Origin of the sequence: Mesorhizobium metallidurans STM 2683 (assembly GCF_000350085.1) — a bacterium.
GTDB classification, from domain to species: Bacteria; Pseudomonadota; Alphaproteobacteria; order Rhizobiales; family Rhizobiaceae; genus Mesorhizobium; species Mesorhizobium metallidurans.
Window position 1 is genome coordinate 1 of the sequence record NZ_CAUM01000132.1, and the last position, 42,473, is coordinate 42,473.

General features: G+C 63.3%; 43 protein-coding genes, 1 other RNA gene and 1 pseudogene. 15 read left to right on the forward strand and 30 right to left on the reverse strand.

Going from position 1 to position 42,473, the window contains the following annotated elements:
* Window positions 1–153 (reverse strand): transposase family protein (locus tag MESS2_RS32420; protein WP_167332458.1); only part of this gene is annotated, 153 nt, incomplete at its 3' end.
* Between the two features lie 339 nt (window positions 154–492).
* Here MESS2_RS32420 and MESS2_RS21590 point away from each other — a divergent pair.
* The gene (locus tag MESS2_RS21590) at window positions 493–2,295 is read left to right on the forward strand and encodes an NAD(P)/FAD-dependent oxidoreductase (RefSeq protein WP_008876576.1); all 1,803 of its coding nucleotides are present in this window, start codon (window positions 493–495) and stop codon (window positions 2,293–2,295) included.
* Window positions 2,296–2,349: 54 nt separating this feature from the next.
* Here MESS2_RS21590 and MESS2_RS33045 read toward each other — a convergent pair whose 3' ends face one another.
* From MESS2_RS33045 to MESS2_RS21610, 4 genes are read right to left on the reverse strand one after another with little or no spacing between them, the layout of a single operon-like run.
* Window positions 2,350–2,556 (reverse strand): DUF1269 domain-containing protein, encoded by a 207-nt coding sequence (locus MESS2_RS33045; protein ID WP_008876577.1) that lies wholly within the window; start codon window positions 2,554–2,556, stop codon window positions 2,350–2,352.
* Window positions 2,471–2,938 carry a GNAT family N-acetyltransferase gene (locus MESS2_RS21600; RefSeq protein ID WP_008876578.1) on the reverse strand — a complete coding sequence of 156 codons (468 nt, stop codon included), beginning with the start codon at window positions 2,936–2,938 and terminating at the stop codon, window positions 2,471–2,473. Before MESS2_RS21600 ends, MESS2_RS33045 begins: the two co-directional genes overlap by 86 nt.
* 54 nt (window positions 2,939–2,992) lie before the next feature.
* On the reverse strand, window positions 2,993–3,301 hold the full coding sequence (locus MESS2_RS21605; protein ID WP_008876579.1) for a hypothetical protein: 309 nt from the start codon (window positions 3,299–3,301) through the stop codon (window positions 2,993–2,995).
* 5 nt (window positions 3,302–3,306) lie between these two features.
* Window positions 3,307–3,873: a helix-turn-helix domain-containing protein gene (locus tag MESS2_RS21610; protein ID WP_008876580.1), complete on the reverse strand. Its 567-nt coding sequence runs from the start codon at window positions 3,871–3,873 to the stop codon at window positions 3,307–3,309.
* Between the two features lie 152 nt (window positions 3,874–4,025).
* Between MESS2_RS21610 and MESS2_RS21615 the strand changes: the two genes are divergently transcribed.
* Entirely contained in the window at window positions 4,026–5,855 is a 1,830-nt protein-coding gene (locus MESS2_RS21615) for an ATP-binding protein (RefSeq protein ID WP_008876581.1), read from the forward strand.
* 214 nt (window positions 5,856–6,069) lie between these two features.
* Here the strand turns inward: MESS2_RS21615 and MESS2_RS21620 are convergent, their stop codons facing one another.
* Window positions 6,070–6,861 carry a GGDEF domain-containing protein gene (locus MESS2_RS21620; RefSeq protein ID WP_008876582.1) on the reverse strand — a complete coding sequence of 264 codons (792 nt, stop codon included), beginning with the start codon at window positions 6,859–6,861 and terminating at the stop codon, window positions 6,070–6,072.
* A 105-nt stretch (window positions 6,862–6,966) separates the two neighbouring features.
* The gene (gene miaA, locus MESS2_RS21625; RefSeq protein ID WP_040593706.1) at window positions 6,967–7,935 is read right to left on the reverse strand and encodes a tRNA (adenosine(37)-N6)-dimethylallyltransferase MiaA; all 969 of its coding nucleotides are present in this window, start codon (window positions 7,933–7,935) and stop codon (window positions 6,967–6,969) included.
* Here miaA and serB point away from each other — a divergent pair.
* Together serB and MESS2_RS21635 are read left to right on the forward strand one after the other, a co-directional pair.
* Window positions 7,925–8,827: a phosphoserine phosphatase SerB gene (gene serB / locus MESS2_RS21630; RefSeq protein WP_083918658.1), complete on the forward strand. Its 903-nt coding sequence runs from the start codon at window positions 7,925–7,927 to the stop codon at window positions 8,825–8,827. The genes miaA and serB overlap by 11 nt on opposite strands.
* Complete coding sequence (locus tag MESS2_RS21635) at window positions 8,824–9,387, forward strand: GNAT family N-acetyltransferase (protein ID WP_008876585.1); 564 nt, start codon at window positions 8,824–8,826, stop codon at window positions 9,385–9,387. Before serB ends, MESS2_RS21635 begins: the two co-directional genes overlap by 4 nt.
* Here MESS2_RS21635 and MESS2_RS33865 read toward each other — a convergent pair whose 3' ends face one another.
* The 7 genes from MESS2_RS33865 to MESS2_RS21665 form a co-directional block, all read right to left on the reverse strand.
* Window positions 9,388–9,519 carry a hypothetical protein gene (locus tag MESS2_RS33865; RefSeq protein WP_280113327.1) on the reverse strand — a complete coding sequence of 44 codons (132 nt, stop codon included), beginning with the start codon at window positions 9,517–9,519 and terminating at the stop codon, window positions 9,388–9,390.
* Window positions 9,520–9,576: 57 nt separating this feature from the next.
* Window positions 9,577–11,088 carry a DegQ family serine endoprotease gene (locus MESS2_RS21640; protein WP_008876586.1) on the reverse strand — a complete coding sequence of 504 codons (1,512 nt, stop codon included), beginning with the start codon at window positions 11,086–11,088 and terminating at the stop codon, window positions 9,577–9,579.
* A gap of 171 nt (window positions 11,089–11,259) precedes the next feature.
* On the reverse strand, window positions 11,260–11,445 hold the full coding sequence (locus tag MESS2_RS21645; RefSeq protein ID WP_008876587.1) for a DUF2065 domain-containing protein: 186 nt from the start codon (window positions 11,443–11,445) through the stop codon (window positions 11,260–11,262).
* Between the two features lie 6 nt (window positions 11,446–11,451).
* Window positions 11,452–12,393 (reverse strand): protease modulator HflC, encoded by a 942-nt coding sequence (gene hflC / locus MESS2_RS21650; RefSeq protein ID WP_008876588.1) that lies wholly within the window; start codon window positions 12,391–12,393, stop codon window positions 11,452–11,454.
* The gene (gene hflK, locus MESS2_RS21655; RefSeq protein ID WP_008876589.1) at window positions 12,393–13,490 is read right to left on the reverse strand and encodes an FtsH protease activity modulator HflK; all 1,098 of its coding nucleotides are present in this window, start codon (window positions 13,488–13,490) and stop codon (window positions 12,393–12,395) included. Before hflK ends, hflC begins: the two co-directional genes overlap by 1 nt.
* 151 nt (window positions 13,491–13,641) lie before the next feature.
* A complete protein-coding gene (locus tag MESS2_RS21660) occupies window positions 13,642–14,160 on the reverse strand; it encodes a dihydrofolate reductase (protein WP_008876590.1) in 519 nt (172 codons plus the stop codon).
* The gene (locus MESS2_RS21665; RefSeq protein WP_008876591.1) at window positions 14,160–15,170 is read right to left on the reverse strand and encodes a DUF4424 domain-containing protein; all 1,011 of its coding nucleotides are present in this window, start codon (window positions 15,168–15,170) and stop codon (window positions 14,160–14,162) included. The genes MESS2_RS21660 and MESS2_RS21665 overlap by 1 nt, the downstream gene beginning before the upstream one ends.
* A gap of 138 nt (window positions 15,171–15,308) precedes the next feature.
* Here MESS2_RS21665 and cobF point away from each other — a divergent pair, with 138 nt between their 5' ends.
* Window positions 15,309–16,079, forward strand: a complete 771-nt coding sequence (gene cobF / locus MESS2_RS21670; RefSeq protein WP_008876592.1) for a precorrin-6A synthase (deacetylating) — start codon at window positions 15,309–15,311, stop codon at window positions 16,077–16,079.
* 135 nt (window positions 16,080–16,214) lie between these two features.
* Here the strand turns inward: cobF and MESS2_RS21675 are convergent, their stop codons facing one another.
* The 4 genes from MESS2_RS21675 to modA form a co-directional block, all read right to left on the reverse strand.
* Window positions 16,215–16,556, reverse strand: coding sequence for a winged helix-turn-helix domain-containing protein (locus MESS2_RS21675; protein ID WP_008876593.1), 342 nt, complete (start codon window positions 16,554–16,556; stop codon window positions 16,215–16,217).
* 92 nt (window positions 16,557–16,648) lie between these two features.
* Window positions 16,649–17,761 (reverse strand): molybdenum ABC transporter ATP-binding protein, encoded by a 1,113-nt coding sequence (gene modC / locus MESS2_RS21680; RefSeq protein WP_008876594.1) that lies wholly within the window; start codon window positions 17,759–17,761, stop codon window positions 16,649–16,651.
* Window positions 17,758–18,462, reverse strand: a complete 705-nt coding sequence (gene modB / locus MESS2_RS21685) for a molybdate ABC transporter permease subunit (RefSeq protein ID WP_008876595.1) — start codon at window positions 18,460–18,462, stop codon at window positions 17,758–17,760. Before modB ends, modC begins: the two co-directional genes overlap by 4 nt.
* A gap of 16 nt (window positions 18,463–18,478) precedes the next feature.
* Entirely contained in the window at window positions 18,479–19,276 is a 798-nt protein-coding gene (gene modA / locus MESS2_RS21690; RefSeq protein ID WP_008876596.1) for a molybdate ABC transporter substrate-binding protein, read from the reverse strand.
* 173 nt (window positions 19,277–19,449) lie between these two features.
* On the opposite strand from modA, the pseudogene MESS2_RS21695 reads away from it, so the two are divergent.
* Window positions 19,450–19,655, forward strand: a pseudogene (locus tag MESS2_RS21695) (TOBE domain-containing protein).
* Between the two features lie 801 nt (window positions 19,656–20,456).
* Here MESS2_RS21695 and MESS2_RS21710 read toward each other — a convergent pair.
* The gene (locus tag MESS2_RS21710) at window positions 20,457–21,251 is read right to left on the reverse strand and encodes a thymidylate synthase (RefSeq protein ID WP_008876600.1); all 795 of its coding nucleotides are present in this window, start codon (window positions 21,249–21,251) and stop codon (window positions 20,457–20,459) included.
* A 141-nt stretch (window positions 21,252–21,392) separates the two neighbouring features.
* A complete protein-coding gene (locus tag MESS2_RS21715) occupies window positions 21,393–21,704 on the reverse strand; it encodes a DUF2853 family protein (RefSeq protein ID WP_008876601.1) in 312 nt (103 codons plus the stop codon).
* Between the two features lie 169 nt (window positions 21,705–21,873).
* Here MESS2_RS21715 and ssrA point away from each other — a divergent pair.
* Window positions 21,874–22,230: a transfer-messenger RNA gene (gene ssrA / locus MESS2_RS31325) on the forward strand.
* Window positions 22,231–22,398: 168 nt separating this feature from the next.
* Here the strand turns inward: ssrA and MESS2_RS21720 are convergent.
* Window positions 22,399–23,481 (reverse strand): D-alanine--D-alanine ligase family protein, encoded by a 1,083-nt coding sequence (locus tag MESS2_RS21720; protein WP_008876603.1) that lies wholly within the window; start codon window positions 23,479–23,481, stop codon window positions 22,399–22,401.
* 132 nt (window positions 23,482–23,613) lie between these two features.
* A complete protein-coding gene (locus MESS2_RS21725) occupies window positions 23,614–24,510 on the reverse strand; it encodes a LysR family transcriptional regulator (RefSeq protein WP_008876605.1) in 897 nt (298 codons plus the stop codon).
* A gap of 141 nt (window positions 24,511–24,651) precedes the next feature.
* On the opposite strand from MESS2_RS21725, the gene MESS2_RS21730 reads away from it, so the two are divergent.
* Window positions 24,652–26,121, forward strand: coding sequence for an MFS transporter (locus MESS2_RS21730; protein ID WP_008876606.1), 1,470 nt, complete (start codon window positions 24,652–24,654; stop codon window positions 26,119–26,121).
* Window positions 26,122–26,167: 46 nt separating this feature from the next.
* On the opposite strand, the gene MESS2_RS21735 is transcribed toward MESS2_RS21730, so the two are convergent.
* A complete protein-coding gene (locus MESS2_RS21735; RefSeq protein WP_008876607.1) occupies window positions 26,168–27,373 on the reverse strand; it encodes a multidrug effflux MFS transporter in 1,206 nt (401 codons plus the stop codon).
* 187 nt (window positions 27,374–27,560) lie between these two features.
* Here MESS2_RS21735 and MESS2_RS21740 point away from each other — a divergent pair, with 187 nt between their 5' ends.
* From MESS2_RS21740 to MESS2_RS21755, 4 genes are all read left to right on the forward strand, one after another.
* On the forward strand, window positions 27,561–28,250 hold the full coding sequence (locus tag MESS2_RS21740) for a TetR/AcrR family transcriptional regulator (protein ID WP_008876608.1): 690 nt from the start codon (window positions 27,561–27,563) through the stop codon (window positions 28,248–28,250).
* 198 nt (window positions 28,251–28,448) lie between these two features.
* Window positions 28,449–28,982, forward strand: coding sequence for an SspB family protein (locus MESS2_RS21745; RefSeq protein WP_008876609.1), 534 nt, complete (start codon window positions 28,449–28,451; stop codon window positions 28,980–28,982).
* An 18-nt stretch (window positions 28,983–29,000) separates the two neighbouring features.
* Window positions 29,001–29,237, forward strand: coding sequence for a DUF4169 family protein (locus MESS2_RS21750; RefSeq protein ID WP_008876610.1), 237 nt, complete (start codon window positions 29,001–29,003; stop codon window positions 29,235–29,237).
* An 11-nt stretch (window positions 29,238–29,248) separates the two neighbouring features.
* Window positions 29,249–29,479: a ribbon-helix-helix domain-containing protein gene (locus tag MESS2_RS21755; protein WP_008876611.1), complete on the forward strand. Its 231-nt coding sequence runs from the start codon at window positions 29,249–29,251 to the stop codon at window positions 29,477–29,479.
* Here MESS2_RS21755 and MESS2_RS21760 read toward each other — a convergent pair whose 3' ends face one another.
* From MESS2_RS21760 to MESS2_RS21775, 4 genes are all read right to left on the reverse strand, one after another.
* On the reverse strand, window positions 29,480–33,478 hold the full coding sequence (locus MESS2_RS21760) for an AsmA family protein (RefSeq protein ID WP_008876612.1): 3,999 nt from the start codon (window positions 33,476–33,478) through the stop codon (window positions 29,480–29,482).
* Window positions 33,479–33,579: 101 nt separating this feature from the next.
* Window positions 33,580–34,101: a hypothetical protein gene (locus MESS2_RS21765; protein WP_008876613.1), complete on the reverse strand. Its 522-nt coding sequence runs from the start codon at window positions 34,099–34,101 to the stop codon at window positions 33,580–33,582.
* A gap of 127 nt (window positions 34,102–34,228) precedes the next feature.
* Window positions 34,229–34,732: a hypothetical protein gene (locus MESS2_RS30270; RefSeq protein WP_008876614.1), complete on the reverse strand. Its 504-nt coding sequence runs from the start codon at window positions 34,730–34,732 to the stop codon at window positions 34,229–34,231.
* Between the two features lie 5 nt (window positions 34,733–34,737).
* Window positions 34,738–36,156, reverse strand: coding sequence for an FAD-binding oxidoreductase (locus MESS2_RS21775; protein WP_008876615.1), 1,419 nt, complete (start codon window positions 36,154–36,156; stop codon window positions 34,738–34,740).
* A 104-nt stretch (window positions 36,157–36,260) separates the two neighbouring features.
* Between MESS2_RS21775 and MESS2_RS21780 the strand changes: the two genes are divergently transcribed.
* Both MESS2_RS21780 and MESS2_RS21785 read left to right on the forward strand, forming a co-directional pair.
* On the forward strand, window positions 36,261–36,746 hold the full coding sequence (locus MESS2_RS21780) for a thioesterase family protein (RefSeq protein ID WP_008876616.1): 486 nt from the start codon (window positions 36,261–36,263) through the stop codon (window positions 36,744–36,746).
* A 254-nt stretch (window positions 36,747–37,000) separates the two neighbouring features.
* Window positions 37,001–37,198 (forward strand): hypothetical protein, encoded by a 198-nt coding sequence (locus MESS2_RS21785; protein WP_008876617.1) that lies wholly within the window; start codon window positions 37,001–37,003, stop codon window positions 37,196–37,198.
* 41 nt (window positions 37,199–37,239) lie between these two features.
* Here the strand turns inward: MESS2_RS21785 and MESS2_RS21790 are convergent, their stop codons facing one another.
* On the reverse strand, window positions 37,240–37,719 hold the full coding sequence (locus tag MESS2_RS21790) for an Lrp/AsnC family transcriptional regulator (RefSeq protein ID WP_008876618.1): 480 nt from the start codon (window positions 37,717–37,719) through the stop codon (window positions 37,240–37,242).
* Window positions 37,720–37,808: 89 nt separating this feature from the next.
* Between MESS2_RS21790 and MESS2_RS21795 the strand changes: the two genes are divergently transcribed.
* On the forward strand, window positions 37,809–38,726 hold the full coding sequence (locus MESS2_RS21795; protein ID WP_008876619.1) for an EamA family transporter: 918 nt from the start codon (window positions 37,809–37,811) through the stop codon (window positions 38,724–38,726).
* Here the strand turns inward: MESS2_RS21795 and MESS2_RS21800 are convergent, their stop codons facing one another.
* Window positions 38,727–39,653 (reverse strand): dienelactone hydrolase family protein, encoded by a 927-nt coding sequence (locus MESS2_RS21800; RefSeq protein WP_008876620.1) that lies wholly within the window; start codon window positions 39,651–39,653, stop codon window positions 38,727–38,729.
* A 252-nt stretch (window positions 39,654–39,905) separates the two neighbouring features.
* On the reverse strand, window positions 39,906–42,218 hold the full coding sequence (locus MESS2_RS21805; RefSeq protein ID WP_008876621.1) for a glucose/quinate/shikimate family membrane-bound PQQ-dependent dehydrogenase: 2,313 nt from the start codon (window positions 42,216–42,218) through the stop codon (window positions 39,906–39,908).
* Window positions 42,219–42,473 lie beyond the last annotated feature (255 nt).

The following is a 42,473-nucleotide window of genomic DNA, read 5'->3' on the forward strand; positions in this document are numbered from 1 at the left end:
CGACTTGGCGAACAGCGCCATGTCCACCGCACCCTGCCCGCCACTGAGCACCGTGCACAGGGCGATCATCAAGAGCTCATGAAGGTCATGCAGACCAGCGTTCCCGGTCCGCGGATCCTCGAGACCCTCCCAGCACGTGGCAAACTCTTCCAAGTGATGACCTCCCGCGACGTGATTCGAACGCCTACGGGTAGAATCGATGCGCCCAAATCGGGCAAGGCCCCGTGAAATTGTCTGTCAGATCCCAAATGCGATTCCCCTGTGAGTGACATTGACCGGTTCGGATCAATCACCGCTTCGAGTCGTTTCGCCGCAAGACACCGCTTCAGCAGTATCCTCAGTGGCGCCAAAGTCTCGATAAGTAGCTGAAACCACACCAAACTATTTGACGACGTGACGCGGTGCGCATTTTGCCGCGATACTCCAGCCGACCGAGCTGGGAGGGCGCGGCGAAGCCACAGCAAACGACCACGACGTCACGGGAGGAAATTGATGCTCGACAAGGCCCCAAACAAGAAACTGTCAGACCTGCTCGACCGGTTCGGCGCCGCACTTGCCGCCGGCGATGTCGACAGCGCGGTCGGATGCTTTCAGGAAGACTGCTATTGGCGCGATCTCGTCACCTTCACCTGGAACATCAAGACCATGGAAGGCCGCGACCAGGTGCGGGACATGCTGATCAGCCAGTTGGCGAAGACAAAACCGTCGCACTGGGCGATCGCCGAAGGCGAGGATGCGAGCGAAAGCGACGGGCTGCTGGAGGGGTGGATCAGCTTCGAGACAGAGGCGGCGCGCGGCTTCGGTCATATCAGGCTGAAGGACGCCAGGATCTGGACGCTGCTCACCACCATGGTCGAATTGAAAGGCCACGAGGAGCCGGCCGGCTTCGCCAGACCGATGGGCGCCAGGCATGGCCACGGCAAGAATCGTCCGACCTGGAAAGAAGAGCGAGAGAAGGAGGTGGCCGAACTCGGCTTCAAGACGCAGCCCCACACGCTGATCATCGGCGGCGGCCAGGGCGGCATCGCGCTCGGCGCCCGGCTGCGGCAGCTCGGCGTGCCGACCATCATCGTCGAGAAGAACGAGCGCGCCGGCGATTCATGGCGCAAGCGCTATAAGTCCCTCTGCCTGCACGACCCGGTCTGGTACGACCATCTGCCCTATATCGATTTCCCCAGGAACTGGCCGGTCTTCTCACCCAAGGACAAGATCGGCGACTGGCTGGAAATGTACACCAAGGTCATGGAGCTGAATTACTGGTCCTCGACCGAGGCCAAGAGCGCCACCTATGACGACAAGAAAAAGGAATGGACAGTCATCGTCCACCGCGACGGCAAGGATATCACGCTGAAACCGAAGCAGCTGGTGCTGGCGACGGGACAGTCCGGCAAGGCCAACATGCCTGATTTCAAGGGCATGGACAGCTTCAAGGGTGATCAGCACCATTCCTCGAAGCACCCCGGCCCGGATGCCTATGCCGGCAAACGCGCCGTCGTCATCGGCTCGAACAACTCAGCCCATGACATCGCCGCGGCCCTTTGGGAAGCCGGCGCCGACGTCACCATGGTGCAGCGCTCGACCACGCATATCTCCAGATCCGACACGCTGATGGAAATCGGACTGGGTTCGCTCTACTCGGAAAAAGCCGTGCAAGGCGGCATGACGACAGCCAAGGCCGACCTCATCTTTGCTTCCCTGCCCTACAAGATCCTGCATGAATTCCAGATACCGGCCTATGCCGAGATGAAGAAGCGCGATGCCGAGTTCTACAAGGGGCTGGAAAAGGCCGGCTTCATGCTCGACTGGGGCGATGACGATTCCGGCCTGTTCATGAAATATCTCAGGCGCGGCTCGGGCTACTATATCGACGTCGGCGCGTCCGACCTCATCATCGACGGTTCGATCAAGCTGAGAGCCGGCGTCGAGGTCAAGGAGATCAAGGAGCATTCGGTCCTGCTTAGCGACGGATCGGACCTGCCGGCCGACCTCATCGTCTACGCCACCGGCTACGGCTCGATGAATGGCTGGGCGGCCGACCTCATCTCCCGAGAGGTCGCCGACAAGGTGGGAAAATGTTGGGGACTGGGTTCGAACACCACCAAGGATCCCGGGCCCTGGGAAGGCGAATTGCGCAACATGTGGAAGCCGACCCAGCAGGAAGCGCTCTGGTTCCATGGCGGCAATCTGCACCAGTCACGCCACTATTCGCAATTCCTGTCGCTGCAGTTGAAGGCACGGCACGAAGGCATCGCAACGCCGGTCTACGGGCTGCAGCAGGTGCATCACAAGGGATAGCAACGGGAAAAGGCACAAAGGGGGAGGTGCAGCGAATGCCGCGCCTCTCTGTAGTCAGACAGCCGGTGCGGATACCGGCTGGTCCTGCGTGGCTGCCAGCGCGTCGCGCAGAGCCTGCTCCTTGGTGTGGTCGAGCGAGGTTTTCAGCACGGTGCCGCCCGATCCCTTCAGATCCTCAAGTACCTTGTCGGCCGTCATCTTGCGGACCAGCACGAAGAGTGCCGCGTTGCCGGGCTGAAGGCTCGACCCGAGTTCCTTCATGAACTTGTCGTTGATGCCGAAATCGCTCAGCGCGCCGCCAAGCGGCGGCCCGCATCAGGCGGGTCGCCACGCCCTTGCCGCGATGCTCGACGCGGGTCATCAGCTTGGCGATCTCGGCCCGGTGCGGCTGGTTGGGAGGGCAGTCGAGCAGCAAGGTGACGGTGCCGACCAGCACCTCGCCGTCCCATGCGCCAAGCACTGCTCTTTCGCCTCTTGCCGCCGCGGCAAGCGACTTCGTCCAGAAGGCGCCGGCAGTTTCCCGCGACAGCGGATGCATGAAGCTGACCGACCCGCCGGCAGCGACCGTTTCGATCAGCAGGTCGGTCAGCAGTGCCCGCATTTCCGCGGCCTGCGTCAGTGCCTTGATTTCGATGGAACTCATGCGTGCGAAGTCCTTGACTGCGATGGAGCGATCGGCCTGATGCAGATGCTGCCGTCAATCCAGGCGGCTGGCTCGGCGTCGCTTTCGTGTTGCCTTGATCGCGGCAATGCGATCGGTGTCCTTCGGCTGCAGATGCAGCCCGCGTTCCAGGATTTCGAGCGTATATTCCTCATAGGTCAGACCCAGTCGTTCGGCCTTTTCCATCCGCATCAGCATCACGTCACGGCTCGGCGCCTTCCAGGCCTTGGCATGCGCAGCCTGCCAGGCAAGGAAGATGTAAGGGTCGCCGTTGCCCCATGGTGGCCCTTTGTAGTCGTCGAGCGGCGGCCCGCCATTGTGCGAGCGTTTCGGGCGACGCGCCATTCGCCTCAGCCTCTTGCCAGCGCGACCAGATAGTCGGCGGCATCCGGTCCCGGAGCGTGGAAGGTGCAATCCGATGGCGCGCCAAGCGCCAGGCAGTCGCCTGGTTCGAGATTGTGTACGACATCGCCTTCGGTGAATTCCAGGCGTCCGGTAATCAGCCAGATCTGCTGCCTGATGAAGGCATAGGACGCTGCCGGAAAGCTAACCTTGGCTCCCGCCGGCAATTGGACCCGGATCAATTCAAGCGGCATGTCCGAGACCGGCGAAAGATGCCGCCTGACATAACCGGTGGCTGGATCGCGCCAAACCGGCTGGTCGCTTTCGCGAAGCAACCGGCCACCCTGCAATTCTGCCCGCGCGATCAGGGTGGAAAGCGTCATCCCGAAGGCCGCGGCGATACGCACGAGAAGTGCCGCGGTCGGGCTTGTCTTGCCGTGCTCCATCGTGCTCAGCATGGCTTTCGACACATCCGATCGGTCGGCGAGTTCGGTCAGGGACCAGCCTCGCAGGATCCTTTCCGAGCGTATCCGCCTGCCGATGGTCGAAGAGATATCATTCGCTATATCATCCATTCGTTCAATATATCGAATTCTCCGAGTAGCGCAAAGGCAGTTTGATTCAATTTTCGCGAATGGCTTAAGGCCCCCTGCACCATCCGGCCTCACCCCACCTTAACCCCGCCGCTGTAAGGTCGATCTCCTGGGGAATGGGAAACAGCCTGCTCATGTTCGTCGAACGCCAAGCCTCCGTCGGAGAGCCGACACTGCAGGAGCGCCGTACTGCGGAGCAGAACGACAAGCGCATTCTGGGCAATGTCGTTCAGTGCGACGGCGCGCGCGCCACCATCAGCGCCTATGCCGAGGATGCCGAAGGCACGGTCACCGGCCAATGGACGGTCGGCAAGATGATCTCCATCAATCTCGGCGACACGCGAACTGTCGGTCTGGTCTACGGCATCGGCAAGTCGGATCGCGCCTGGAGCAATGAGGGCCAGAACCCGATCGAAGTCAGCATCGAGCTCATCGGCGAGGTTCGCGACGGCGCCAGGCCCGGCGCCAAGCCGGTTTTCGACCGGGGCATCACCTGCTATCCACATATCGGCGCCATCGCTCATCGCATCCGCAGCCGCGACCTGCAGGCCGTCTACGATCTTGCCGGGCGCCATTCGATCACCATCGGCACGCTGTCGCAGGACGAGACGATCGACGCCAACATCGCCATCGACGACACGCTGGCGCGCCACTTCGCCATTGTCGGCACCACCGGCGTCGGCAAATCCACCGCCGTTTCGCTGCTCTTGCGCAAGTCGATCGCCGCCAGGCCCGATCTGCGCATCCTCATTCTCGATCCGCACAACGAGTTTGCGGCGTCCTTGCCGGAATACTGCGTCAAGGTCGACTCGACGACGCTGGATCTGCCCTTCTGGATGTTCAAGCTCGAGGAATTCGCCGAAGTCCTGTTTCGCGGTCGTGAGACGGTGCCGGAGGAAGTCGATGCCTTGCGCGATCTCATCCCCGCCGCCAAGAGTCTGTACCGCAACCCGAACTCGGGCACCTCTCTCAGGCGAGGCGCCGACGCGATGACCGCGGACACGCCGGTGCCCTACCGCATTGCCGATCTCATCAAGCAGATCGACGAGCGCATGGGATTGCTGGAAAGCAAGAATGACCGTCCCACCCTCAGATCGCTGAAGACGCGTATCGAATCGGCGGCCGCGGATCCGCGCTACCGCTTCATGTTCAATTCACGCCTGATCGAGGACACCATCCACGAGACGATCGGCAACATCTTCCGCGTGCCGCATCACGGCCGCCCGGTAACCTGCTTCGAGATGGCCGGCATGCCATCGGAAGTCGTCAATTCCGTCTGTTCGGTGCTGGCCCGTCTGGCCTTCGACCTGGCTCTGTGGAGCGAAGGCCGGCTGCGGCTGCTGTTCTTGTGCGAGGAAGCGCACCGCTACATGCCGGCCGATCCGCGTCTCGGCTTTGCGCCGACCCGACACGCGCTGTCGCGCATCGCCAAGGAAGGCCGCAAATATGGCTGCTATCTCGGCGTCGTCACCCAGCGCCCGGGAGAGCTCGATCCCACGATCCTGTCGCAGTGCTCGACCTTCTTCGCCATGCGGCTCGCCAACGAGCAGGACCAGGCGATCATCCGCTCGGCGATCGCCGACTCCTCGGCCTCGACGCTTGCCTTCCTGTCTTCCATGGGTCAGCGCGAAGCCATCGCCTTCGGTGAAGGCGTGGCGACGACGATGCGGCTGAAGTTCGAGAAAATGTCCGAAGACCTGATCCCAGGCACGGCCAAGCGCGAACAAGCCTTGCCGTCCGAAACCGGCAATGACGTCGACCTGGTGGCGATCGTCGAAAGGCTGCGCAACGTGCCGAAGCCGCAGCAGGCGATGGCTTTCGCCGAAGTCGTGGATTCGGGCCGGCAGGCCGGCGATCCCGACTACCGCAAACCGCTCGTCGCGCGCGCGCAAACGGACGACGATTTCGACATGCGCTACGGCCTCAAGCCGGCCACCTTCGGCCTGCGCCCGCAAAACGACTGAGCCTGCGGCGTTACGTCCTTCTGTTAACAAATTTGAGCTTCCAAGGGCTCTGCTTCGGTGGCCAGCTTGGGCAAATCCCGTCAGGAAATTCGTCAGGCTGAGTCGGATGGTACTGTTTTCGAGAACCGGAGCGGAGCGTACTTATAGTACGCGAGCACCGGAAGCACAGAAAACTGCGCCAGGCGACCAGCCTCACGAATTTCCTGACGGGATTTTAGGCGCAGACGCGGTTGCGGCCTTGCCTCTTCGCCTCATAGAGCTGGCGATCGGCGCGGCGATAGAACTCTTCGGCGGTTTCCTTGCGGTCCCAGACGGCAAGGCCGACGCTGGTGGTGATCTTCAGGCGGACATTGCCTGACAAGATCGACATGTTGGCGATCGCCTTGCGGATGCGCTCGGCGAATTTGGACAGAAGTTCGGCGTCCATGTTGGGAGTGACCACAGCGAACTCCTCGCCGCCCAACCGCGCCACCACGTCGTGATAGCGCGTCATGTCCTTGAGACAGTTGGCGACCGCCCGCAACACCTCGTCGCCGACATCATGGCCATGGGTATCGTTGACCTGCTTGAAATGGTCGAGGTCAAGGATCATCAGCCCGACCGGCTTCTCGACGCGGCGGAACTCCTCGAGATATTCCTTCAGCGCATCGTCGAAATAGCGCCGGTTCTGCATGCCGGTCAGGCTGTCGGTCAGCGCCGCATGCTCCAGCGTTTCCGAGCGCGCGCTGAGCGACACCGTCATGGCGCGCAGCTTGCCTTCTTCCGTCGCCTGCTTGCGGATCAGCGGGTAGATGAAGAAAATGCCGAAGAACAGGGCGGTCGCCAAAAGCACGCCGGTCATAAACAGCAGCTTGTTGAGATAGACGATCTCGTCGACCTTGGAGGGCGTGCCAAGCTCGTTGGCAAAGGCTTGCAGAAGCCCATAAGCGTGAAGCGTCACCAGGCCAGCGGCCAGGATCACGAAGATAAACACGAAAAAGGCTGATTCCGCCTTGTGGAAACGCATCTGGCCGCCGCTGGAAAATTCCTGGAAACCTTATGGCACGCAGGGGCCTTACGGAGAGTTAATCGAGACAACTTCGACGGGAAATTGCGCTTCGAGATCAACTTTTCAGTTTGCACCGGAAACAGCCGCCGAAATCGTGGATTTCACATCATCCCCAGGGCGCAATCTCTGCCATTCCGGGCCCAACTGATGCCTGAACCAGGTGGCCTGTCGCTTGGCATATTGTCGCGTCGCGATCTTGGCGCGCTCGATCGCTTCGGGAAAACTTAGCTCGCCTGCCATCGCCGCCCGGAGTTCACGAACGCCGATCGCCTTCATCGCCGGCAGGTCGGCATCGAGGCCAAGTGCGGCGAGTCGCCTGACCTCTTCAAGGGCGCCGTTGTCCAGCATCCGGTCGAACCGCGCCTCGATGCGGCTCACCAGCGCGGCCCGCTCGGGTTCGATCACGAAGAAGCGCGCGCTGGCCCTGTCGACCAGCGGCCGGCCGCGCATCGCCTGCCAGTCGAGAATGGACCGGCCCGAAGCATCGAGCACCTCCAGCGCCCGCACGATGCGCTGCCCGTCGCTCGGCTTCAGCACCATGCCGGCCGCCGAATCCTCGCGCAGCAGGATGCGATGCAGCTTGGCCGATCCCTGCTCCTTGAGTTCGTAGCGCCAGCGGTCGCGGACCTGTTGCGGAATCTCGGGCATTTCCGAAATGCCTTCCGCAAGCGCCCGGAAATAAAGCCCGGTGCCGCCGACGAAAATCACCGTCCGGTCGAAGAACGTGCCCTCCTCGATCAGCCTGGTCACGTCGCGCAGCCAGGCGCCGGTGGAATAGGCGGTGGAGGGATGGACGTGGCCGTAGAGATAATGCGGGGCGCGGGCGAGTTCGGCGGCGCCCGGCCGCGCCGTCAGCACATCGAGCACCGAATAGCCCTGCATGGAATCGCTGTTGACGATGACGCCGCCCTTGCGTTCGGCGAGATCGAGCGCAAGCGCCGACTTGCCGCTGGCGGTCGGCCCGGCTATCAGGATCGCGTTCTTCACGCGGCCCTCGCCCGCCTGCCCGCCGGAATTCTCGATGCCCCCGATTGCCACGCCCTTGATCGCCACGCTCGTATCCCATCCCGCCGGCCGCGCATTGTCGCCGGCGATTGCGAATATGGCGTCACGGTCGGTCGGCGCAAGCGCTGTTCGCTGGCTTGCCGAAGGGATCGCCTGCGATCTCGCTTTGCCCGAGACAGCCGAAACCACGGAAGCGACCGCCAGTCTGCGCGCCGCGCTCGCCACTGAGCCGGTCGACGTGATCGTTCAGCAGGCCCAGGCAAGGCGAAAGAAGCTCCTCATCGCCGATATGGATTCGACCATGATCGACCAGGAATGCATCGACGAACTTGCCGACGAGATCGGCGTCAAGGATCGCGTTGCCGCGATCACCGCGCGATCGATGAATGGGGAGATCGCTTTCGAGCCGGCCTTGCGCGAGCGGGTGGCGTTGTTGAAAGGTCTCGACGCCGCCGTGGTCGACCGCATCATCGCCAACCGGCTGACGCTGGCCTCCGGTGGCCGCGCACTTGTGCGGACCATGCGTGCCAACGGCGCCTGGACGGCGCTGATATCCGGTGGCTTCAACGTCTTCACCGCGCGCATCGCGGCGATGCTCGGCTTTCAGGAGAACCGCGCCAACCGCCTGATCGAAAAGGATGGCCAGTTCACCGGGATGGTGGCCGAGCCGATCCTCGGCCGCGCCGCCAAGGCCGACGCGCTGCTCGAGATTTCGGCGCGCCTCGGACTGACAACCGCCGACGCCATCGCCGTCGGCGACGGCGCCAACGACCTCGACATGATCCGTCTTGCCGGTACTGGCGTCGCCTTGCACGCCAAGCCGGCGGTGGCGGCCGAGGCCAAGGTCCGCATCGACCATGGCGACCTGACGGCGCTGCTTTATCTGCAGGGGTACCGGCGCGAGGAATTTGCAGAATGAGACCGATCCGCACCGAGCGCCTGATCCTGCGCAATTGGGCGGAGCGCGACCGCGACCTCTTTCACCGGATCAATTCCAACGAGCGCGTCATGGAATTCTTTCCGTTCCGCCGCGACCGTGCCGCCGCCGACGCCAAGATGGACGAATTTCAGGACGCCGTTGACCGCGACGGCTATGGCTGGTCAGCTGTCGAGATTGCTGCATCCGGCGAGTGCATCGGCTTTGTCGGTCTGAATCTTGCCGAGATCGAACCCATAGCGCCGGCCGGCACGATAGAAATCGGTTGGCGGCTTGCACCTGAATTCTGGGGCCGTGGCTACGTCAAGGAAGCGGCAGAGGCATGGCTCGCCTATGGGTTTGTAACGCTTGGATTGACCGAGATCGTCTCCTTCGCCGTGTGGAACAACCTTCGCTCGACGGCGGTGATGGAACGTCTTGGCATGGGCCGCGACTTTTCCGGCGACTTCGACAACTCCCGGGTTCCGGATACACATCCGCAACTCAAACGTCATGTGCTGTACAGGCTGACAGCCGAGGACTGGCGAAAGAGCCGTCGCTGATCAGGGCCTGTCAGAAGGTAGTTCATCGCCGGGGTGCGGCGATTTGACGGCGACCTTGTCGAGCACTTTGGCGAAATCGTCCTCCGACGCATCTCCGGCCCGTCGACGCAGGAAATCGGCAGCCGTCTCCATTGCTCCAACCTTTTTGCGTCCCATGGGATGTTCAACATACCTGTGAGGATGCCGGCATCAGTCCATTCTTATAGTCACGAACCGCAACTCGCCCGTCTTCGACGCCAGCATCAGAAGCGCGTTCTTGCGGCCTTGCTCCTTCAGCGCGCCGATCCGGTCCATGACGTCCTTGGGCGTGGCAACCGATTCCTGGGCGATCTCGGTGATCACCTCACCGGCCTGGATGCCGCGTTCGGCCGCGGCCGAATCCTTGGCGACATCGGTGATGACGACGCCGGAGACATCGGCGGCGATGCCGAATTTCGTGCGCGTCTCGTCGTTGAGTTCGCCGACGGTCATGCCGAGCACGGAAGCCGTCGAAACGGCCGGCGCCTTGTCGCCGTCGTCCTGATCGGTGTTGCCGTTTTCGCCGCTGGCAAGCTTTTCGCCGTCCTCGAGCCGGCCGAGCGTCACCTTCACGGTCTGCTCGACACCTTTGCGCACGATGACCACGTCGACCGCCTTGCCGACCGTGCTTTCCGCGACGACGCGCGGCAGATCGCGCATCTCCTGGATGTCCTTGCCGTCGAATTTGATGATGACGTCGCCCGCCAGGATGGTGCCATTGTCGACCGGCCCGCCCTTGATGACGCCGGCGACCAGCGCCCCCTTGGCGGTCGCCATGCCGAGGCTTTCGGCGATGTCGGCCGTCACCGGCTGGATACGCACGCCGAGCCAGCCGCGCCGCGTCTCGCCGAACTGGCGGAGCTGGTCGACGACGCCAGATGCAAGCTGCGAGGGAATGGAGAAGCCGATACCGATCGAACCGCCGGACGGCGAGATGATCGCCGTGTTGATGCCGATTACTTCGCCGACGCTGTTGAACAGCGGGCCGCCGGAATTGCCGCGATTGATCGCGGCATCGGTCTGGATGAAATCGTCATAGGGACCGGAACTGATGTCTCGATTGCGGGCCGAGACGATGCCGACCGTCACCGTGCCGCCGAGGCCGAACGGATTGCCGATCGCCATCACCCAGTCGCCGACACGCATCTTGTTGGAATCGCCGAATTTCACCGCCGTCAGCTTCTGCCCCTTCGGATCGACCTTCAGCACCGCAACGTCGGTCTTGATGTCGGCGCCGACCAGCGTCGCCTTGAGCGTCACGCCGTCGGAGAAATTCACCTCGATGTCGTCGGCATCGGCGATGACATGGTTGTTGGTCACCACGATGCCCTGCTCGGCGTCGACCACGAAACCGGAGCCCAGCGACTGCACTTTCTGCGCACTGCCCTTGTCGCCGCCACGGTTCTTGAAGAAATCGTCGAAGAAATCCTGGAACGGCGACCCCTCGGGAAGCTGCGGCATCGGCACCGCGCCCGGACCTTCCGTGCCCTTGACCGTCTGCGAGGTCGATATGTTGACCACGGCGCCCAGCAGGCCCTGCGCGAGATCGGCGACCGAAGGCGGCCCGTCCGCAGCTGCCGAAGGCGTCACGAAGGACGGGACGGCAAGGGGCCCGACAATGAGTGCCGCCGTGCCGGCGATGAACGTCCGCCTCGCCGCGCGCAGAAGGGTGTTGGATGTCATCGAGAAGTCTCCCAGTTTTTCTGAAGAGATAAGTGTTTCTGAAAAGATAAGCGCTTCGGCAAAAACGCTGCGTCACGCCATGTTGGCAAAAAATACGGCACGTTTGCGGCCTTGACTATCGGCTGAGGATAAATCCTCCGTTACGCCGGCACCATTAAAGCATCGCCGTCATCAGCCACGCACCAGCCAGACAATGCCGACGCCGATGACAATCGCCGCCAGCCCCGCGATCCGCAGCGCGTTCTCCGGCATTGACAGCACTTCACCGGCGAGTTTCCTGGCAAGGCCGGGAAAGCCGCCATAGACCAGGCCCTCGATAACGAGGACCAGGCCTATTGCCGCCAGGAAATCCTGCACCGGCCGTTACTGGCCGGTGCCTGGCTGCGCCGGCGCGGCAGGTGCTGCCGGCGGCTTTGGCGGCGTCTGCCCGCCGTCGGGATCGCGGAAGAAGCGGAAGAACTCCGAGCTCGGCGACAGCACCATCGTCGTCCCGGTATTGTCCAGCGCCGTGCCATAGGCATTCATCGACCGGTAGAAATCGAAGAAAGCCGGATCGCGCTGGTAGGCCGCCGCGAAGGTGGCACTGCGCTGGGCTTCGCCCTCGCCGCGCAGGATTTCCGATTCCTTCTGCGCCTCGGCGACGATCTCCACCACCTCGCGGTCGGCACGCGCCTTGATGCGCTGCGCCGCCTCGTTGCCGCGCGCCCTCAGCCGCTCGGCTTCGGCCAGACGCTCAGCCTTCATGCGGTCGTAAGTCTGCTGCGAGACTTCGGCCGTCAGGTCGGTGCGGCGGATGCGGACATCCTCGATCTGCAGGCCGAGCGACGTGGCGTCGGGCCTGAGCTGATCGCGCACCTCGCGCATCATCACGGCCCGCTCTTCCGAGAGCGCCGCCTCGAAGTCGCGCAGACCGTAGACACGGCGCAGTGCCGCGTCGAGACGCGTCCTCAGTCGCGCCTCGGCCAGTTCGATCTGACCCGACACCGCGGCGCGGAACACCCGCGGATCCGAGATGCGATAGGCGATGAAGGCGTCGACCTCGTAGAACTTGCCGCCCGACACCTGGACGCGGATGTTGTCGAGGTCGAAGCGCAGCACCCGGTTCTCGATCAATTGCACGCTGTCGGCATCGAAGAACGCGAACGGCGCCTTGAAGTAGATACCGGGCTCATTCTTGACGTCGACGATCTCGCCGAATCTGAGCACCAGCGCCTGCTGGCGCGCATTGACCACGAACACCGAGGAATAGAGCAGGAACAGGATGACCGCGGCAATGACCGCGATGACGGGAAGACGGTTGGCCATCACTGGTTTCCTCCCAGCACCGGCGCCGGCGCCTTCTGTTGCAATGCCGGCAGCGGCAGATAGGGAACGACCCCCTGCCCGTTGCCTTGCTCGACGATGACCTTGCCCGAATCCCTCAGAACCTTCTCCATCGTTTCCAGATAAAGCCGCTTGCGCGTCACGTCGGGCGCCTTGGCGTATTCGTCATAGACCGAGATGAAGCGCTGCGCCTCGCCTTGGGCCTCCTGCACGACACGGTTCTTGTAGGCTGCCGCGTCCTCGCGGATCTGGGCGGCCGCGCCGCGCGCCTGGCCGAGTTTCTGGTTGGAATACTGGTTGGCCTGCTCGACGAACTTGTCCTCGTCCTGCTCGGCGCGCTGCACCTCGTCGAAGGCGTCGGCCACTTCGCGTGGCGGCGCGGCATCCTCGATCGAGATTGCATTGACGTTGAGGCCGGCCTTGTAGCCGTCGAGCGTCGTCTGGATGATTTCGCGAACCGAGGCCGCAATGCCCTGGCGGTCGTCGCGGAAAATGTCCTGCGCGGGCCTGCGGCCGACCGCTTCGCGCATGGCGCTTTCGGCGACCTGCCGCAGCATGCCGTCCGGATCGGACACGTCGAACAGATAGGCCCTCGGATCGGCGACCTGATAGGCCACCGAGAACTGGACGTTGACGATGTTCTGGTCGCCGGAAAGCATCAGGCCTTCGCCGCTGGTGTTGCCGCCGCCGATGTTTACGAGCTGCTCGGCGATGTTGGCCGTCTCGACCGTTTCGATGGGCCACCAATGGAAATGCAGGCCGGGCTGCGAGAGCTCCGCCTTCGGCTTGCCGAACCTGAGTTCAACCGCAACCTCGTCGGGCTGCACGGTATAGACCGCCTTGAACGCCCACAGCACGACAAGCGCTGCCGCAATCAGCGCAAACACGGCTGGGCTGGCGCCACCGCCGCCCGGCAGCGCGCGCCGCAACCTGTCCTGGCCGCGCCGGATGATGTCTTCGAGATCGGGAGGCGAACCCTGCGGGCCGCTCGGCCCCTTTGGCCCCTGCCCCCAGGGACCCTGATTGCCGCCGCCGCCCCACGGGCCGCCGCCACCGCCACTCTTGTCATTCCAGGGCATGAATGTCCTTTCGCTTGGAATTCCCTCAAGCGCCTGTTCTACGGCGCAAAATCCAATATCGTTCTTCTATAGGGATGCGACGGCACGCTTTCAACGCGATCGGTTGCCGGCATCGTCCGATTTTGCAGCGGTCGCGGCCCTTTATCGCCTCTCAATGCACGTCATGGCGTCGCTCGTAAACCGAATAGCGCGTCGCATGGCTATCCTTTTCACCGGCCGGAATGTCCTCGGAGCGGACAATGTGCCACAAATCCGGATCGATCGGCTGGAAATGTGCGTCACCATCGACCACAGCCAGAATATGGGTGACATGCAAGCGGTCGGCCAGCGGCAACGCCTGGGCATAGATCTCGCCGCCGCCGATGACACAGATTTCGTCGACGCCGGCCATGCAGCGCCCGCGAACATCCGCCAGCCTGATCGCGTCGTCGAGCGAATGCGCGATTTCGACGCCCTCGGCGCGCCAGGTCTTGTCGCGGGTCACCACGATGTTGAGCCTGCCCGGCAGCGGCCGGCCGATGCCTTCATAGGTCTTGCGGCCCATGATGATGGGCTTGCCCATCGTGTCGGCCTTGAACCGCTTGAGATCGCTGGAAAGCCGCCACGGCAAGCCGCCATCGCGTCCGATCACGCCGTTCTCGGCGATGGCGACATAGATCGCGACGTCCATCAGCCGCCGCCCTCGCTATCCGACGGCTCGAGCAGCAATATGTCGATGTCGCGCTCGGGATAGAAGTCATCGGCCGTCATCTCGAAGGTGGTCGGCCCGACCTTCCTGACATTATCGCCGCAGAACGAGACCAGGTTCTTCGGATCGCCCTTGTCGATGGTCAGCTTGAACTTGCCGATGCTGCCCGATGCCCAGTTGCCGCCGGTGGTCAGGATATAGGCGATGCGGTTCTCGAAATATTTCGGGTTGCCGTCGGGATCGGCCTTTGCCGCCTTGCGGACAGCATTCTCGAACGTATCGTCCATGCAATAGCGGGTCTTGTAGGCGCCATACTGGCCCTGGAACTGGCCGTCGTGGAAGAAGCTGAGCGAGGACGTGCCGCCGACGCTCGGCTTGTAATGATGGGCGACACGGACCGCCTTGTTGGCGGGAAAGGTCGAGCGCCACCAATAGGTCGAGCGCAACTGCCAGAACGGCGCATAGACGGTCTTCATGCCCGAACCGTCGTCGGAAGTATCCTGAATGATGATGCCACGGTTGACCCAGTCGTCGGCAACCGCCGGCGGCAGCTTGGCCAGCGCCGCCTTGGCGGCATCGCCGAACGGGTAGAACGGCACGTTTTGCGCCTTGAGGTCGGCACTGATGTCGATGCCGAGCGCGAACACCTTCTGCTCGAGCTGCGGCTTTGCCGCCACGCCGTCGATCGTTACCTCGAAGCCGAGGAAATTATCGCTCTGGTCGTCGGGGATCGCCGGCATCTCGTTCGGGTCGCCCTCGATGTCGGGCATCGGAAAGGCGACGATCGCATCGACATCCTTGTCCGTATTGTTGCGGAAGACATAGTCGACCGTCACCTTGTCCGCCGAGATGAAGAGGTTCTCGCTCTCCATGGCCACCGCGTCGCTGCGCGACAGGATCAGCCCGCCGGTGCCCAGTTCGGCAACCGAATCATTGGCGAACGCGGGCGCGGCGCAGAGTGCCAGTGCTGCGGTCACGACAGATCGAAACATCGAAGCTCCTCAGCGAGAATGCAGCCATGACCCTAGCTGTTCAACGTGGCGTTTCAAGCCCTTGCGTGCGCCGCGGACGCTTGCATCGATGCCACGGTTATCTGGACACAAACGCTCCGATCGGGCAGGAGTTCGCCCATGCGCAAGCTTCTCGTCATCGGCATCGGCGCCGGCAATCCCGACCATATGACCGTGCAGGCCATAAACGGCTTGAACCGGGCCGAAGTGCTGTTCATTCCCGACAAGGGCGCGGCGAAGAACGATCTCGCCGAATTGCGCCGCCAGATCTGCGACCGCTTCGTCACCAATCCGAAGTCACGCCGCGTCGAATTCGAGGTGCCGGTGCGCGCCGAGCCGACGTCCTCCTACCGCTCGACCGTCGATGACTGGCATGAGGCGATCGCAGCGATCTATGAAGGCCTGATCCGCGACGAGCTTGCGCAAGACGGCTGCGGCGCCTTCCTGATCTGGGGCGATCCCTCGCTCTACGACAGCGCGCTGCGCATCCTGGAGCGCGTGCGCCTCAGGGGCAATGTCGAATTCGCTTTGGAGGTCATTCCCGGCATCACCGCCGTCCAGGCGCTTGCCGCCAGCCACAAAATGGCGCTGAACCGCATCGGCGATGCCATCCTGATCACCACGGGCCGCCGGCTCACCGAGGAAGGCTTGCCCGAAAATGCCGGCAGCATCGTCGTCATGCTGGACGGCAAATGCGCCTTCAACACGCTGGAGGACAAGAACACCCTGATCCACTGGGGCGCTTATCTCGGCACATCAGACGAGATCATCATTTCCGGCCGCCTCGGCGATGTCGGCGACGAGATCGAGCGCGTCCGCGAAGAAGCCCGCCGGAAAAAGGGCTGGATCATGGACACCTATCTGCTGCGCAAACCTGACGTAGGGCAGTAGGGCAGTAGGGCAGTAGGGCAGTAGGAAATAATATTTTAGAGGCGTGATAGGCAAGATCTCACACGAAAAACTCTGATAGTCGCGAATTCTCATATCCCTACTGCCCTACTGCCTTATTCCCCTACTCCCTTCCTCTCACCCCGCGTCTATCTCCGCCTGCAGTGCCTCCATATGCGTCGCTGCCGCCGAAGTGGCCGCCCGCTCTATGGCGCGAAAACGGCTGACCACAGCGAGCCCCACCGCCGTCAGTTGGGCGCCACCGCCCTTCCTGCCGCCGGTCTGCGCCGCGACCAGCGGCTTGCCGAACACCCGGTTCATGTCCTCGACCAGATCCCAGGCATGCTTGTAGGACATTTCCATGCCGCGCGCCGCGGCCGAGATCGAGCCGAAGGCGGCGATCTGCTCCAGAAGCTCGATCTTGCCCGGCCCGATGCGCCCGTCGGGATCGAGATTTATCCGCAAGCTCAGCGACGGCATTTTTGCTCCTCCGCAGTCACGCCCGCACCCAGACTAATGTCTCTTCGACCATATCGCTATTCCAAAGCAACATAGCGAAAATCATGGATCGGTCACCCATCCGACTCTACCGGCAGGCCGGCGCCGGTATTCGCCCGGTCGAAACTCACCGTCTTGACCACCGCGAACACCTTTCGGCCGAGCCGTAGCTTCAGCGCCTGTCGCGACTGCTCGGTGATCCGGGCAAGTATGGTTGCGCCATTGCAGTCGATTGCGACCTCGACCGCAGGCCCCTCGCCCGGCTCAATCGCGACGATCGTGCCCGGCAATATGTTGAGCGCGCTGAGGCCCGTCGGCTGTTCGGTGGCGATCATGACGTCACGGGCGCGGACGCGGATGCGGACCGGCGCACCGACCGGCATCGCCAGAAGCGGCACGCGGATCTCGCCCGCCGCCGAGCCGAGCACGGTCATGCCGAAGACTTCGTCATGGCGCAGCACCGCCGTATCCAGCACGCCGCCGCCCTCACCGCGCTCTTCCGCCGGCAACAGATCGAGCCGCTGCATGATCGCCGTAGTCGGTCCGGCGGCCGCGACCTTGCCTTGCGCCAGCACCACTACGTCGCTCGCCAACCGCGCCACCTCGGCGACGGAATGGCTGACATAGACGATCGGAATTTTCGTCTCGTCGCGCAGCCGCTCGATATAGGGCAGGATCTCGGCCTTGCGCGCGTCGTCGAGGGAGGCCAGCGGCTCGTCCATCAGCAGCAGTTTCGGGCTGGCAAGCAGCGCCCGGCCGATCGCCACGCGCTGCTTCTCGCCGCCGGAGAGCTTCGCCGGCCGCCGCTCCAGCAGCGGACCGATGCCGAGCAGGTCGACCACCGCATTGAAATCCGCGTAGCGTTCTGCTGTGGGCGTGAACCAGCGGCCATAACGCAGATTGCTCGCCACGCTCATATGCGGGAACAGCCGCGCGTCCTGGAACACCATGCCGATCCGGCGTTTGTGCTTCGGCACGAAGATGCCCGCCGCCGTATCGACCAGCACGCGGCCGTCGACTGCGATCCGCCCTTTGTCGGGGCGGATCAGCCCGGCGATCAGGTTGATCAGCGTCGTCTTGCCGGAGCCCGAGGGGCCGAACAATGCAGTCAATCGCCCTGCGCTCTCGAAACGGGCATCGACCCCGAAATCGCCAAGCCGATGGCTGATGTCGACAGTTACGGTCATTCGATGTCCATCCGCCGGCCGACGCGCCGCGCCAGCACTTCCGAGGCGACAAGGGCGGCCATCGAAATGACGATCGAGATTAGCGTCAGCCGGAGCGCGCCTTCATCGCCACCGGGCACCTGGGTAAAAGTGTAGATCGCCGACGGCAGCGTCTGCGTCTCGTTCGGGATGTTGGAAACGAAGGTGATCGTCGCGCCGAACTCGCCCATCGCCTTGGCGAAGGACAGGATCGCGCCGGCGATCAGTCCCGGCAGGATCAGCGGCAGCGTGATGGTGGCGAACACGAGCAACGGATTGGCGCCAAGCGTCCCGGCCGCCGCTTCCATCTTGCGGTCGACCGCCTCGATCGACAGCCGGATCGCCCGCACCATCAGGGGAAAGCCCATGATGCCGCAGGCCAGCGCCGCACCCGTCCAGCGAAACGAGAAGACGATGCCGAAATGCTCGGCGAGGAACGCGCCGGCCGGCCCGCGCCGGCCGAACGTCAAAAGCAGCAAATAACCGGTCACCACCGGCGGCAGTATCAGCGGCAGATGCACCAGCCCGTTGAGCAGCGTCTTGCCCCAGAATTTTCCGCGGGCAAGAACGAGCGCGATCAATATGCCCGGTGGCAGGCTGAAAAGCATCGCCACGGTCGCCACCTTGATGGACAGCCGGACCGCATTCCATTCGTCGGGAGTGAGGTCCAGCAGCCAGGTCATGCCTTGGTTTCGTGCCTCAGTTGCTCGGCGTCAGGACGGTGAACCCCTGCTCCTTGAAGAGCGCGCCGGCCTTGGCGGATTGCAGGCATTTCAGGAAGGCCGGTGTATCCTTGTCCTTCGAGTCGGCGGTCTGGGCAACCGGGTAGATGATCGGCGGGTGCGAATCCTCCGGGAAGGCGCCGATCACCTTGACGCCCTTTTCGGCATGCGCGTCGGTGGCATAGACTATGCCGAGAGCCGCTTCGCCGGTCGAAACCAGCTTCAGCGCCGCGCGCACATTCTCGGCCTGCGCCACCTTGCCCTCGACCGACGACCAGACGCCGAGCGATTCAAGTGCCGCCTTGCCGTATTTGCCGGCCGGCACCGCCTTGAAATCGCCCATGGCGAGCTTGCCATCGCCGATGAGCCTGGCGAGATCAAAACCCTTTTCGATCCTGGCTTCGGCCGTTGAATCCTTCGGCGCCACCAGCACGATCTCGTTGCCGAGCAGCTTCACCTCGGTGTCCGGCTTGGTCAGCTTCTTGTCGGAAAGATACTTCATCCAGTCGAGATCGGCCGAAATGAAGATATCGGCCGGCGCGCCGCCCTCGATCTGCTTGGCCAGCGCCGAACTTGCCGCGTAGGAGACCGTCGCGGCCTCGCCGACATCGGCCTCGCAGGCCTTGTTGACGGCATCGAGCCCGTCCTTGAGGCTGGCTGCGGCAAACACGATCACCTTGTCTTCCGCGTGCGCTGCCGGCACTGCAGCCATCAGTGCCGCAGCAAAACCACCGATCGCAATCGCCCTCAATCCAAGACCTTTGCGCGTCACCATGAAAACTCTCCCTGGGTTTGAAATCCGCTCGGCTCGAAGCCTGTCAATCGATATATCCGGATGAACATAACAAGGGAAGGCTTTTACTCGACGCCGGGATTGTATCTTGATGTTGTCGCGGCCTACGATGAGTTGGACCGGATACAGCGGTATCACGCCGAAGGAGACGTCGCATGAAAATCAGCGCCCGCAACATCCTCAAGGGAACGATCGTCGAGATCGTCAAGGGAGCCACCACTTCGCACGTGCTGATCGACATCGGCGGTTCCGTCGTCACCGCCTCGATCACCAACGAGGCAGTGGCTGATCTCCAGCTTGAAAAGGGCGGCAGGCCTATGCCGTGATCAAGGCCTCGGATGTGATGGTCGGCGTCGACTGAGCACTTCCCAATCTACAAGGTTCAGGCAGCGAGCCTGTGAATCAAAGCATCTTCGACATAAATGCCGTCGACGGTGTTATGGGAAAATCGTACTTCTCCAAGGCCATCCACCCGCATCGCGGTGCCTAAGCCGGCTATCAGCCGGTCGTCCGCTGATGTGATCTTTACCTTGCTAAGATCCAGAATCGGCTGGTCTGGGCGCGCTTTGCGCCAGTCTGCGGCAATGGTTGCCGCATCAAGGTACTTTTTCTCGAGATCCTTTCGCTACCCCCGATAGGCGATGACCATACGCCAATTCTCGACATCGCCATTGTACAGCCATGGTGCAGCCGCGACCCCGAACCTCTTTTCGTCAAGAGCACGAATCAAATCGATCCCGGCATCAATGTCGGCCCTTACCAGCGCTCCTGAAGCCATCCGAACACTCCTTGTTCTTCGTCGACCATGGCATTTCGCATGGCCGTCGCCTCAAACACATCTATCATATCGTAGCGCGAAGCCTCATTCCAATCCGAGACCGCTGACCAGTGGCCATCGAACACAGGCGAAGACGCACGACGCTCGGTAAGCTCGGCGGACAAGCCAGCCAACGCTATGAGCTTGTTGAGGTCATGTCTTGGGCGAATTTCTTGTCAGGGATCGTATCAGGACTGAACAGTCTGGATATTCGCGACTTAATGGCGATCTCAGCTGCGTAACCGAAAAGATAATATGCGTTCGAAAAGCGTTCGTTCTGAAACAGGAGTTCGGCGTCACGTAATTTGGCGTTGGCAATGGCTTGGAGTGTCGCCCTCTCCAGCGTCATACAGCGATCGGCGCCTTGATCGTCGCGTCGGCGAAATAGTTCTCAAGCCGGAAATCCTCGAAGCGGAAGGCAAAGAGATCCTTCACGTCCGGATTGATCCACATGGTCGGCAGCGTCTTGGGCGTGCGTCGCAACTGTTCGCGCGCCTGCTCGAAATGGTTCGAGTAAAGATGCGCGTCGCCCAGCGTGTGAACGAAATCGCCGGGCTTCAGCCCGGTCACCTGCGCCACCATCAGCGTCAGCAACGCATAGGAGGCGATGTTGAAGGGAACACCGAGAAAGATGTCGCCGGAACGCTGGTAGAGCTGGCAGGAGAGCCTGCCTTCCGAGACATAGAACTGGAACAGGCAGTGGCAGGGCGGCAGCGCCATGGCCTCCACCTCGGCCGGGTTCCACGCCGAAACGATCAACCGGCGGGAATTAGGATTCTTGCGTATCTCCTTGAGAAGGCCTGCAATCTGGTCAATGGCGCCGCCGTGGCCATCCGGCCAGGAGCGCCATTGCTTGCCATAGACCGGGCCGAGATCGCCATTCTCATCGGCCCATTCGTCCCAGATGGAGACGCCATGGTCCTTGAGGTACTCGATGTTGGTGTCGCCGGCCAGGAACCACAAAAGTTCGTATATGATCGACTTCAGATGCAGCTTCTTGGTGGTGGTGACCGGAAAGCCGCGCGCCAGGTCGAAGCGCATCTGGTAGCCGAACACCGAGCGTGTTCCGGTGCCGGTGCGGTCGTCGCGGTCGGCGCCGTTTTCCAGCACATGATTCAAGAGGTCGAGATACTGGCGCATTGGCTTCGGCTCGATTCGGGTTGCCATCCATAGTAGCCGACTGGCTGTCGGCCGAACATATCAAAGCGCAAGATGTTTCAACGCCGATAGCGTTACAAGCTGGCGCGGCAAATCGCGCCAGCTTCCGCTTCGATGCAGATGTCAGAGTGAGCCGAGCTTGCCCAAATCCTTGGCGACCAGATAATAAAAGGTCACGCGGCTCTTGGTGTTGTCGGCCGCCATCGCCTTGCAGGTCTTTTCGATGGCAGCGTCCGCCTTGCTGCCGTCGGTGACGCCGAGTTTCTTGGCAGCCCAGTTGTTCCGGACGCGCTCGAGTTCCTTGGGATCCGTGCAGGACACCAGCGAGGAATCGCGGTTCCTGAGCGCGATGCCCAGATGCTTCACGATCTTGGCGACCGCATCGGCATTTGCCGCGGCGTCGTACTTCTTCACGTCTGCAAGATAGTCGGACATCAAAATTCCCCTCGTCGGCGCCACGGGATCCAGTCGATGAGGGCTGTGGCGCGCTGCCGCGAACTCTGCGCTAGGTTGATAATTCCTCACCGCGGCAAAGCTTCGGTTGAGTGCGCGTGCAAGTCAACCCTCCATGATCCGCTTTGAGACAGATATGAAACGGCTTTCCGGCCTTTCATTTCCTGCGATGGCCCCCTATATTCGTTTTGTCGGCTTGACCGACTATGGCGATAAATGGGCGATGAAATAAGCCGTTCGGACCCGGGGGCGGTACCCGGCGCCTCCACCAAAAACCGCTCGATGAGAGCGGCTTTTGCTGGGGGCGAAATAGGATCGACGAAGGTGTAAAGATCGTACTTTTGCCCGGCATTGTACCACCGTCATCGGGCTAAACTTATAGTTGCCAACGACAACTATGCGGAAGCTCGTCTCGCTGCTTAATGCAGTGCGAACGCTTCAAATCAAGCCCTAGGGGTTCGCACTTCTAGGCGGGGTTCGGAGGTACCTGGCAACAGAAACCTCCACTTCTCCCCTCTTTCGATTTGGTAGCGGCGGCAGGCTTGCCGGTCGGTTTCTTGCGTTGCGCAGGGCGCGCCGATCGAAGCTCGGCTGCGCTTCGCGCTGGCGGAGATGGGATTGCAGTCCGGTTAAGAAGGCCGGGCTGGCCAGGCGTCTTTGTCCGCCATGAGAGGTCTCAAGCTACAGCCGGCAAATTAGCGCCGGCACGTGCCAGGCCGTGCGCCACGAGCCGGTCGATGACCTCCGCATAGCTGACCCCGCTCGCCGCCATGGCCTTGGCGTACATGCTGATATCGGTGAAGCCGGGGATGGTGTTGAGCTCGTTCACGAGGGTGCGCATGTCGGTCGTCAGGAAGAAATCGACGCGTGCCATGCCGTCGCAGCCGACGGCGCGAAAGGCCTTGGCGGCGATCTCGCGGATCTTGCCTTCGATCTCCGGCGGCAGTTCAGCCGGAACCTTCAGGACGGCGCCATTTTCATCGATGTACTTGGCATCATAGCTGTAGAAGCCGTGGCTTTCGGCTGGTACGATCTCGCCGGGGCGAGACACGAACAACCCGCCATTGGCGTCCTCCAGCACGCCGCATTCAATCTCGCGGCCGCTGATGAACTCCTCGGCCAGCAGCTTGCTGTCGTGTTTGAAGCCCTCGACGAGCGCGGCCTCATAATCCCGCTCGGTCGCGACCTTGCTGACGCCGACGGACGAGCCCTGCCTGGCGGGCTTGATGAAAAGCGGCAGTCCCAGGTCGCGCCGCAGGTCGGTAAAAGCCGGCGCTTCCCCTTGCGAAATCGTAACGGACCGGGCCGTCGGCAATCCCGCCTCTTTCAGAAGGCGCTTTGCTATCTCCTTGTCGAGGGCCGTGGCTGAACCGAGGATTCCGCAGCCCGCAAACGGCACCCGCGCCACTTCCGCCAGCCCTTGCACCGAACCGTCCTCGCCATGCAGGCCGTGCAACACGGGAAAGACGATATCGATCTTCGCCAGTTCATGCGGCTTGCCGCTGGCCGGGATCGCCAGGATGCGCCCGCGCCCGCCCGGCACAAGGCAGATCTCAGTCTCCGCCGCCGGCCTTGCCAGCGCCCCACCCTCGAAGCTGCTCAGCAGCCATTGCCCTTCGCGGGTGACGAAGATCGGCACCGCATCATATCTGGCGGGCTCCAGCGCGCGCATGACATTGGTTGCCGAAAGCACCGAAATCTCATGCTCGGCGGAGCGCCCGCCAAAGAGCACGGCAATGCGCAATCTGTTCGCGGCCATCAATGTCTCCCGAATGATCTGGTGCTTGAAAAGGAAGCCGACAACGATGCCGCGGCCGGATATTCGTATACTCGTATACGAGATTCAATCGTGCATTCAAGCGGGCCGGTCCAAGCAATAGCGCAAAAAGCCTCAGCCAGCCGCGCCGCAAACCTCCCTTACGCATCCGCGCAACCAGCGATGCACCGGATCGGCGTCGAGCCGCGGGTGCCAGAGCAATGAAATCGTTACCTCCAGCATAGCGACCGGAATGGCAAAACTATGCATTCCGGCGCGCAGATTGCCGGTATATCGCTCGGGGACAGTGGCGATCAGATCGGACGCCCGGGCCAGGGCCAGCGCGGTCGAGAAGCTGCCGACGACCATGACGATGTCTCGCTTCAGCCCGAACGGTTCCAGGGCTTCATCGATCGGCCCCCTGTCGAGCCCTCGCCGCGAAACGCCGATATGCTTGCCCTCCGCATAACGAGCGGCTGTGATCTCGCCTTGGCTCAGCGGGTGCCCCATTCGCACGACGCCGATGAAGCGATCCCTGAACAATGCCTGCGTGCGCACCTCCGGACCCGTGGCGCCTCCCACGACGCCCGTCTCCAGATCGATGCTCCCCTCACGCAGCGGCGTGCTTTCCTTGTCCGACTTCAGCACGAAGCGCAGCCGCACGCCGGGAGCTTCCTCCCTGAGGCGAGCCATCAGGTCCAGCCCGAAGTTTTCCGCAAAGCCTTCGCGGGCCCGCAGCGTGAACGTCCGGGTCAATTGCCTGAGATCGGGCTTCTCCGCCGGACGCAGGGCCGCTTTGGCATCCTCGACGAGCTGACCGACCCGCTCGCGAAGTTCGAGTGCCCGAGGTGTCGGAACGAGACCGCGTCCGGCCCGAACCAACAGCGGATCGCCCGTCGTCTCGCGCAGCCGCGCCAGCGCCCGGCTCATCGCCGACGGACTGAGCCGCAACCGCCGGGCTGCACGCGCGACGCTGCCCTCCATCAGCAAGACATCAAGGGTGACCAGCAGGTTGAGATCGGGTGTCGACATGCGCCTGACATAGCACGATTTGACCTGGATGTGGCGTCAAATGCACGAATGGAATGCAAATGATGCGTATTCCGCCATGTCATGCAGAGGACTATTTTCCGGCAGCTCCGTTCCGGGAGCCGCCAGAAGACGGAGTTCACCTTGAAGCCAATCGTTTCAGGACAGCCAGTCATCACGGGACAAAATGCGGCGGCAGTCGCAAATACGGTACGGACACCTTCAATCCGCTGGGCGCTCGCCGGTCTGTCGCTGTCGATGTTGCTTTCCTCGCTCGGCACCAGCATCGCCAATGTCGGCTTGCCGAATTTGGCACAGGCGTTCAACGCCTCCTTCCAGGACGTCCAGTGGATCGTGCTGGCTTATCTCCTGGCGATCACCACGCTGATCGTCAGCGTCGGACGGCTCGGCGACATCGCCGGCCGCCGCCGGCTGCTGCTGGCAGGGATCTTCCTGTTCGCCGCGGCCTCCGGCCTATGCGGCATCGCGCCCACGCTCTGGTGGCTCATCGCTGCCCGGGCGGCGCAGGGCCTGGGGGCAGCCATCATGATGGCCCTCACCATCGCCTTTGTCGGCGACACCGTTCCGAAAGCAAGGACCGGCAGCGCCATGGGTCTGCTCGGAACGATGTCCGCGATCGGCACCGCGATCGGCCCATCGCTCGGCGGTGTCCTGATCGCCGGCTTCGGCTGGCGGGCAATCTTTCTCGTCGCGGTGCCGCTGGGCATGCTGACTTTCTACCTCGCGCACTGCCATTTGCCGGTCGATCGCGTCGAGCCGAAGGCCGATCGGGCCGGCTTCGACACTATCGGTACGTTGCTGCTCGCCATGGCGCTCGCGGCCTACGCGCTCGCCATGACGGTCGGGCGCGGCAGTTTCGGTTCGCTCAACATGGCGTTGCTGCTGGCTGCTCTGTTCGGGATCGGCCTCTTCGTGCTCGCTGAGGCAAGAACAGCATCGCCGCTTGTCCGACTGGCGATGTTCCGCGATCCGGCGCTGAGTGCGAGCCTCGCCATGAACGCGCTGGTTTCGACGGTAATAATGGCAACGCTGGTGGTCGCGCCGTTCTACCTCTCCCGCGCGCTCGGGCTCAAAGAGGCTCTTGTTGGGCTGACCATGTCGATTGCCCCGATCGTCTCCTCTGTGAGCGGTATCGTGGCCGGCCGTATCGTCGACCGTTTTGGCGCCCCTACGATGGTCGCCGCCGGACTTGTGCTGATGGCGGCTGGTTCGTTCGCCCTGTCCGTGATTCCGGCATCTCTGGGCATTGCAGGCTACATCGCCGCCATCATCGTCCTGACCCCCGGCTATCAGATGTTCCAGGCGGCCAACAACACCACCGTCATGATGGATGTCAGGCCGGACCAGCGCGGCGTCGTTTCCGGCATGCTCAGCCTGTCGCGCAATCTCGGCCTCATCACCGGCGCATCCGTCATGGGTGCCGTGTTCGCGCTCGCATCGGCGACGACCGATGTGGCAACCGCGCCTCCCGAAGCCGTTGCGTCAGGCATGCGGATCACTTTCGCCGTGGCGGCAAGCCTGATTGTCGCAGCACTTGCCATCGCGGCCGCAAGCCAGGTCCTCGCAACACGGCGAACCGGATCGCAGGCATGAAAAAGGCCGGGACTGGCCCGGCCTTTCCCCGGAGGTCTCGTGATCGTTACTCGGCCGGCGCTTCGACTGCTTCGCGACCGCGGCCGATCGTGACCTTGGCCAGCGCGAAGGAGATCACGGCGCAAAGCGTGATGCCGGCGACCATCGGTAGCGGCGTTCCGTCGAAGAACACGCCGGCGACACCCATTGCGACCGCGCCGATGGCGAAATGCAGCGTGCCCATCAGCGCCGAGGCGGTGCCGGCGATTTCGCCATGCTCCTCCATGGCCAGAACCGATGTCGTCGGGATGACCAGGCCGAGAAAACCGTAGCCGATGAACAGCAGCGCCGCCATCACGTCGAGCCGGTCGACGCCGGACGCCATAATCGCGAACAGCACCACCATCGTCGTCGCATAGCCGACCACCGCGATGCGCACCACGCGCCTGAGGCCGAAGCGCTCCGACAGCAGGCCGGTCAGCTGCGACATGCCGATGAAGGCAACGGCGTTGATCGAGAAGAACACGCTGTAGACCGACGGCGACAGCCCGTAATAATCGATCAGGATGAAGGACGAGCTCGAAAGATAGACGAAGAAGCTCGCAATGCCGAAGCCGGCGATGGCTGTCAGGCCAAGGAAGTTGCGATCGCCCATCAGGAAACGGTAGCCTGAAAGCGCCGTGCCAAAGGAGGAGCCGGCGCGCTCTTCAACCGGCCGCGTTTCCTTGAGCGAGGTGGCGAGCAGGATGGTGGCGAGCACCGCCGCGCCCGTCACCGTCCAGAATACGGCGCGCCAGCCGAAATTCTCGATGATCTGGCTGCCGGTCAGCGGCGCCAGGATCGGCGACACCGAAAACACCAGCATCAAAAGCGACATCAGCTTGGCGGCTTCGGTGCCGGTGTGCAGGTCACGCACGATGGCGCGCGGCACCGCCATGCCGGCGCTGGCGCCAAACCCTTGCAGGAAACGGAAGGCGATCAGCCATTCGATGGTCGGCGCCAGCGCCGAGCCGACGCCGCCGACCATGAACAGCGCCAGGCCGCCATAGAGCGGCAGCTTGCGGCCGACCATGTCGGAGATCGGCCCGACAACGATCTGGCCAAAACCCATGGACAGGAAGAAGATCAGCAGGCTCATCTGCACGGCGGCCGTGCTGGCGTTGAGATCCTCGCCGATCGAAGGCAATGCCGGGAGATACATGTCGATGGCGAAGGGGCCGATGGCGGACAACAGGCCGAGCACGACCGCAATGCGGAGGAATTTAGGACTCATGATGCAGGCTTCTTTCGAATCTGGTTGCCGCCGCGGACCGGCGTCTAACCCTAGGACGTTCCATCCCGTCAAATTCCTACCCTGCAGGAGCGAATTCTTCGTCCCTGCCGAGCGAAATCTCTTTATGTCAGGTCTACAAATTTAGACACTCTTGTCCATTTCGTCAATCACGTCTATATAGATTTTCATGAAGCTCGGCGTTTCTCCTGACATCATCCCGCCACGCGGCCATGAGGCCAAGCGTGTCTCCATCATGGATGCCGCCAGTGAGGTGTTTTGCCGCGAGAGCTTCGCCGGCGCCAATATCGACATGATCGCCGCCGAAGCCGGCGTGTCGCGCCAGACGATCTACAACCACCATGGCGACAAGGAGAAACTCTTCGTCGCCATCGTCCGCGATCTCACCGAGCGCTGCAATGCCGGTATCTTCGCCACCATTTCGACCTTTCCCGACCAGCCGAAGGATCTCGAAGCCGACCTGATCGCCTTCGCCGTGCGCTTGAACCAAAACTGCATCTGCAACCGCGACGGAAAATTCCTGCGCAAGCTGATCCAGACCGAGGGCGAGCGCTATCCCGAACTCTTCGCCGAATGGCGCGAACAGGGACCAGGCAGGACATGGCCGGCGATCGCCGCCCGTTTTGCCCGCCTCGCCCATGCCGGCTTCCTCGACATCGACGATCCCGATGTCGCGGCGCGCCAGTTCCTGGCGCTTGCCAATGCCGAATTGCAGACCACCTTCATGCTCGGCGGCACGCCTGACGAAGACGAAGTGCTGCAATCCGCGACACATGGCGTGCGCACCTTCCTGCGCGCCTTCGGCAAGCGGCAGCCTGCGGCCAGCGCCGGCAAACAGGGCGCGCTTGCCAACGCCTGATGCATGCCGCCCAAAGCCGGCCATGGGCTCGACCCGAGGGTGCTCGGCGGTTTGGGGACAACGACATGCATGAAATAAGGCGATCAAATCTCAGGCATCGCTGTCTCGCATCTGCACCGTCGGCCTCTATATCCGGTTTACGCCGCCCTCAAGCTTGATTACAGCTATGCGGACGATTCAACGGAACCTGACTGGCATATGGCCGACGACCACATCCGCTACGACATTCTGGCCCAGGAGGCGTTGCGCGGCGTCATGCGCAAAGTCCTGGCCGAGGTCGCGCGCACCGGCCTCCCCGGCAACCATCATTTCTTCATCACCTTCCTGACCGGCGCGCCGGGCGTGCGCGTGTCGTCGCGGCTGCGCGAGCGCTATCCCGAACAGATGACCATCGTCATCCAGTTCCAGTATTGGGATCTGAAGGTCACCGACACCGGCTTCGAGGTCGGACTGTCCTTCTCCGACGTGCCGGAAAAGCTGGAAATCCCGTTCTCGGCCGTGCGCGGCTTTTACGACCCGTCCGTCAATTTCGAGCTCGAGTTCGACGTGAAGACGGAAACCTCGGCGGAGGACGAACCGGCCACCCAGCCTTCCGAGCCGCTGGCCATCGTCGCCGAGAAGAAGCCGGAAACCAAGAAGAAGGCCGCCGAGGCCGAAAAGAAGCCGGCCGCGGCCGACGCCGCGGCCAAGGGCGCCGACGTGGTGTCCCTCGACGCCTTCCGCAAGAAGTAGCCCGACGGGCCGCGCGAGATGGCCGACATCGTCAATCTCCGCCATGCCCGCAAGCAGAAGGTGCGCGCGCAAAAGGAGCGCTTGGCCGAGCAGAACCGGACGCTGCACGGCCGCTCCGGGGCTGAGCGGGAGCGTGACCGGCTGGCCGCCGACAAGAGCGAGAAGTTCGTCGCCGGCCATCGCCGCGAAAAGCCTGGCGACCAGAGCATCGGACCGAAAAGTGCGCGGCGGTTTTCGGATGAGTCCGATACCTGAAGTGAAGTGAAATGACCCCGGTCGAAAAGCGCTCGGTGACCATCCACGGCCATCGCACCAGCTATTCCCTCGAAAAACCCTTCTACGACGATCTCGTCGCCATTGCAGCGGCACGAAAACTGACGCTTGCCGCGCTGGTCGCCGAAATCGATGAAAGCCGGCCGCGCGACGCCAACCTGTCGTCGGCGCTCAGGCTCTACGTCCTGGACTGGGCCAAGCGAGGGATGAAAGGTTCTTTGTAGCTATCCGCCGTCCAGCGATTTCAGCAAATTTTCGATCGATGACGGTTTGAGCTTTGGCGCGGCTTCGGCCGGCGGCGGATTGTCAGACGGATTGTCGTTGGCCGGCGGCGCACGCTCCACCTTCGGCGCCTGCGCCGCAGCCTTGCGTTCGGCGTCGAGCTTGGCTTTTTCCTCGGAGGCGATCCGCATTGCTTCCTCCGCTTTCTGGCGCTCTTCCTCCTCGGCTTGTGCCTTCCTGGCTGCCTCGGCGGCCCTTCGCTCTATCTCAGCCTTGGCTTCGGCCTCAGCCTTGGCCTTCGCTTCCTCTTCTGCCTTTGCCTTTGCTTCGGCGTCTGCCTTGGCTTTGGCTTCGAGATCCGCCTTGGCCTTGGCTTCCGCTTCGGCCTGGGCTTGTGCCTCGGCTTCGGCCTTCGCCTTGGCATCAGCCTCGGCTTGCAGCCGCGCCGCTTCTTCCTGCTTGCGCAATTCCTCGGCTGCCCTGTCGCGCTCGCTCTGCAGGGCCGCGTAATAACGCACCTCGCGCCGCAGCCGCTGTTTCTCAAGCAGTGCCGCCTGCATCGCCTCGACCCGCTGCTGCTCCTTTTCCAGCGCGCGCTGCGTCAGGAACTGCGCCAGCGGCTCGCTGTCGAATTGCCGTTTCGGTGCGCCGAACGGTCCGTCGACGCTGAAATTCAGGGTCGGTTCGGAGCCGACCAGTGCCTCGTCGCCCGGCCGATAGGTGATCGCACCGTTGGCGGCGACCGTGCTGGCATTCAGGTCCGCGCTGATGTCGGCGGACAAGGTCGCCGCCGGATTGTCGAAATTGACCGGTGGCGCCCTCAGCGTGCCGCCGGCAATGGTAAAGGCGATGTCCGTATCTCCGGCCGGAAAGCTGCCCGCGGCGGCGATCTGCGGTGCGAAACCAGCGGTCTTGGCCGCGTCGATGTCGCGCCCGATCGCATCGGCCTTGGCGATGAAGGCACCAAAGGCGGCGGGATTGACCCCGGCAATGGCCAAGCCCTTCAGCGCGGCGGTCCCCGAGCCGGACAATGCCGCAATCATCGCATCGACCGATTTGCCGCTGCTCGAAAGCGCCGTCGAGAAATCGCCGTTTCCGCTGATCCCGGCCTCCGGCAGCACGGTGGACAGGTCAGTGCCGGCAAGCTTCATCTGGCCGGAAAAAAGCCCGGTGCCTTCAGTGTTCTTCAGTTCGAACAGCCCGGTAAGCATGCCGCCGAAGAGCTTTGCCTTGAGATCCGACACACGGATGCCTTCCTGGTCGAGCTTCAGCGACAGCGTCCCATCATAGGCCGTGGCAAGCGGACCGGCGGCCAGCGCCGCCGTGGTCAGGTCGAGGTCCGCAGTGAATGGCAGGCTGGACTTCTGGCTGAAAGGAGCGGTCGGCCAACTCCCCTTCGTGTCGAGAAAGGCTTGGTCACCGAACAGCATCACCGCCATCGGATCGAGATCGAGTTCATCGAGCGCCAGAGCACCGGCAAGATGGGGCAATCCATCCTTGGCGTCGACATTGACGTCGCCGGAAACCGCCGCCTCGTTGACGGTTCCGTTGAGACCGCTCAGCACCAGGAGGCCGTTGCCATAATCGGCATCGGCCGCAAGCGAGGTCGACATGCCTGACCCCATATTCGGCAGGCCGACGCCGGTCGTCATCAGCCAGGGCTCGATGTCGGTGGCCTCGAGGCTGACCTTGCCCTTGGCCGTCGGGCCTTGCGGCGTCTCGGTGACCGTTCCGTCGAACCCGGCCTTGAAATCGTTGCCGGCGAGGCTGAAGCTCGTCGCCATGCCGCCGCCAAACGTGCCCTTGGCCGAGACATCGGTGGTCGCCTCGCCGAGCATGCCGAGCGGCAGCGCGGGCAGGCCGTAGAGCGCCAGAAGCGCCGTCGCGTCGGCATTCCTGGCATTGAAGGTCAGCGTCATTGGCGCCTCGAGCAGCCGGTCGGCCGCGCCCTTGCCCGAAAGCGATGCCGAAAAGGCCGAGCCGCCGGCCTTTCCTTGCGCGCTGACCGCGAGCCCCGTCGTGCCGTCGCCATTGCCGGCGGCACTTGATACCAGATCGACGCGCGCGTCCTGGAACAGCTCGGGATAGGCCGCCACGCGGGTCTTCAGCCCTTCGAGTATGGCATTGTCCGGATAGTGCTGCGCCGCCACGTCGATCAGCGGCTTGAGATCGACGGCAACCACCGATGCGTCAAGCTTGCCGGTCGGGCTCTGCGGGAAATCCTTGACCCGGCCGGTGGCGCTGATCGAGGCGCCGGCAAGTCCGCCCACTGAAAGCCGGTCGATTTCGAGCAACCCGTCGCGCAGCCTCATTGCGGTATCGACCGTATCGGCGGTCAGCCCGCCGGCGCTGACCGGCCCGGCCTTGATCTGGAAATCGAGATCTCGGTCGGAAAACCGGTTGGCGCCCTTGTCGCTGATGAAGATCGAGGCGAAGGCCGCAAGGCCGTCGACATCGAGTTCGCCGCCTTCGAGCCGCATCAGCACCGACGGCTTGGCGTCGTCGGGCTGGCTGGAATCGATACGGCCGGAAAATTTCGCCTTGCCGAGCACGAGTTCGAGGTCGCTGAAAGCCTGGCGCTTTTCGGTCAGGTCGACATTCGCCTTGAATCCTGCGGCCGGCAGCCGGCGGATCGCCTCGTCGACATCCTTCGACAGCCAGGCGGCAAAACCTGACGGCTGCGCCACCGCCAGAAGCAACGAACCGGTGAAGCCGAAACGGCCCTCGACGCTGAGCATGCCATTGGCTTCCAGCTTGGCGCGGCCGGGCAGCGTCGCGGCCAGCGACTTGACCGACCAGCCGCCTTCGGTCGGCTCGGCGGAAAGGCGCACGTCGCGAACCGTCGTGTCGCCGGCGACCACCGCTGGCAGCTTGACCTCGACGGTGCCCGGTATGGTCGGCTTCGGCAGGCCGAGCAGTGCCTGCTCCAGTCCGGCAATGCGCTGATCCAGGGTCAGGCCGGTGCCGGCCTCGGCGCCGACGGCTTCATCGAACTGCACCTGCGCGCCGTTGGCCTCGATCGCAAAACTCGGCTTCAGCCCGAGATCGACCGAGGCTTTGCCGTCGGCGGTATAGGGATTGTCGAGCGGCCCGGTTTCGAAGCGGAATTCGTCGACGCCGAGCTTCTGGTGATCGAGCGAGAAATTGCCGTTCAGCCTGAACCCCGGATCCGGCCTGCCGGCGGCGACCTTGTCCACGCTGACTTTTACCGTCTCGCCATCGGCGCCGCGCAACTCGGCCGATTTCTTGTCGGCACCATTCTTGTCGACACCCGAGATCTTGAACTGGCCCGAATAGACCGCCGCGCCCTCGACGATGCCGGCATTGCCGTCGGTCTCGATGACCAGCGGATAGGCGTCCGGATTGGCCCTGAGCCTGAGCCGCATCTCTCCATTGGCACTGGCCTTGCCGGTGGAGGCCGCGACCGTGGTGCGCAAACCGTCGAGCCGCATTGACCCGTCCATCCGCCATGGCCCGGCCAGCGACTTGGCCGAGATCGTCGAGTTGATCTCGGAGATGAGATGGCTGCGCCCGCCGGCGGCATGGCTGAGCGCGATCCGCCCCTCGGTTATCGTCAGCTTCTCGATCGAGATCTGGCTGGGATCGAACGGCGAGGATGGCCGCATCGCCCAGTCGACGGTTCCGTCTTGAGCAATGTCGATCGTCGCCTTCGGCCTGACCAGCCGCATGTCGAAGATCAGCACCTCGCCGCGCAGGAAGGGAGCAAGTTCGGCGTCCATCGAAAAGGTCTCGACGGTCATTGCCGGCTGGCCGCCGGTGCCGCCGGCGACGGTGACGTTCGAAAAGGTCACCGAGGGAAACGGCAACAGCCTCGCCGTGGCATCGCCCTGGACAGTTACCTTGCGGCCCAGAATGGCGCTCGCCTCACGCTCGAAATCGGCACGGTAGCCCGCCCAGTCGATGAAATACGGCACCACCAGCGCCGCGCACAGCACCAGCACGAAAAGGCCACCGAAGATCACGAACAGGCGTGCGAGCATCAATCCCCAAGCATCGATTGAAAGTCAGCCGCACTCTACCCGCATCAGCGTGTCGATAAAGAGGCAATTCTCAAACCGGCCGGCTTCCGGCGCGCGGAAACTCAGCGTGCGTCGCGCTTTGCCTGTGCCACCTTGGCCGCCTTGCGCTGCCGGCCGAGTTCCATCGGCCGCACCAGGTTCGGCGCCCTCTGGTTCACCACCGCCCGCATGCCCTTGTGCGCGGTGCGTGTGTTGAACTCGGGGCCGTCCGCGCCGGCGCCTTGCTTCATGGAAAGCGCCTTGCGCGCATTCTCGACCAGCGAGATCCGCGCCGCCAGCTGGCGGCGGCGTTCGGCCTCGCCATTCAGCCGCCGCATGGCCATCGCCAGAACCTCGAGCTTCAACTGCGAACCGCCATCGGCCTTTGAAGCGACGGCTCCCTTTGGCGCACCCTTGCCGCGTATTTCGCGGCGGCGCCGGCGCGCCTCGCTTTGCGCCTTGTCGCGCCGCTCCCGCAACAGCTTGACCAGGCCGGCAAGCTCGGCGTCGGCAAGATCCTGCACCGCCGGATGGTACGATTTCTCCACCAGACCGTGTTCGTCGGCGCTTAGTGCGCGCGCCTCTTCCTTGCGTGACATCGCCATGCTGCTTGCTCCTACGCTTGTGGCACCCAGTCTCCCGAGATGAAGTGTCCTGCCAAATGGTGCTGCGATCAAGGAAAATTCCCAGAAGGATCAACCGCGTCGCTCGGGAAAGCGAACTGGTTCAGTGTCAGGCACCGGAGCCGACGGTCTCCATCAATACGGTCAGGACCGCTCCCTCGCGAAGGCTGGTCGAGAAACTCTCAGCGATGAACTCCAGCGTCGAGTCGTGGAACGTCAGGATGAAATGGCGGTATTCTGAAAACAGCTCAGGCACATGGGATGGGTGAGCCCGGTTTGCCTCTTCCAAGGAAGCGATCCACGACGAATTTAAAACTTCGAACGCGGAATATGGCCGCAGCCCGAGCCCATACAGCCGATGCCCGCTGATAGCTTCGTCGTTCGGCGGGCCGAATTGCAACGCCAGATACGGTTCCGCAGTCAGGATTGCGACCGATAGGTTGCCCGTTGTCGGCGAAACCGAACGCGGATTCGTGCCATCGAATGACGGCTCCGGCCTGTTAGCGAGGTAGCCGATAAGCAGCTTGCCTTCATCCGCAAAGACGTGAGGCAACGGTGCACCGGCGGACGACGGCGGCACCTCGATTGGCAGAAGTGTCTCGAGGACGGCCATATCCCTTACTTCCCCGCGCCCGGCAATATCTTCCCCGGATTCATGATATCAAGCGGATCGAGCGCCTGCTTGATCGTGCGCATGATGTCGACGCCATGGCCGAGTTCGTGGCGCAGGAAACCGACTTTGCCCTGCCCGATGCCGTGCTCACCGGTGCAGGTTCCGTCCATGCCGATTGCCCGCATGTTCAGCCGCGCCACGAATTCTTCCGTCTGCGCGATCTCCTTCGGATCGTCAGCGTCCATCAGCACCAGCACGTGGAAATTGCCGTCGCCGGCATGGCCGACGATCGGCGCGACCAGCCCCATCTCTGCAATGTCGGCCTCGGTTTGCGTGACGCATTCGGCAAAGCGCGAGATCGGCACGCAGACGTCGGTCGACAGGCCCTTGGCGCCGGGCCTGAGGGTCAGCGACGACCAATAGGCGTCGTGTCTCGCCTTCCACAGTTTCGTCCGCTCCTCTGCGACGCTGGTCCACAGGAACGGGCCGCCGCCATATTCCTCCGCGATCGCGCCGAAGGTCTCGGCCTGTTCGGCAACGCCGGCATCACTGCCATGAAATTCGACGAACAGGCACGGGCTCTCCGGATAGTCGAGCTTCGAATAGGTCTTCATCGCCCGCATCTGCAGCGCGTTGACCAGTTCGATGCGGGCCACCGGAATGCCCATCTGGATCGTTGCTATCACCGCATTGCAGGCCGCCTCGACGCTCGGAAACGGACAGACGCCGCCGGAGATCGCCTGCGGAATGCCCTGCAGCCTCAGGGTCAGCGAGGTGATGATGCCGAGCGTGCCTTCCGAGCCGATCAGGAGCCGCGTCAAATCATAGCCGGCCGAGCTCTTTTTCGCGCGTTTTCCCGTCGTCACCGTCTGCCCGTCCGCCATCACCGCCGTCAGCGACAACACATTCTCGCGCATCGTGCCGTAGCGCACCGCATTGGTGCCAGACGCCCTTGTCGCCGCCATGCCGCCAAGCGAGGCGTTGGCGCCCGGATCGATCGGGAAGAACAGGCCGGTGTCGCGCAGATGCCGGTTGAGATCCTCGCGCGTCACACCGGCCTCGACGGTGCAGTCGAGATCCTGCGGATTGACCGCGAGAATGCGGTTCATCCGCGACGTATCGACCGAGATGCCGCCGCCCGGCGCGTTGGTGTGGCCCTCGAGCGAGGAGCCGACGCCGAAGGCGATCACCGGCACGCGATGCGCCGCGCAGGCCGACACGATTTCCTGTACCTCGGCCGTTGTTTCGACAAAGGCCACGCCGTCCGGCGCCTGGGTCGGAATGTAGGTGGTGGTATGCGCGTGCTGGGCGCGGATCGCCTCGCCGGTCTGGAACCGCTCGCCAAGCCGCTGCTTGAGGATGCCGAGCACCGCGGCGATGCCTTCCTCGTTGCGTTCGACCGGGTTGAGGTCGCTCAGGGCCATGAATTCCTCCGCGAATGGACCAGCGTCCATGCTTGTTATGGATTTATGGATGCGTAGTCTCACCAGCCACGCTCTGTCCAGCGATCCCGAAAAGGAAAGTCAAGATGCCGATCCCTGCTCCTTTCGTTTCCCAACCCATGGACATCGAGAAGGACTGGATCGATTACAATGGCCATCTCAACATGGCCTATTACAACGTGCTGTTCGACCGTTGCTCGGACGACGCCTTCGAGATGATGGGGATGGGGCCGAACTACGCCAAGGACCGCCGCCTCACCATCTACACGGCGGAAGTGCATGTCTGCTATGTGCAAGAGCTGCATTTGGAACACAAGGTCACGGTTTCCTTCCAGCTCATCGACCATGATGACAAGCGGCTCAGGGTCTACCAGGAGATCCGGCATGTCGATGGCTGGCTCGCCGCCACTTCCGAATCACTGTCGCTGCATGTCGACATGTCCGGGCCGAAAGTGGCGCCCTTCCCGGCCGATGTCCTGGCTAGGATCGAGGCCATGCGCGCCGCCCATGCCGCGCTGCCGATGCCGGAGCGCGCCGGCCGTTCGATCGGCATCAAGCCGCGTCGTGCTTGACGAGGTTTTTGCAGCGCCCGCCTTAAGTCATTGTTTTTATTCATACCGTTGCCCGAAAGCCACTACGCCCCAGTAAGCAATCGGGACTAGCCCGCAAGATGGCTTGAACCACGACCGGGCCGTCGTTAACCTTACCGAGGTTTTAACGTGAACAAGCCGGATTGAGGCGTTGAACGACTCAGCGCGGCGGTCGAAAACCGTCCGTATCGAGTTGCGAAACGGGCGGCTGGGCGGAAGCGGTTCGGGGAACGTGCATGAAAACCGACATCAAGGTCGAGGCGGACAGGCTGGCGGCCGACCCACGCATCAGCGACTATGATTTCTGGCGCTCGCTGAAGAATCTCAACAACGAGATTTTTCACATCGCCAACAACAACGAGCCGATCCCCTTCGCCATGATCCGCTGGCGCGCCATCCTGAAACAGGCGCGCTCGAAACGCGGACATGCCTGAGCGGAAGTCACGCCGAGGCCAGCCCAGCCCTCCCCTAAGCATCAACCCGGTCGCTTCAGCGCCCCCAGCGGCGAGCGCGCCATCACCGGCGACGACTGGATGATCGCGGTGTTGGTCATCGCGTGCGGGATGATGCGGTCGATCACCCGTTCGAGCTCGGCCACCGAGCCGACATGCGCCAGCGCGATAAAGCAGTCCTCGCCGGTCACCCGGTCGCATTGCGCGATTTCCGGCAGGTCGCGGATGATCTCGGCCACGACGGTGAGTTGCCCCGGCACCGGCCTGATCCGCAGCCATGCCGACAGCTTCATGCCGAGCGCGGCCGGATTGATCCTGATCGTATAGGCCTCGATCACGCCGCTCTCCTGCAGCCGCCTGATGCGCTCCGCCACGCTCGGCGCCGACAGGCCGACCGAACGCGCCAGTTCAGCCGTGCTAGTGCGCGCATCCTTTTCCAGCAGCCGCAGGATTTTCAGGTCGGCGGCATCGAGATCGGGATTTTCGTTTCGAAGGCGTTTCAAGGGAAACTCCTTGGGATCGGAAAGACATTGATCACTATGGACGGTCATCATCCATATAAACTCGAAAACCGCCTTGCGATAGTGATCTCATGAAGGATCGAGCGCAAGCACCTGCCGCCAGCCCCGCCCTCGCCGGCCCAGCCCTTGCGAACCTGGCGAGCGCATTGCCGCCGCATCTCTGGTTCGGCGTCAGCGCCGTGTTCCACTATCTCGGGCCGGCCTTCGCCGTGCTGCTGTTCCCGCATGTCGGGGTGCTCGGCATGGCGTGGCTGCGCATCGCCAGCGCCGCCCTTGTCTTTGCGCCGCTGACCCGGCCGTGGACGGTCTTTGCCCGTGCCAACCGCTCGACCAGGCTGCTGCTTCTGGCCTTCGGCGCCTGCCTCGGCATCATGAACTGCTCCTTCTATCTGGCGCTCGACCGCTTGCCGATCTCGCTGGTCGCGGCGATCGAATTCGTCGGCACTATCGGCGTCGCCCTGGTCGGCCTGAGAAGCCCGCGCAATCTCGCGGCCCTTGCCGTCGCCGTCACCGGCACCTTGCTTTTGATCGATGTGAAATGGTCGAGCGATCCGGTCGGCCTGTTCTGGGCCTTCCTCAACGGCGCGCTGTTCGTCTTCTACATCGTGCTCGGCCATCGCGTCGCGCGCGCCGGCGCCGGCGACGGCATCGCCGGCCTGGGCGCCGCGATGGCGGTCGCCTTCCTCATCGTACTGCCTGTGGGCTTCGCCGATGCGCTGCCGGCGTTCTCGGCCCCGACGCTGCTCATCGCCGCCATCGGCGTCGGCATCTGCTCGTCGGTCATCCCCTACATCTGCGACCAGCTCGCCATGTCGCGGCTGCCGCGCTCGAGCTTCGCGCTCATGCTGTCGCTGCTGCCGGTCACCGCGACGCTGATCGGCATCGTTGTCCTGCGCCAGATTCCGAGCCTCACCGATTGCCTCGGCATCGCGCTGGTCGTGGCCGGCGTTGCTTTCCACAAACCGGCGCCGCAAACCAACGAAGCCTGATCAGGCGAGCTTCTCCCTGAGGAAGGTGACCGTCCGGCCCCAGGCAAGATCGGCCGCCTGCTTGTCGTAGCGTGCCGCCGACGTGTCGTTGTTGAAGGCATGGTTGGCGCCTTCATAGACATAGACGGTGTATTCGACATGGGCCGCGCCGAGTTCCTTCTTGAAGGCGTCGATGCCGGCATTGATGCGCGTGTCGAGCCCGGCGTAGTGCAAAAGCAGTGCCGCCTTGATCTTGGGCACGTCCTCGGCCTTCGGCTGCATACCGTAATAGGCGACGCCGGCGGCGAGGTCAGGCGCATTGACCGCCAGCATGTTGACGGTGCCGCCGCCCCAGCAGAAGCCGACCGCGCCGACCTTGCCATTGCCGTCCTGGTATCCCTTGAGGAAGGCCAACGTCGCCACGGCATTGGCCGCGGTCTGTGCCGGATCAAGTTTGGTAAACAGGTCACGCGCCTTGTCTTCATCGACCGGCGTGCCGCCGAGCGGCGACAGGAAGTCCGGCGCCAGCGCCACGAAGCCTTCCAGCGCCACGCGCCGTGCCACGTCGCGTATATGCGGGTTGAGCCCCCTGTTCTCATGCACGACGATGACGGTGCCGAGCTTGCCGGACTGGCCGGCCGGCTTGACCAGATAGCCCTTCATCTCGCCGCTACTGCCCGGGAAGGTGATGTCCTCGCCCGTCACCCGCGGGTCGTCCTCGGAAACGATCGCCGCCTGGGCCGCATTCGCCGCCAGCAGCGGGGCGATCGTGGCCGCCGCCGCGCCCGACCCGGCAAGCCTGGTCAGTTGCTCCATGAAGCGGCGGCGGTCCAGCGTCAGATGCGTGTATTCGTCATAGGCGTCGATCATCGCCTGAGTAATGGCGGGCTTCGTGATGACCGGTTTGGCAGCCTTGGCGCTTTCGGGACTGGCGGCGGACTTCGTCATGGCGTGCTCCTCGCTTCGAGACGATCTCGCTGCGCAAGATAGGGTCGCGACGTGCATGGTCCAGTCTCGGGCGAGTGACATGGCGAAAGCCCTCAAGCGAAGGATCGGCTCCAATCGTCATTTCCGACAATCTTGATGGTCCTGCCACAATATGAAGGGAAGCTGGTGGCCTCACCTCACCCAACGAGATGCTTGGATCCGTGCCCAGCCTGAAAGGCCATCTCGGGCTCGGCTAGACTCGCATTGGGCTGCCTATTTCGGCAGCGTGTAGGCCATCACATAGTCGCCCGCCTTAGTGCCGACCGAGCCATGGCCGCCGGCGACGATGACCACGAACTGGCGCCCGTCGGTGACAGTGTAGGTCATTGGCGTCGACTGTCCGCCGGCCGGCAACCGCGTCTGCCAGAGCTGCTTGCCTGATGTCAGATCATAAGCGCGCAAATAGTCGTCGACCGCAGCCCCCAGGAACGCGATGCCGCCGGCGGTGATCATCGGCCCGCCTATGCCGGGCACGCCGACCTTGAACGGCAGCGGCAGCGGCGTCATGTCGTAGACGGTGCCGTTGCGGTGCTTGTAGGCGATCTTGCCGGTCCTGAGATCGGCGCCCGCCACATAGCCCCAGGGCGGCGCCTGGCAAGGCACTCCAAGCGGCGACAGGAACGGCCCCATCACCACCGCATAGGGCGCGCCCTCGTTGCGGTTGAGGCCCTGCTCGCTGCCTTTGCTGTCATCCGGCGGCGGCACGTCGGCGCGTGGCACAAGCCGGGACGTGAAGGCCAGATAGGTCGGCATGCCGAACATCACCTGGCGGACCGGATCGACGGCGACGCCGCCCCAGTTGAAGGTGCCGAAATTGCCGGGATAGACCAGCGAACCCTGCACCGAGGGCGGCGTATAGCGGCCCTCATAGCGCAGGCCCTGGAATTCGATCCGGCACGCCAGCTGGTCGAACATGGTGATGCCCCACATGTCGGCGCCGGTCAGCGGCTTCGGCATGAAGGTGAGATCGGAGACCGGCTGCGTCGGCGCGGTGCGCTCGCCCTCGATCGCGCCGCCCGGCGCCGGAACCTCGTTGACCGGAATGATCGGCTCGCCCGTGCGCCGGTCGAGCACGTAGAGGTCGCCCTGCTTCGTCGGTCCGACCAGCGCCGGCACCACGCCACTGGCCGTGGTGATGTCGACCAGCGTCGGCTGCGCCGGCACGTCCATGTCCCAGAGGTCGTGGTGCACGGTCTGCCGCACCCAACGGAACTGCCCGGTATTGAGATCGAGCGCGGTGATCGAGGAGGAGAATTTCTCGACATTGGCGCTGCGCCCGGCGCCGAGCTGGTCCGGCGTCTGGTTGCCGAGCGGCACGTAGAGCAGGCCGAGCTTCTCGTCGGCGCTTGCCGTCGACCACATGTTGGGCGAGTTGTGGGTGTAGGTCTCGCCTTGTGCCAGCGGCGTCGTCTGGTCGGGATTGCCGGAATCCCAGTTCCAGATCAGGGCGCCGGTGTCGACGTCGAAGGCGCGGATGACGCCGGACGGCTCCTCGGTCGAATAATTGTCGTTGACCGCGCCGCCGACGATGATCTTGCCGCCTGATATCAATGGCGCCGAGGTCGAATAGTAATAGCCCGACTTCGGAAAGGGCATGTTCGCCATCAGGTTCAGCGTGCCGCCCTCGGCGAAGGCCGGACAGACCTGCCCGTTCGCCGCGTCGAGCGCGATCAGCCGCGCATCGGAGGTCGGCAGATAGACGCGCGCGGCGCAGGGCTGGCCGGCGGCGATCTTGGCGTCGGCATAATAGGACACGCCGCGGCAGGTCTGGTGCTGGCGGTCCTTGTCCGGCTTGACCTGTGGATCGTAGCGCCATTTCTCCGTGCCGGTCGCGGCGTCGATGGCAATGGCGAAATTGTGCGGCGTGCAGATGTAGAGCGTATCGCCGACCTTCAGCGGCGTCACCTGATAGGTCGTCTCGCCGATGTCGTCGGGCCCCTTCACATCGCCGGTGCGGTAGGTCCAGGCCGGCTGCAGCTTCGCCACATTGTCTGGAGTGATCTGGTCGAGCGGCGAATAGCGCTGGCCATACTGCGTGCGACCGTAATAGTGCCATTCGCCGGCAGGCACCTCGCCGCCGAGATCGGCGGTCGGCGTCACCTTGTCGGTGCTGAGCTGGCCGGCGATATCCTTCGGATCCGCCGTCATCGAATAGCCGGCGACGCCAAGCGAGGCCAGCACGGCTAGAATCAGGGGCGCCCGGCCGTCCGGGCCAGTGAGCCCCCGCCGCGCCCATGGCGTCAGCAGCCACAGCGCCAGTAGGACGATGACACCGCCACGCGGACCGAGCTCCCACCAGTCGAAGCCGATCTCCCAGACCGCCCAGGCGAGCGTGCCGAGCACGATCGCCGCATAAAGCCACAACGCCAGGGATTTGCGCCTGTAGAGCAGCCAGGCAGCGATGAGGAAGGCGAGACCGGCTATGGCGTAATACCAACTGCCGCCCAGCATCGCGAGCCAAATGCCGCCGCCGCCGAGTGCCAGGCCGATGAGGAAAAGGATCACGGCGGTAAGGACGGTTGCCATAACGACACTCCTTCAAGCGCAGCAGGCGAGCGGCCGAAAACCGCCGTTCCAAAATGGAAACGTAGCCCGCAATTGATTCTGTTTCATCTCGCCGCCGCAGTTTTCCGCTCGCCTGCACGCGGTGTCAAATTAGCAAGACAACATCCTTCGATACCGCAGGCATTGATCCGCCCTATCCTTGGTCCTGCTGTCACTCACGTTGAAATGACAGGGCGTGGCATTCGCCATTCTTCTGCCTGCTAAGGACAGTCGTCA

What these genes read in the sequence shown, in the direction of transcription:
- MESS2_RS21590 (WP_008876576.1), top strand. Translation starts at nt 493, where the DNA reads ATGCTCGACAAGGCCCCAAACAAGAAACTGTCAGACCTGCTCGACCGG.
- MESS2_RS33045 (WP_008876577.1), bottom strand. Translation starts at nt 2,556, where the DNA reads ATGAAGGAACTCGGGTCGAGCCTTCAGCCCGGCAACGCGGCACTCTTC.
- MESS2_RS21600 (WP_008876578.1), bottom strand. Translation starts at nt 2,938, where the DNA reads ATGAGTTCCATCGAAATCAAGGCACTGACGCAGGCCGCGGAAATGCGG.
- MESS2_RS21605 (WP_008876579.1), bottom strand. Translation starts at nt 3,301, where the DNA reads ATGGCGCGTCGCCCGAAACGCTCGCACAATGGCGGGCCGCCGCTCGAC.
- MESS2_RS21610 (WP_008876580.1), bottom strand. Translation starts at nt 3,873, where the DNA reads ATGGATGATATAGCGAATGATATCTCTTCGACCATCGGCAGGCGGATA.
- MESS2_RS21615 (WP_008876581.1), top strand. Translation starts at nt 4,026, where the DNA reads ATGTTCGTCGAACGCCAAGCCTCCGTCGGAGAGCCGACACTGCAGGAG.
- MESS2_RS21620 (WP_008876582.1), bottom strand. Translation starts at nt 6,861, where the DNA reads ATGCGTTTCCACAAGGCGGAATCAGCCTTTTTCGTGTTTATCTTCGTG.
- serB (WP_083918658.1), top strand. Translation starts at nt 7,925, where the DNA reads ATGCCCCCGATTGCCACGCCCTTGATCGCCACGCTCGTATCCCATCCC.
- MESS2_RS21635 (WP_008876585.1), top strand. Translation starts at nt 8,824, where the DNA reads ATGAGACCGATCCGCACCGAGCGCCTGATCCTGCGCAATTGGGCGGAG.
- MESS2_RS33865 (WP_280113327.1), bottom strand. Translation starts at nt 9,519, where the DNA reads ATGGAGACGGCTGCCGATTTCCTGCGTCGACGGGCCGGAGATGCGTCG.
- MESS2_RS21640 (WP_008876586.1), bottom strand. Translation starts at nt 11,088, where the DNA reads ATGACATCCAACACCCTTCTGCGCGCGGCGAGGCGGACGTTCATCGCC.
- hflC (WP_008876588.1), bottom strand. Translation starts at nt 12,393, where the DNA reads ATGGCCAACCGTCTTCCCGTCATCGCGGTCATTGCCGCGGTCATCCTG.
- hflK (WP_008876589.1), bottom strand. Translation starts at nt 13,490, where the DNA reads ATGCCCTGGAATGACAAGAGTGGCGGTGGCGGCGGCCCGTGGGGCGGC.
- MESS2_RS21660 (WP_008876590.1), bottom strand. Translation starts at nt 14,160, where the DNA reads ATGGACGTCGCGATCTATGTCGCCATCGCCGAGAACGGCGTGATCGGA.
- MESS2_RS21665 (WP_008876591.1), bottom strand. Translation starts at nt 15,170, where the DNA reads ATGTTTCGATCTGTCGTGACCGCAGCACTGGCACTCTGCGCCGCGCCC.
- cobF (WP_008876592.1), top strand. Translation starts at nt 15,309, where the DNA reads ATGCGCAAGCTTCTCGTCATCGGCATCGGCGCCGGCAATCCCGACCAT.
- MESS2_RS21675 (WP_008876593.1), bottom strand. Translation starts at nt 16,556, where the DNA reads ATGCCGTCGCTGAGCTTGCGGATAAATCTCGATCCCGACGGGCGCATC.
- modC (WP_008876594.1), bottom strand. Translation starts at nt 17,761, where the DNA reads ATGACCGTAACTGTCGACATCAGCCATCGGCTTGGCGATTTCGGGGTC.
- modB (WP_008876595.1), bottom strand. Translation starts at nt 18,462, where the DNA reads ATGACCTGGCTGCTGGACCTCACTCCCGACGAATGGAATGCGGTCCGG.
- modA (WP_008876596.1), bottom strand. Translation starts at nt 19,276, where the DNA reads ATGGTGACGCGCAAAGGTCTTGGATTGAGGGCGATTGCGATCGGTGGT.
- MESS2_RS21710 (WP_008876600.1), bottom strand. Translation starts at nt 21,251, where the DNA reads ATGCGCCAGTATCTCGACCTCTTGAATCATGTGCTGGAAAACGGCGCC.
- MESS2_RS21715 (WP_008876601.1), bottom strand. Translation starts at nt 21,704, where the DNA reads ATGTCCGACTATCTTGCAGACGTGAAGAAGTACGACGCCGCGGCAAAT.
- MESS2_RS21720 (WP_008876603.1), bottom strand. Translation starts at nt 23,481, where the DNA reads ATGGCCGCGAACAGATTGCGCATTGCCGTGCTCTTTGGCGGGCGCTCC.
- MESS2_RS21725 (WP_008876605.1), bottom strand. Translation starts at nt 24,510, where the DNA reads ATGTCGACACCCGATCTCAACCTGCTGGTCACCCTTGATGTCTTGCTG.
- MESS2_RS21735 (WP_008876607.1), bottom strand. Translation starts at nt 27,373, where the DNA reads ATGAGTCCTAAATTCCTCCGCATTGCGGTCGTGCTCGGCCTGTTGTCC.
- MESS2_RS21740 (WP_008876608.1), top strand. Translation starts at nt 27,561, where the DNA reads ATGAAGCTCGGCGTTTCTCCTGACATCATCCCGCCACGCGGCCATGAG.
- MESS2_RS21745 (WP_008876609.1), top strand. Translation starts at nt 28,449, where the DNA reads ATGGCCGACGACCACATCCGCTACGACATTCTGGCCCAGGAGGCGTTG.
- MESS2_RS21750 (WP_008876610.1), top strand. Translation starts at nt 29,001, where the DNA reads ATGGCCGACATCGTCAATCTCCGCCATGCCCGCAAGCAGAAGGTGCGC.
- MESS2_RS21755 (WP_008876611.1), top strand. Translation starts at nt 29,249, where the DNA reads ATGACCCCGGTCGAAAAGCGCTCGGTGACCATCCACGGCCATCGCACC.
- MESS2_RS21760 (WP_008876612.1), bottom strand. Translation starts at nt 33,478, where the DNA reads ATGCTCGCACGCCTGTTCGTGATCTTCGGTGGCCTTTTCGTGCTGGTG.
- MESS2_RS21765 (WP_008876613.1), bottom strand. Translation starts at nt 34,101, where the DNA reads ATGGCGATGTCACGCAAGGAAGAGGCGCGCGCACTAAGCGCCGACGAA.
- MESS2_RS30270 (WP_008876614.1), bottom strand. Translation starts at nt 34,732, where the DNA reads ATGGCCGTCCTCGAGACACTTCTGCCAATCGAGGTGCCGCCGTCGTCC.
- MESS2_RS21775 (WP_008876615.1), bottom strand. Translation starts at nt 36,156, where the DNA reads ATGGCCCTGAGCGACCTCAACCCGGTCGAACGCAACGAGGAAGGCATC.
- MESS2_RS21780 (WP_008876616.1), top strand. Translation starts at nt 36,261, where the DNA reads ATGCCGATCCCTGCTCCTTTCGTTTCCCAACCCATGGACATCGAGAAG.
- MESS2_RS21785 (WP_008876617.1), top strand. Translation starts at nt 37,001, where the DNA reads ATGAAAACCGACATCAAGGTCGAGGCGGACAGGCTGGCGGCCGACCCA.
- MESS2_RS21795 (WP_008876619.1), top strand. Translation starts at nt 37,809, where the DNA reads ATGAAGGATCGAGCGCAAGCACCTGCCGCCAGCCCCGCCCTCGCCGGC.
- MESS2_RS21800 (WP_008876620.1), bottom strand. Translation starts at nt 39,653, where the DNA reads ATGACGAAGTCCGCCGCCAGTCCCGAAAGCGCCAAGGCTGCCAAACCG.
- MESS2_RS21805 (WP_008876621.1), bottom strand. Translation starts at nt 42,218, where the DNA reads ATGGCAACCGTCCTTACCGCCGTGATCCTTTTCCTCATCGGCCTGGCA.